The organism is Planktothrix mougeotii LEGE 06226 (assembly GCF_015207485.1).
Taxonomy (GTDB): domain Bacteria; phylum Cyanobacteriota; class Cyanobacteriia; order Cyanobacteriales; family Microcoleaceae; genus Planktothrix.
Genome location: NZ_JADEWU010000033.1, coordinates 1 through 54,945, shown reverse-complemented (window position 1 = coordinate 54,945; position 54,945 = coordinate 1). Strand labels below are relative to the sequence as shown.

42 protein-coding genes are annotated in these 54,945 nt (G+C 38.8%); 16 read left to right on the top strand and 26 right to left on the bottom strand.

All coding sequences use genetic code 11. The features are described 5' to 3' along the window. On the top strand, positions 1-201 hold a 201-nt coding region (locus IQ236_RS27785; protein WP_228041654.1), incomplete at its 5' end, for a hypothetical protein. Here the strand turns inward: IQ236_RS27785 and IQ236_RS15000 are convergent. Beyond that, complete coding sequence (locus IQ236_RS15000) at positions 184-630, bottom strand: DUF29 domain-containing protein (protein WP_193869987.1); 447 nt, start codon at positions 628-630, stop codon at positions 184-186. The two genes, IQ236_RS27785 and IQ236_RS15000, sit on opposite strands and share 18 nt — an antisense overlap. 14 nt (positions 631-644) lie before the next feature. Then, positions 645-1,091, bottom strand: a complete 447-nt coding sequence (locus tag IQ236_RS14995; RefSeq protein ID WP_193869986.1) for a DUF29 domain-containing protein — start codon at positions 1,089-1,091, stop codon at positions 645-647. A 275-nt stretch (positions 1,092-1,366) separates the two neighbouring features. Here IQ236_RS14995 and bchB point away from each other — a divergent pair, with 275 nt between their 5' ends. Both bchB and IQ236_RS28215 read left to right on the top strand, forming a co-directional pair. Continuing rightward, positions 1,367-2,893 carry a ferredoxin:protochlorophyllide reductase (ATP-dependent) subunit B gene (gene bchB, locus IQ236_RS14990; protein WP_193869985.1) on the top strand — a complete coding sequence of 509 codons (1,527 nt, stop codon included), beginning with the start codon at positions 1,367-1,369 and terminating at the stop codon, positions 2,891-2,893. Positions 2,894-3,342: 449 nt separating this feature from the next. Then, positions 3,343-3,873: a type II toxin-antitoxin system Phd/YefM family antitoxin gene (locus IQ236_RS28215; protein WP_322744187.1), complete on the top strand. Its 531-nt coding sequence runs from the start codon at positions 3,343-3,345 to the stop codon at positions 3,871-3,873. A gap of 160 nt (positions 3,874-4,033) precedes the next feature. Here IQ236_RS28215 and IQ236_RS14980 read toward each other — a convergent pair whose 3' ends face one another. Then, positions 4,034-5,005, bottom strand: a complete 972-nt coding sequence (locus IQ236_RS14980) for a hypothetical protein (RefSeq protein WP_193869983.1) — start codon at positions 5,003-5,005, stop codon at positions 4,034-4,036. A gap of 632 nt (positions 5,006-5,637) precedes the next feature. Here IQ236_RS14980 and IQ236_RS14975 point away from each other — a divergent pair. Continuing rightward, entirely contained in the window at positions 5,638-6,186 is a 549-nt protein-coding gene (locus IQ236_RS14975; protein WP_193869982.1) for a hypothetical protein, read from the top strand. Positions 6,187-6,274: 88 nt separating this feature from the next. Here the strand turns inward: IQ236_RS14975 and IQ236_RS14970 are convergent, their stop codons facing one another. Further along, positions 6,275-8,626 (bottom strand): glycoside hydrolase family 31 protein, encoded by a 2,352-nt coding sequence (locus IQ236_RS14970; RefSeq protein ID WP_193869981.1) that lies wholly within the window; start codon positions 8,624-8,626, stop codon positions 6,275-6,277. Positions 8,627-8,681: 55 nt separating this feature from the next. Next, a complete protein-coding gene (locus IQ236_RS14965; protein WP_193869980.1) occupies positions 8,682-9,464 on the bottom strand; it encodes an SDR family oxidoreductase in 783 nt (260 codons plus the stop codon). Positions 9,465-9,654: 190 nt separating this feature from the next. Here IQ236_RS14965 and IQ236_RS14960 point away from each other — a divergent pair, with 190 nt between their 5' ends. Further along, entirely contained in the window at positions 9,655-10,344 is a 690-nt protein-coding gene (locus tag IQ236_RS14960; RefSeq protein WP_193869979.1) for a Uma2 family endonuclease, read from the top strand. Between the two features lie 29 nt (positions 10,345-10,373). Then, positions 10,374-11,618 carry an MFS transporter gene (locus IQ236_RS14955; protein WP_193869978.1) on the top strand — a complete coding sequence of 415 codons (1,245 nt, stop codon included), beginning with the start codon at positions 10,374-10,376 and terminating at the stop codon, positions 11,616-11,618. 45 nt (positions 11,619-11,663) lie between these two features. On the opposite strand, the gene IQ236_RS14950 is transcribed toward IQ236_RS14955, so the two are convergent. The 5 genes from IQ236_RS14950 to IQ236_RS14930 form a co-directional block, all read right to left on the bottom strand. Further along, positions 11,664-12,815, bottom strand: coding sequence for a cupin-like domain-containing protein (locus IQ236_RS14950; RefSeq protein ID WP_193869977.1), 1,152 nt, complete (start codon positions 12,813-12,815; stop codon positions 11,664-11,666). A 104-nt stretch (positions 12,816-12,919) separates the two neighbouring features. After that, positions 12,920-13,786 carry a sugar kinase gene (locus IQ236_RS14945; RefSeq protein ID WP_193869976.1) on the bottom strand — a complete coding sequence of 289 codons (867 nt, stop codon included), beginning with the start codon at positions 13,784-13,786 and terminating at the stop codon, positions 12,920-12,922. A gap of 46 nt (positions 13,787-13,832) precedes the next feature. Then, positions 13,833-15,566 (bottom strand): putative bifunctional diguanylate cyclase/phosphodiesterase, encoded by a 1,734-nt coding sequence (locus tag IQ236_RS14940; RefSeq protein ID WP_190515698.1) that lies wholly within the window; start codon positions 15,564-15,566, stop codon positions 13,833-13,835. A gap of 170 nt (positions 15,567-15,736) precedes the next feature. After that, positions 15,737-16,918, bottom strand: a complete 1,182-nt coding sequence (locus tag IQ236_RS14935; RefSeq protein WP_190515700.1) for a hybrid sensor histidine kinase/response regulator — start codon at positions 16,916-16,918, stop codon at positions 15,737-15,739. Beyond that, positions 16,897-21,222 carry an AAA family ATPase gene (locus IQ236_RS14930; protein WP_193869975.1) on the bottom strand — a complete coding sequence of 1,442 codons (4,326 nt, stop codon included), beginning with the start codon at positions 21,220-21,222 and terminating at the stop codon, positions 16,897-16,899. Before IQ236_RS14930 ends, IQ236_RS14935 begins: the two co-directional genes overlap by 22 nt. 164 nt (positions 21,223-21,386) lie before the next feature. Between IQ236_RS14930 and rsmI the strand changes: the two genes are divergently transcribed. From rsmI to IQ236_RS14915, 3 genes are all read left to right on the top strand, one after another. After that, entirely contained in the window at positions 21,387-22,235 is an 849-nt protein-coding gene (gene rsmI / locus IQ236_RS14925; RefSeq protein ID WP_190515703.1) for a 16S rRNA (cytidine(1402)-2'-O)-methyltransferase, read from the top strand. A gap of 81 nt (positions 22,236-22,316) precedes the next feature. Beyond that, positions 22,317-23,576, top strand: coding sequence for a serine hydrolase (locus tag IQ236_RS14920; protein ID WP_193869974.1), 1,260 nt, complete (start codon positions 22,317-22,319; stop codon positions 23,574-23,576). Between the two features lie 43 nt (positions 23,577-23,619). Further along, the gene (locus tag IQ236_RS14915) at positions 23,620-23,799 is read left to right on the top strand and encodes a hypothetical protein (RefSeq protein WP_193869973.1); all 180 of its coding nucleotides are present in this window, start codon (positions 23,620-23,622) and stop codon (positions 23,797-23,799) included. A 106-nt stretch (positions 23,800-23,905) separates the two neighbouring features. Here the strand turns inward: IQ236_RS14915 and IQ236_RS14910 are convergent, their stop codons facing one another. From IQ236_RS14910 to IQ236_RS14900, 3 genes are all read right to left on the bottom strand, one after another. Then, the gene (locus IQ236_RS14910; RefSeq protein ID WP_193869972.1) at positions 23,906-24,415 is read right to left on the bottom strand and encodes a hypothetical protein; all 510 of its coding nucleotides are present in this window, start codon (positions 24,413-24,415) and stop codon (positions 23,906-23,908) included. Next, positions 24,415-25,710 carry an AAA family ATPase gene (locus tag IQ236_RS14905; protein ID WP_193869971.1) on the bottom strand — a complete coding sequence of 432 codons (1,296 nt, stop codon included), beginning with the start codon at positions 25,708-25,710 and terminating at the stop codon, positions 24,415-24,417. Before IQ236_RS14905 ends, IQ236_RS14910 begins: the two co-directional genes overlap by 1 nt. Positions 25,711-26,014: 304 nt before the next feature. Continuing rightward, entirely contained in the window at positions 26,015-26,890 is an 876-nt protein-coding gene (locus IQ236_RS14900) for an alpha/beta fold hydrolase (protein WP_193869970.1), read from the bottom strand. 215 nt (positions 26,891-27,105) lie between these two features. On the opposite strand from IQ236_RS14900, the gene IQ236_RS14895 reads away from it, so the two are divergent. Next, positions 27,106-28,347 (top strand): RNA-guided endonuclease InsQ/TnpB family protein, encoded by a 1,242-nt coding sequence (locus IQ236_RS14895; RefSeq protein ID WP_193869969.1) that lies wholly within the window; start codon positions 27,106-27,108, stop codon positions 28,345-28,347. Between the two features lie 83 nt (positions 28,348-28,430). Here IQ236_RS14895 and IQ236_RS14890 read toward each other — a convergent pair whose 3' ends face one another. From IQ236_RS14890 to nagA, 3 genes are all read right to left on the bottom strand, one after another. Further along, on the bottom strand, positions 28,431-28,781 hold the full coding sequence (locus IQ236_RS14890; protein WP_193869968.1) for a DUF1815 family protein: 351 nt from the start codon (positions 28,779-28,781) through the stop codon (positions 28,431-28,433). 395 nt (positions 28,782-29,176) lie between these two features. After that, positions 29,177-29,389, bottom strand: coding sequence for a DUF2839 domain-containing protein (locus IQ236_RS14885; protein WP_072717390.1), 213 nt, complete (start codon positions 29,387-29,389; stop codon positions 29,177-29,179). Positions 29,390-29,445: 56 nt separating this feature from the next. Then, positions 29,446-30,684: an N-acetylglucosamine-6-phosphate deacetylase gene (gene nagA / locus IQ236_RS14880; protein WP_193869967.1), complete on the bottom strand. Its 1,239-nt coding sequence runs from the start codon at positions 30,682-30,684 to the stop codon at positions 29,446-29,448. 72 nt (positions 30,685-30,756) lie between these two features. On the opposite strand from nagA, the gene purE reads away from it, so the two are divergent. Beyond that, positions 30,757-31,236: a 5-(carboxyamino)imidazole ribonucleotide mutase gene (gene purE, locus IQ236_RS14875; protein ID WP_193869988.1), complete on the top strand. Its 480-nt coding sequence runs from the start codon at positions 30,757-30,759 to the stop codon at positions 31,234-31,236. Between the two features lie 545 nt (positions 31,237-31,781). On the opposite strand, the gene recA is transcribed toward purE, so the two are convergent. Then, entirely contained in the window at positions 31,782-32,867 is a 1,086-nt protein-coding gene (recA, locus tag IQ236_RS14870; RefSeq protein WP_193869966.1) for a recombinase RecA, read from the bottom strand. 335 nt (positions 32,868-33,202) lie between these two features. Between recA and IQ236_RS14865 the strand changes: the two genes are divergently transcribed. Both IQ236_RS14865 and IQ236_RS14860 read left to right on the top strand, forming a co-directional pair. Then, complete coding sequence (locus tag IQ236_RS14865; protein ID WP_193869965.1) at positions 33,203-33,799, top strand: pseudouridine synthase; 597 nt, start codon at positions 33,203-33,205, stop codon at positions 33,797-33,799. A gap of 1 nt (position 33,800) precedes the next feature. Beyond that, complete coding sequence (locus tag IQ236_RS14860; RefSeq protein WP_193869964.1) at positions 33,801-34,187, top strand: allophanate hydrolase-related protein; 387 nt, start codon at positions 33,801-33,803, stop codon at positions 34,185-34,187. Positions 34,188-34,256: 69 nt separating this feature from the next. On the opposite strand, the gene IQ236_RS14855 is transcribed toward IQ236_RS14860, so the two are convergent. Both IQ236_RS14855 and IQ236_RS14850 read right to left on the bottom strand, forming a co-directional pair. Next, positions 34,257-37,847 carry a PAS domain S-box protein gene (locus tag IQ236_RS14855; RefSeq protein ID WP_193869963.1) on the bottom strand — a complete coding sequence of 1,197 codons (3,591 nt, stop codon included), beginning with the start codon at positions 37,845-37,847 and terminating at the stop codon, positions 34,257-34,259. A gap of 156 nt (positions 37,848-38,003) precedes the next feature. After that, positions 38,004-40,802: a hybrid sensor histidine kinase/response regulator gene (locus IQ236_RS14850; protein ID WP_193869962.1), complete on the bottom strand. Its 2,799-nt coding sequence runs from the start codon at positions 40,800-40,802 to the stop codon at positions 38,004-38,006. 512 nt (positions 40,803-41,314) lie between these two features. On the opposite strand from IQ236_RS14850, the gene IQ236_RS14845 reads away from it, so the two are divergent. After that, positions 41,315-42,796, top strand: coding sequence for a peptidoglycan-binding protein (locus IQ236_RS14845; RefSeq protein WP_193869961.1), 1,482 nt, complete (start codon positions 41,315-41,317; stop codon positions 42,794-42,796). A gap of 25 nt (positions 42,797-42,821) precedes the next feature. On the opposite strand, the gene IQ236_RS14840 is transcribed toward IQ236_RS14845, so the two are convergent. The 3 genes from IQ236_RS14840 to IQ236_RS14830 all read right to left on the bottom strand — a co-directional run bounded on the left by IQ236_RS14840 (position 42,822) and on the right by IQ236_RS14830 (position 48,746). Beyond that, entirely contained in the window at positions 42,822-43,694 is an 873-nt protein-coding gene (locus IQ236_RS14840) for an SDR family oxidoreductase (RefSeq protein WP_193869960.1), read from the bottom strand. A 174-nt stretch (positions 43,695-43,868) separates the two neighbouring features. Then, positions 43,869-45,524: an alpha-amylase family glycosyl hydrolase gene (locus IQ236_RS14835; RefSeq protein ID WP_193869959.1), complete on the bottom strand. Its 1,656-nt coding sequence runs from the start codon at positions 45,522-45,524 to the stop codon at positions 43,869-43,871. 120 nt (positions 45,525-45,644) lie between these two features. Beyond that, on the bottom strand, positions 45,645-48,746 hold the full coding sequence (locus tag IQ236_RS14830) for a coiled-coil domain-containing protein (RefSeq protein WP_193869958.1): 3,102 nt from the start codon (positions 48,744-48,746) through the stop codon (positions 45,645-45,647). A 391-nt stretch (positions 48,747-49,137) separates the two neighbouring features. Here IQ236_RS14830 and IQ236_RS14825 point away from each other — a divergent pair, with 391 nt between their 5' ends. After that, positions 49,138-50,457, top strand: coding sequence for a hypothetical protein (locus IQ236_RS14825; RefSeq protein WP_193869957.1), 1,320 nt, complete (start codon positions 49,138-49,140; stop codon positions 50,455-50,457). Positions 50,458-50,499: 42 nt separating this feature from the next. On the opposite strand, the gene IQ236_RS28055 is transcribed toward IQ236_RS14825, so the two are convergent. Then, positions 50,500-50,622: an alpha/beta hydrolase gene (locus IQ236_RS28055; RefSeq protein WP_193869956.1), complete on the bottom strand. Its 123-nt coding sequence runs from the start codon at positions 50,620-50,622 to the stop codon at positions 50,500-50,502. 109 nt (positions 50,623-50,731) lie between these two features. Then, a complete protein-coding gene (locus tag IQ236_RS14815; RefSeq protein WP_072718633.1) occupies positions 50,732-51,010 on the bottom strand; it encodes a GlsB/YeaQ/YmgE family stress response membrane protein in 279 nt (92 codons plus the stop codon). Positions 51,011-51,201: 191 nt separating this feature from the next. Between IQ236_RS14815 and IQ236_RS14810 the strand changes: the two genes are divergently transcribed. Next, positions 51,202-52,287, top strand: coding sequence for a DUF3616 domain-containing protein (locus tag IQ236_RS14810; RefSeq protein WP_193869955.1), 1,086 nt, complete (start codon positions 51,202-51,204; stop codon positions 52,285-52,287). Between the two features lie 90 nt (positions 52,288-52,377). Here IQ236_RS14810 and IQ236_RS14805 read toward each other — a convergent pair whose 3' ends face one another. Then, the gene (locus tag IQ236_RS14805) at positions 52,378-53,367 is read right to left on the bottom strand and encodes a fasciclin domain-containing protein (protein WP_193869954.1); all 990 of its coding nucleotides are present in this window, start codon (positions 53,365-53,367) and stop codon (positions 52,378-52,380) included. A gap of 137 nt (positions 53,368-53,504) precedes the next feature. Further along, the gene (locus tag IQ236_RS14800) at positions 53,505-54,611 is read right to left on the bottom strand and encodes a hypothetical protein (protein WP_193869953.1); all 1,107 of its coding nucleotides are present in this window, start codon (positions 54,609-54,611) and stop codon (positions 53,505-53,507) included. Positions 54,612-54,945: the final 334 nt, after the last annotated feature.

Sequence of the window (54,945 nt, the reverse complement as noted above, 5' to 3'; positions counted from 1 at the left end):
ATTTGTACGCTTAGAAAATTTGTTTGGCTCATTGTGGGAAAAAATGGCAGTGATTTCCCCAAAGTTATCATGACACCTTTGGGTACGATGGGGATTGATTCGAGCGATCGCTTCGTCGAACTCACGTTAAATTATGTTAAATTGGTGCGTGCGGCTTTGCCTTACGCACCCTACTCATTGATTTTAATTGTCATTCAATAAACGATATTCTTCTTCAAATACTTCTGGCAAAGATAAAGAGATTAACGAGCATTTTTTACCCATTTCATCCTCAGCATCTTTAATGGCTCGTTGAAAACATTGTTCCCAAATAGAATTAATAAAATTTAGGTTTAAACTGGGAACTTCTTCTTGAATATCTGCAATTTCTTGACGGGCTGAACGAATGCTAATAGACCAACTTCCGCTACGTTTTTCCGGTTGACATTTCCATTTAATAACGTGCATCATTAACCGGGTTAATTGGCTTTTTAAAGCTAATTTCTTAGATTTTCCCATAGATTCAATTAAAACCGCTAACCCTTCTGTTGCTTCCATCCATTTTTTCTCCTGTAATAAGTCTTGAACAGCGATCGCCGCTAAATATTCAGAACTCGCCGCTAACCATTCCCAATCTTCTGATTTTCTCATGATTACTCCTCAGTTTAATAATCATCAAATAAAGTATAGTCTTCCTCAAATACCGCTTCCCAAGATAAACTTGTTAATTCACATCTCTTTCTCATTTCACTTTCCGCTTGTCTGACGGCTTTTTTAAACGAAACTTCCCAAATTGATTCTAGGTAATTTCGATTTAAACTGGGAACTTCCTCTTGAATATCGGCAATTTCATCTCTAGCAGAAATAATCGTCGTTTCCCAACTGGGACTGCGTTTTTCCGGTTGAGATTTCCATTTAATAATGTGCATCATTAACCGGGTTAATTGACTTTTTAAGGCTAATTTCTTAGATTTTCCCATAGATTCAATTAAAACCGCTAACCCTGCTGTTGCTTCCATCCATTTTTTCTCCTGTAATAAGTCTTGAACAGCGATCGCAGCTAAATATTCAGAACTCGCTGCTAACCATTCCCAATCTTCTGATGTTCGCATTTTTCCCCTAATACAAATTAATGAAAGAACATACTTTTAATTCTATGTCAAGTTTTTAGTAATGAACTTAACATTTCTATTTAATTTAACAAAATGTTGCTCAAAATTTAAGAATCATTGCAATTAAACAACATTATTGTTGTTTTAGTGTCAAAATAAATCCTAAAATAGAAATTAAATTGCGATCGCTAAGTATAAATACGACTAGCGATTGGCACAATTTCTGAGAACATAAACAAGGCTATCCTAATCACCCATCAACGGAGAAAGACACTATGAAATTGGCTTATTGGATGTATGCTGGCCCAGCCCATATTGGAACCCTTCGCATCGCCAGTTCCTTCAAAAACGTTCACGCCATCATGCACGCCCCTTTAGGGGATGATTATTTCAACGTGATGCGGTCGATGTTAGAACGGGAACGGGACTATACCCCGGTGACAGCTAGTGTGGTAGATCGTAACGTTTTAGCACGGGGTTCTCAAGAAAAAGTGGTTGATAATATTGTTAGAAAAGATCAAGAAGAACGCCCCGATTTAATTGTCTTAACTCCCACTTGTACTTCTAGTATTTTACAAGAAGATTTACAAAATTTTGTTGAACGCGCCCAACTAGATGCCAAAGGCGATGTTATGTTAGCCGATGTCAATCATTATCGCGTGAATGAACTGCAAGCGGCTGACCGGACGTTACAACAAATCGTTCAATTTTATATTGAAAAAGCTAAGAAAAAAGGCGATTTACCCGAAGGAAAAACCGAAAAACCTTCTGTTAATATTATTGGAATGTCTACCCTAGGTTTCCATAACCAACATGACTGCACCGAATTAAAACGATTAATGGCAGATTTAGGGATTGAAGTTAATGAAGTCATTCCCGAAGGAGCATCAGTTCATAACTTAAAAAACCTACCTCGTGCTTGGTTTAATTTAGTTCCTTATCGAGAACTAGGGTTAATGGCAGCCGGATATTTAGAAGAAGCATTCGGGATGCCTTATGTTGATATTACTCCGATGGGAGTGGTGGAAACTGCCCGTTGTATTCGCAAAATTCAACAAGTGATTAATGCTCAAGGGGCTGATGTTGATTATAGCGAATATATTGATAATCAAACCCTGTATGTTTCTCAAGCAGCTTGGTTTTCTCGTTCCATTGACTGTCAGAATTTAACCGGGAAAAAAGCTGTTGTGTTTGGGGATAATACCCACGCTGCGGCGATGACAAAAATTCTGGCGCGGGAGATGGGAATTCATGTGGTTTGTGCGGGAACCTATTGCAAATATGATGCAGATTGGTTTAAGGAACAAGTCAGCGAATATTGCGATGAAATTCTGATTAGTGATGATAACGCTCAAATCGGAGATATGATTGCCCGAATTGAACCTTCTGCTATTTTTGGAACCCAAATGGAACGCCATGTTGGGAAACGTTTAGATATTCCTTGCGGTGTGATTGCTTCTCCGATTCATATTCAGAATTTCCCCATCGGTTATAAACCCTTTTTAGGCTATGAAGGGACAAATCAAATTACCGATTTAATCTATAATTCCTTTACTTTGGGAATGGAAGATCACCTGTTAGAAATCTTTGGCGGACACGATACCAAAGAAGTGATTACCAAAGGAATTTCGGCAGATTCTGATTTGAATTGGACGAAAGAAGCCCAAGCCGAACTGAATAAAGTTCCGGGGTTTGTGCGCGGTAAAGTTAAACGCAATACCGAAAAATTTGCCCGTGAACGCGGTTTAAATGAAATTTCGTTAGAAGTGATGTATGCGGCAAAAGAAGCCGTCGGAGCTTAATTTTCTAATATTCTGTAGGGTGCGTAAGGCGAAGCCACACGCACCGACTTTGATTGATTAATCAATTTTTGGTGCGTAAGCGTAGCGCACGCACCCTACTACTTTACTATGAAGAATACACAAAATAAAAATTGATCAAATCCTGAAGACGAATTACTCCATGAATATCAATTTGATTATCAAAAAGCTCGTCCTAATCGCTTTATTAAACAATCAGAATGTTTAATTACCATTACATTAGATCCTGATGTTGCTGAAGTTTTTAAAACGTCTGAAGCGGTTAATCATGCGTTACGTTCTTTACTTTCTGCTATTCCTCAAACAAATCGGTTATAATATTGTTCTATAATTTTAACATTATAGATGGATATATTGTAGGGACAAATCCGAGAACAAAACTAAAATAATCTTTATAGAGGTTCAATTATATGCCTATAAAAATTAGACTAATGACAGATTATGGATGTTACCCTTTATGGTGGGATGAAGCTGATCAAGTGGGGGATTTAGATCCAGAATCTTTACCTTTAAGTCAAGAAACTATTCAACGTTTGTATCATTGGGCTGATGCTTTTGATGCACGATTAAACTTGGCTGATCCTTCTGATTCTCCTGAAGTTACACCGGAAGAAGTAGAACGTTTTGAATGGGAAGGATTAAGTTTATGGAAACAGTTAAATCAGGAATTAGCACCTGATTATGAAGTAGTTTATTTTAGTAGTCATTTTCATCAATTTTTTACTAATTCGGTTAAATTAGAGGAAAAATTAAAGCTAAATCTGATGAAATTTAATCAAATTTCTTGGGAAGATGCTAGGGAAAATATAACTCAATTGTGTGAGCAAGTTGTGGCGAATCGAGATATTATTGTTATTAATCGTCCAGAAGGGGAAAGTGTGGTTTTAATGGCGATAGAGGAATTGAATCATTTAATAGCAACTGCTCATTTAGAAAATGAAAAACAAATAATTAGTAAATAAAGATTATTATAATTGTAAGGGCTACGCGATGGCATCCTTAAAAAACTCGTAGGGTGCGTAAGGCGAAGCCACACGCACCGACTTTGATTGATTAATCAATTTTTGGTGCGTGCGCTACGCTTACGCACCCTACTACTTATTAACTTGTACATCAAAAGTTTTATAACAAAGGGAATCGTAATAACCCTTTTTTTTCTACCACCTGATGATATAATTCATCGATTTTTTGTGAGAGTTTTTCATTGTGATTAGATTCATCTTGGGGGGGTTTCTCTGGATAACGTTTTCTTAAATTTCTGATGCTTTTTTGAACTTCAGATAATTGTTCATGATTTCCGATTAAACCCAAATATTTCAAAATATTAGAGGAATGAGTTCTTTTAGCTGCTTGCTCAATTGTATAAAATAAAGGCTCTAAATAAGGTGCTAAATCCTTTTCTTTTATTGCTTCTGATTGAATCATCGATTCAAAAAGTTGCAAGGATTCGGCAAACCTGTCAAAATTATCTCTGATAGCGGCATGGATTAATAGTTTTTCTTCTTTTCTCGGATATTTATCGTTCTTTTGTGCTTTCTCTTGATATCGCATTTGAGCTTGGTTTAAATCGTTGTTATACTTTAACTCTTGTTGTTCATTATCAAAACTAATTAAAGCATCATTTAACATCTGATCATCAACATAAATAAACCGATTTGAAGCCAGAGTTGCTGTTGAGAATAAATCGATTAACTTCGATTCGCTATTCAGCAATTTTTTTACATTGATTGTTTCTGGGGCTTCTTCAAATTCTTTGAATTTTTTTGTGGTGAATTCTCTGAGTTTCCATTCTTGATCACGACGGTATTGAGCAACAAAAACAACAATAGGGGTAATAACACCACAAATGCCGATCAAAACTGTTATATATTTTTCATTGAACCAATTATTTGCAGCCGGCTCTGGAAGAATGGCCAAACAGATTACTGTATCTTTTGACGAATTTTCTGGATTAGATAAAACATGATTGACATTACAGGTTACTGTCAGCGAATTTTCTTTTTTGTTTGTTGAAGATTCAGTAGCAGCAACTGGAGATGCAATGCTGAGAGTTGCTAAGAGGGCGGCTAGTGCTAAAAAATTTCTGGATTTCATGGTTAATGCTCTGTAGTAAATAGTTTGAACCGGATATTTGGGTTAGCCGTTTTTGCTTGCCCATGAAAAAAATCTACAGAGGTTGAAAGATAATTAGACTGCCTGGAGTGCCACTTTTTATGGATGACTCTGATTGTTAGCACTGCTAGTTCTAATGCTGAGGCTGTAAACCTGATATAAACAGGGTTGCCAGCTTAGGTATTCCTTGGGGCTGTGGTCAATTGGTTGATTGTCCCTTGTACTGACTTTTGACTTATCAATAAGCAAAATCCAGAATCTTTGATTACCATTACATAAGATCCTGATGTTGCTGAAGTTTTTAAAACATCTGAAGCAGTTAATCATGCCTTACGTTACTTACTTTCTGCTATTCCTCAAACAAACTCGTAGGGTGCGTAAGGCGAAGCCGCACGCACCGACTTTGATTGATTAATCAATTTTTGGTGCGTGCGCTACGCTTACGCACCCTACTACTTTATGATCCTTAATCTCGGCTAGAATAACTTTGTGATAGCCTAAAAATTCTCTTTCTAAAACCAGTGAAACAACTGAGTTAGGGTGTTAGGTATTGACTGATTCATCCCCATCAATCTATAAAGGGACTCAAATCAAACATCATAAGAGACTCAAGCATGGCTGTCACATTATCTAAAACAGATTACAAACGGTTAAAGGTACTAACGATTCAATTACAGGCTTTAATCCGTGAAATTTCTCAAAAAGGTGCAATTCTGGATGAGATGATGGAGATCCTGCAAACTGTTAAGCTTGATACAGACAAACCGGAAGTGATTGCGAATACCCGTGTTTTCAGAAGCCCAATAATCATCAATCCTATCAATATTGAACGGATTAAAGCAATCCAAAAGCAACTGGCTGAAATTCGTGAGAGCGCGAATGTGGAGGGTTTTGATTCAACAATTCAGCGTCAAAAAGAACTAATTATAAAAAATATTCATGAAATCAAACCTCTATTTTTTGAGCGAAAAGAAAATTTTGAGTTAAAACAAGATATTGCAATTTTTGAAGCTGTTGAGGTCAATGGAATATCTGTCAAAATGGCTTCAAAACAATTTAATATTAGTGAAGATTTGGTCAACTATGCTGTCAATCGGGCGCGTGTGAAACTTGTGATTTTTCTCCTGGGTTGGGATAGTGAGAGAATAAGTTTGAGTGCTTAGTTAAAAGTTAACCTCAATCTAAAATATTTCCATTTTGCTCAATAGAAATTATCCTCAAAGCATGATTCTCTCTCCAAGGATAATCATTCTAATTTTTGAGCAAATTAAACCTTAATTGTTTCCCCTGACCCTGATCTTGAAAATGCTGTTCACCCACTCCCACAACATCAATGATAATATCACGGTTAGGGGGAGTCCATTCTCCTTGACGAGGTTCGATTTCAATGATTAATTCTTGATTGTCTTGAAAAAGTCGATATTTTGTTGTTGCATAAACTCCCTGAACATACTCAAAAGAACGACCATCATCTTCATATAAAATTCCCTCTCCTGTCCCTGGAAAAACTTTAAAGGTTAAACAATCAATTGGTTTTTCATCGACATATTGCATCACGGGTTGTAAGGGAATCATTGAACCTGCTTTCACATATAAAGGCATCCGCTCTAAGGGTGCTTCTGCTAAAATATATTGTGATCCAGAATAGGATTTTCCTGTCCACCAATCATACCATATACCTTCAGGTAAATACACCGCCCGACATTCAACACCGGGGCGATAAATGGGGGCGGCTAAAATTGCTGAACCGAGTAAAACTTGATCGGATAAAGTATAGGTTTTGCTATCATTTGGATAATGATAAAATAGGGGACGGAGAATCGGTGATCCCGTTTGGGTGGCTTCCCAAAATAAGGTATAAAGATAGGGTAAAAGACGATAGCGTAATTCTAAATATTCTCGACAAATTTGTTCAACTTTTTCTCCAAATACCCAAGGTTCATGTTGGGCGGTTGATAAGGCAGAATGACCTCGCATCAAGGGATATAAAACGCCCATTTGCATCCATCGAGCGAATAATTCTGCTGTTGCATTTCCCGCAAAACCGCCAATATCACAACCCACAAAAGCGACTCCCGATAACCCCATATTGCATAACATCGGAAGAGAGGTTTCTAAATGTTCCCAAATTGAATGGTTATCCCCCATCCATACGGATGACCAACGTTGAATTCCCGCATAACCTGACCGTGTTAATACAAAAGATCGTTCTTGCGGTCGCAATTTTACTAAGGCTTCTGCACAGGATTTTGCCATCATTAACCCGTATAAATTATGAGTTTCGGCGTGGGTTGTGCGTTCTTTTAATGGCCCTTGTAAACAATCTAATGGAAAGGTAATTTTACTGCCTTTATCGCCAAAAGGACGGTCATCTAAGGCGGGTTCATTCATATCATTCCAAATGCCTGCAATTCCCATATCTGTTAACGTTTGATGGCATTCTCCCCACCATTTTTGTACTTCGGGATTTAAAAAATCAGGAAATACCGCTTTATCCGGCCAAACATAACCATAAAAAAGCTCACCGTCGGGTTTTCTAACAAAATAATTCTGTTCTAATCCTTGATCAAAAATAGTATAATTTCCTTCGGGCTCATATTTAACGCCGGGGTCAATAATGGTGATGGTTTTAAACCCGTTATGGCTTAAATGTTGAATTAAGTTTTGAGGATGAGGAAAGCGATAATCACTCCAAGTAAATACTCGATATCCTCGCATATAATCAATATCTAAATGAATGACATCACAGGGAATTTTGCGGTTTCTAAATTCTTTTGCCAGGTTTTTAACAACAATTTCTGATTCATAACTCCACCGACATTGATGATAGCCTAAAGCCCAACGGGGAGGTAAGGGCATTCGTCCGGTGAGTTGAGTATAGGTATTTAAAATTTGTTCAGGTTTAGGGCCATAAATAATATAATAATCGAGTTCTGAAGCTTGGGTTTCCATTCGCCAAACTCCCGGTTGTTCAACGCCAATATCGAAGCGACTCCAATAGGTACTATTCAAAAAAATGCCATAACTTAACTCAGGACGTAATGCCATAAACACCGGAATGGCTTGATACATGGCATCGGTTAAGGCATCATAATCTAAAGAATCAACTGTCCAATTGGTTTTAATTTCTCCAATTTTATCTAAAAATCCTGTCCGTTCTCCAAACCCATAAAAATGTTCTTCCGCTTCAATTTTTTTCCAAACTGCTGTTAATCCCTGTCGCCATGCAAAGCCTAATTCGGCATCAATAGCAAAGGGGTTATTATTGTTATCATAACATTGAATGCGGAACGGATGGTGCTGAATAATAATTTTAATTTTTTCAGTAATAATTTCTGTGGTTTGTTCGATGTCTTGGGTTTTAAATTGAACAGGTTGCCAGTCTGAATCATCCATCGTAACCGCCCAAGAACGACGAGGCAAAAACTCACCGGATGGGGCATAACGAACTCGAATTAAATTCTCGGCTAATACACTAATTTTAACATAAACATTCCCACAGTTAAATAGGATAGAGCGATCGCTTACTTCTACCGTTTTAACGGATTCAATTTGTGACCAATTGGGGTCAAGGGTGTGTAATTGTCCAAAATATTGAGGCATAATTCAAAATAATAGAGGTCAAAAATTAGCTTTATTAATTTTATCGTAAAAAACTTTATCCTTGTAATAAAGATTGTCCGCCATCGATCCAAACTTCAGTTCCAGTAATATGACTAGAGGCATCAGAGACTAAAAATAAAACCAATTGTGCAACTTGTTCAGACGTTCCCGGTTGACCATCTGTTAAGGGAATTTTACCTTCAGGAAATTCTACAGGTTCTTGAGCTTCTTCTAAGTCTTCTCGTTCAGTATTTTGATCAATTTCTGTTGTAATTGCCCCCGGACAAATCACATTAACTCTAATTTTATATTTCGCTAATTCTAACGCGGTCATTTTAGCAAAGGCAACTTGAGCCGCTTTTGTAGAAGCATAAGCCGTTGCGCCACTATTACTAAACATTCGAGTTCCGTTAACAGAAGAGGTAATCACCACACTGCCACCTTGTTTTTTTAAATAAGGTAAGGCATATTTTAAAGTATAAAAAGTTCCATCTAAATTAATCGAAATGGTTGTTTTCCATTCTTCCGGTGAAATGTCATCTAAAGGAGCCCAAACTCCATTAATTCCAGCATTAGCAAAAACAATATCTATTTTACCCCAAGTTTCAGCAATCTTATCCATTGATTGTTGCACTTGTTCTGGATGGGAAATATCGGCAACCGTCATCATTGCTTCTCCCCCTGCTTGTTTAATTTGATTAACAGTTTGTTGACTTTTTGCGGGTGTCCGATCTAGGGTTGCTACTTTTGCCCCTTCTTTTGCCAATAACAATGCTGTTGCTTGACCCATTCCTGAACCCGCCCCACTAATGACAGCAACTTTATCTTTTAATAACATGGATTAACCCCAATTTAATTTTCCCATAGTTTGAATATTGCAAGTTTTCTCAATTTTTTACGTCTATCCGAAGAAAGACTCCCCCTAAAATCAAAAAAATGTGGTATAGTTACAATTAAATTATTTTAATTCCCCTTAATTTTCAGAACCTGCTTAGGATTCTTAATTTTTGACATCGGTTGTTACTATTATGACTCTATCCTCAGTAACATTTCCCGTATACAATTCTGAAATTTATAAATGGCAAACTGCAACCTGGGATGATTATTTAGCGTATCGTGATCATCCTACTTTAGAACGAGTTAAAATATTCTACCAAGTCGGTTATTTATGGATTGAAATGGGTTCCGAAGGAATTAATCATGCTAGTATTAGTGACTTATTAACAATGCTATTTGCCTTTTGGTTTGCTCGATTTCCCGTTGTCAGTTTTAGTTCACTCGGTCGCTGTCAACTCGAAAAAGCGAACACTCGCGCATCTGCCCCCGATCATGTTTTATATATTGGTGAAAATGCACCTCGTTGGCAAGCTGGAGAACCCCGTCGTATTGACTTAAATCGCTGGCGAGTACCTGATTTAGTGGGAGAAGTTTCTGATACAACCTTAGCTACTGATTTAGATGAGAAAAAACAACTGTATGCCGCATTAGGAATTCCTGAATATTGGGTCACAAATGTTAAAGGAAAACAGGTGATTGCCTTTCGGTTAGGAGAAAAGGGAAAATATGAAGAAATTGAATATTCTGTTGCACTTTCAGGTTTGCCCATTCCCTTGATAGAACAAACCTTAGAACAATTAACTCAGATGGATAACGGCATGGCAGCCCTATGGTTTAATCAACAAATTGCCAATCTTAATCTGAACTCCATTTTTGAGTAAATATTGCACGTTATTAAGGAATAGGTATTTTGAACGCTTTTCGTAGTTTTGATCCCAAGAGCCAACGCAGTTTACTAATACTATTTATCGCCGGTTTATGTTTTTGGACAAGTATCACAGCCCTCTTACCAACACTCCCTTTATACGTTGAATTTCTGGGCGGAACCAAACAACAAATTGGCTGGGTTATGGGCGCTTTTGCCTTGGGTTTATTACCCTCTCGATTTTGGTTTGGCCCCTTAGCGGATCGCAAAGGTCGTAAATTAATCCTACTTATTGGAACGATAGTGGCTATGCTTGCCCCTCTAGGATATTTATGGGCAAAATCAATTTTATTGATGCTATGTTTGCGGGCATTTCATGGCATCAGTGTAGCGGCATTTACCCTCGGTTATAGTGCTTTAGTGGCTGATATTGCCCCTGTGGAAAAACGGGGAGAAGTCATCGGATATATGAGTTTAGTCGCCCCAATTGGAATGGCAATTGGCCCAGCATTGGGGGGATTTTTGCAAACCGCTTTTGGCTATGACCCCATCTTTTTATCCAGTGCGGGGTTTGCGTTTTTAGCGTTTTTAGGAATTTCTCAAGTCTTTGAACCTCAACGAAATCAACCGACACTAACTTTATCTTCTACTTCGTTCCTAGAAAAAGGATTATGGTACTTCAAAATGTTGTGGAGTCCCCGTCTACGAATTCCCGCATTTGTGATGTTAATGGTGGGTTTAATCTTTGGAACTTTAGTTACATTTTTACCCTTATCGGTGAAAGAATCTGGGTTACATTTTAATTCAGGTTTATTTTATAGTACCGCCGCGATCGCTAGTTTTTTAGTGCGGGTTCCTACAGGTCGAGCCTCTGATCGCTATGGTCGAGGTATATTTATTACAGGGGGTTTAATCTGTTATTTTTTAGCAATGTTACTCTTATCTAAAACAACAGGTAGTAACATTATTTTATTAGCTGCATTATTAGAAGGAATGGGAGCAGGGATCGTTATTCCCATGATGATTACCTTAATTACAGATCGGTGTCTTCCAGAAGAACGAGGTCAATTTTTCTCCCTTTGTTTAACAGGTTTTGATGTCGGAATTGCCCTGGCTGGGCCTATTTTTGGAAGCCTTGCTGAAGAATTAGGTTATTCGAGTATTTTTGCTTTGGATGCAATTTTAGCTTTAATAGCGGTCATCACCTTTGCAGGATTTTCTAATAAAACAGTTCACCTTTCTCTCAAATTTGCAATGGGTCAAGCCAAGGATGTTTATAGCTTAAATTAAAATTATTGGGGTGTGAGTTCTATAATAGATTTGCGCCCCAATAGTTTAATAGTGACCAAAGGAGGGATTTTTCCAATCATAATCATTCGGAAATATAAAATTAATAAAAGATACTGAAATACTGATCTCTAAAGCTTTAACATAATGCCACCATCCCACCGGAAGAAAAATCACTTCTCCGGGGTGTAGAATCACATCAATGGAACGAACGTTTCGATATAAAGGATAACGGCTATAATTAGGATTAGCCGGATCAATGGGACTAAAAACCCCAATGGTATTATAAAGAAAGGGGGTTTGTTGAGGCGGAATCATTTTAATTAGTTTGCGCCCCGAAACTTGAGCTAAAAAGATATTAATAGGATCATGATGTAAAGGAGTTACAGTTCCGGCTGAACCAAACCAGAAAAATGTTCTTCCGGCTTTAATGTCAGGGTTTAAATATTCAGGAAAAATTTCCATATCTTCAAAAAGACCCTGCATTTCTTCACGGTTTAAGGTATGGTTATTCGCCACCATATAGTAATCATTGGTTTCTCCAGCATGAACAACCCAATCAATATAATCTTGAAATAACATCGTTTTCCGATGTTGTTCTAAATTAATTTCATAATTAGGATCAGCGTTGCGATTTCCTTGCACTTGAATGCTAACATTACCATATTTTTCTTTTAAATATTCAGGTGTCCATCGGTGCAAAGCTGCCCAGTTGTTCATCAGACCCGTTAAAATAACAGGTTTATTTTGTGAATAATATTGGTCTAAAAACTCATCTTTTGATAAAAAGGGAATGCGAGGAATAGTGTTAGAATGGGAAGATAAAGCCGCAAGTTGATTTTGAATTTGTAAAAGAGATTCTAGTTTTTCTAACTTTTGCAGAATTTCTTGTCCGGCTTGAAAATAAGGTTGATTGGTGATGCCTGTAACTTCTTCAATAGCAAGCTTAACATCAATCCCATTTTTAACCATACATTCAATTAAAGCTTCATCGGATTGATTAATTAATTTATTGGCGGCTACCCATTTTTTCCAACCATCAGGAAGTTGAGGAGGGTGAACTATTTCAGGCGGTTGAGAGGGTTGTTGGGGTTCATGAAGGGGAGGTTGAGGAAGCCATTGCAAACTGACTTTCTGGCCATCATTTAAGGTGATTTGTAAAGGGGGAAGGGTAATTTTTAAGGGTTGAATATCGGTCATAGCGTTGCAACCTTTTAACGTTAAAAATAGGATATTTTAATAAAAAAATAAAACTCAAAAACACAAGAGCCTACTGTAATCATATCTTAAGGGGTGCAAATTGTCTATTCTAAGAATTGAATCCATTGGCGAGTCCCAAAATGTTGACAAGATTGGGCGGCAATTTGGGCGGATTCAGCTAAGGCTGTGGTAAAGTTTTGGGATAGAATAAAATGGCAAAATGCCCCATGAAAAATATCGCCTGCTCCTAAAGTATCAATGGCTTGAATGCTGGGAACCGAGATTTTCCCATTTCCTTCTTTAAGCGTAGCATATTCAATGGGTTTTTCTCCTTGAGTAATGGCAATATAAGGAATATTTAAGGCTTTGAGATAATTAAAAACATCTTCAGAAGTTTGGCAGTTAGGCGGATAAAAAGCATTAGAACAAATGGCATAGGTGATATGGGGTAAAATTGTTTCTAATCCCGGTTTCCAACTGCCTCCATCTAAAATAATAGGAATTTTCTGGTTTTTGGCTTGCTGAATGATAATTTGACTCATCGGGATTTGATGACCATCGATTAAAATAATATCAATATTATCTAAAAATTGAGGTAAATTTGAGAAGTTTGAAACTTGGGATTTTGTCGCATTAATGGAAACAACCATCCGATCACCCGTTTCAGGAGTCACAATAATTGATGAGACAGGAGGCGCTTCTAAACGAGTGGGATCTAAGTCTACAATATTAACATTATAGTGTTGTAAATCGGCTCGAATCAGTTGGGTTAAAGGATGGCTACCTAATACTCCCAGTAAGGTAGATTGGTTCCCCAAACTGTTAAAAGTAACAGCAGCATTGGTTGCTGGCCCCCCAGCGACAACACTATAATTTGAAGCCACAATTTTTTGATTTTTATGGGGATAAGCGTTAACCGAATAAATGAAATCAAGGGTGATTAATCCGACAAATAAACCTTGTTTAGCCATAAAATGATTTTAAAAATTGAGAAGTTAACAAAAGGTTAAATTGAGTTTAATAAACTTTTTTTTTCTGGAAAAGCTGAAAAATACAGTTGGCATCAACAGGCGGTGAAAAATAATACCCTTGTGCATATTCACAGCCTAAATTCTTTAAAATAGCAATTTGTTCTTCTGTTTCTACTCCTTCTGCAATCACATCCAAATTTAAACTATGAGCCAAGGTAATTAAGGTTTTTATAATATCTAAGCTTTTGGGATTTAAGTTAAGGTTTGAGATAAAAGAACGATCAATCTTTAATGTATCTAAAGGGAGAGATTGCAAGTAAGATAAACAAGAGTAACCGGTTCCAAAATCATCAATTGCTAATCGAATTTTTCGAGATTGGAATTGACTCATGTATTGGGTTACAATTTCAGGATTTTCCATTAAAATGCTTTCCGTAATTTCTAGTTTTAAAGTGAATCCTTCCAAGAGATTAGATTGAATAATATTATCAATTAAGCTAGTAAAATCGGAATTCAAGATTTGTAAACCGGATAAATTAACACTGAGTATTAAAGGAAATTGCTCTGGAAATTCCTTGTACCAGCGACTAAATTGACGACAAGCCTCTCGAAGTACCCATTCTCCCAAGGGAATAATCAGTCCAGTTTCTTCTGTCAAAGGAATAAATTCCGCAGGAGGAATTAAGCCTCGACTCGGATGCTGCCAACGAACTAAGGCTTCAAACCCTGCTAAATGTTGATTGTCTAAGCTGTAAATTGGTTGATAATAAACCCGAAATTCCTGATTTTCTAACCCTAATTCTAAATCCGATTCTAACTGCAATCGATTTAAAACTGCCATCTGCATTTCAGGATTAAAAAAGACCGTACAATTTTTTTGATTCTGCATTCTAGCATAGTGCATCGCTGTATCTGCTGCCCTTAAAAAATCTTCTGCTTGTTCAGAGGGAAAACTGGATAATGCAATCCCAATGCTGGTATTTCCTGATGCAATAATTCGGTGTCCTCCTAGAGATAATTTCAAAGCTTTATGAATTTGATTTGCTTTTTCTAAGGCAATCATTTCTGATTTAATACCCGGTAAAAACAAAACAAATTCATCTTTCCAAATTCGAGCTAATACATCAGCAGTTTCAAGACAAGATTTTATCCGTTCAACTTCTTGAATTAAAAACTCTTCAGCCAAAGTCTTTCCATAACCATATCGAATGACTTTAAATCGATCTAAGGCTAGATAAAACACGGCAAAATCTAACTGTTGATCAATGGCGACTCGAATACATTCTAAAACATGATTTTGATTCGGTAGCCCAGTAAGTTTATCATAAAGAGCCAAATATTGTAAATTTTCAACAGCAGCTTCTAGTTGTTCTTTTTGCAGGCGACTTTTAGTGACAATATCAATCGTTTTGCGGATTGTTAAAATTAAATCTTGAAAGTTAATGGGTTTGGTTAAAAAATCAAAAGCTCCTCGATTCATGGCCGTTCTAATATTTTGAATATCGCCATAAGCCGAGACAACAACGGCTTTAAGGAGTGGATCAATTTTAGGAATTTGTTCAAGCAATGCCCATCCGTCCATCCCTGGCATATTTAAGTCGGTTAAAACCATAGAAATATGGGGAGTTGAACGCAAAATATCCAAAGCATCAATACCACTGGTCGTAAACAAAAACTGGAATTCTCCAATTTCAATTTGATGTTTTAATCGTCTTTCTATCAACCGTTGTAACTCCGGTTCATCATCAATCACTAAAATATAAGCTGGGGTTTGAGGCATAATAATATAGCGTGTAGGGAACAGGGAACAGGGGACAGGGAACAGGGGACAGGGAACAGGGGACAGGGGACAGGGAACATTGGACTCAGTGATATGATTTTTTTATTTTAATCACCTCCGGTTCAATAGAATTAGATGAGATATTATTCGTGACTCAAAATCCGATGGGATTAATTCTCCTGCTGAATTTTAGGTAAAGTTAAGGTAAACTCAGTATATTGTTTCCATTTTGTATCAAGTTGAATGCTTCCTCCATGCTGTAAAACAATAATATCATGGGTTAAAGATAAGCCTAGCCCCATGCCTTGTCCGGGGGGTTTGGTTGTAAAAAAAGGGGTAAAAACATTAGCAATCGTGTCAGGTTGAATCCCAATTCCATTATCATGAATTTTAATTTCAATATAAGATTCTTGATTCTTTGTTGTTAAGGATAAAGTGGGGCTAAAATGAGTGTTTTGATTCCGCTCTTCTAGGAATTTTAAATAAAGGGCGTAACAGCTATTATCAATTATATTAATAAAAGCTCGATGTAAATCCGATACAATTGCTTCTATGGGTTCTAAATTGGAATCAAATTGTGTATGAATTGTCATTAAAAACTGTAGATGTTTGGATCTAAAACTATGATAAGCTAATTTAAGGGCTTGAGGTAAAAGATCATTGAGATTAATACATTGATATTCTCCCGGTTCAGAACGAGCCAACTGCATCATACTTTCAATAATTCGGCCAGCCCGTTCTCCATGTTCATAAATAGCTTGAGAATCCCTGATTACCTCTTGCAACTGATTGAGAATGTTTTGGGGTTCTAGCTGAGGATTTTCCTGGATATTTAAGAATAATTCATTTAAGCTATCAATAGAAGATTGAGCATAATTAATTACAAAATTTAAAGGATTACGAAGTTCATGGGCAACCCCTGCGGTAATTGTTCCTAAAGACGCTAATTTTTCTTGAGCAATAATTTGTTTTTGGGCGGCTCTTAATCGTAAATGCACTCGAACCCTTGCTAAAACATCTTGTTCATCAAAGGGCTTGGTAATATAATCCACAGCCCCTAAAGAAAGACCCTTAACTTTATCAATGGTGTCGGATAATGCTGTCATAAAAATAATCGGAATATCCTGAGCTTTTGGGTTTGCTTTCAGACGACGGCAGGTTTCAAATCCATCAATTTTAGGCATTTTTACATCGAGTAAAATCAGTTCTGGTAATTCCTCCATGACCTCCTCTAAGGCTTCTTCTCCATTGGTTGCGATCGCCAATTGAAAGCCTGCACTGGTTAAAGTTTGTGACAGAATTTTTAAATTGGTGGGATTATCATCAACAATTAAAATGAGTTGATTGTGCATTGATTTAAAAACTCCTTAATTTGTGTTAATTGAAATTCTTGAGTCATAGACTTAATCCGATCTGCAAATAAACTCCAACGCGGATCAAAGGCTTTGAGCTTCATCACTTCCTCTTCCAATTCTAAAACTCTCCCTCGCTTGGCTAATTTAACTAAATTATCTAAAATTTCAGGACTAGGAATGACTAAAGTAAGCGGATTTTCTGAAAGGGGTGGAAGCCAAGTTTGTTGGGGGCGATCATATTCCCATTCTAACTTTAACCAAGTTTTAAGTTTATGTAGTAAATCCTCAACTTGTAAGGGTTTAGGAAGAAAATCATTGCATCCCGCATCATGGCTTTGTTGTCGATCCCATTCATAAACAGATGCAGAAGTTGCAATCACAGGAATATTATTGAATTTGGGTAAAGAACGAATGCGCCGAGTCATTTCAAAGCCATCCATAATTGGCATTAATAAATCAGCAATCACTAAATGGGCTTGGGTAATTTCCAGTTGATCTAACCCTTCTTGACCATTACTCGCTTCTAGCACTTCAAACCCTAAAGGTTGCAATAAATCGACTAACACTAAGCGATTTTCAGGTTTATCATCCACGACTAAAATCTTGAATTTTTCTCCTCTAAATCCTACAATAGAAGATAAGGAATTACCGTCAGGTATCGGTTGCCATTCGCTTGAAGCCGGAAGCGTTAATTCAAACCAAAACTTACTCCCTTTTCCAGGGTGACTTTCTACAAATAAATCTCCGCCTAAGTGTTTAATTAATCGTTGAGTAATCGCTAACCCTAATCCGGTTCCCTCGGCACGATAGGACATCTCTGCCACCTGTTCAAAGGGTAAAAAAATCCGCTCTAATTGTTCTGAATTCATGCCAATTCCGGTATCTTCAATTTGAAATTGAAGGGTTGTATCAAGAGGATGATGAGTGGATAAAGAAGTAGTTAATCCTTCTTTCTCAATGACTTTTAAGCTAAAAGTTAGCTTTCCAGAGTCCGTGAATTTAACGGCATTTCCTAAAAGATTAATTAAAATTTGCCTTAAGCGTTTTTCATCAACTTCCACAACGGTTGGGAGTTGAGATAAAGGCATATAGATAAAGGTTAAACCTTTTTGTTTGGCTTTAATCGCGCAGATTTCTATAACGTCTTTTAAAAAAGTTTCTAAATTGATGGGCTGAACTGAGATATCTAGTTTTCCCGCTTCAATTTTTGATAAATCTAAGATATCATTAATCAAGGTCAGAAGATGAGTTCCACATTGATGAATAATTTGAATTCCCGCTTGTTCTTTTTCAGATAAGGTTGTTGAACGTTTTAAAATTTGGGTATATCCTAAAATTCCATTCAAAGGGGTTCGTAATTCATGACTCATATTGGCTAAAAATTCACTTTTAGCATGACTCGCGGCTTCCGCATCTTCTTTGGCTTCTTTTAAGGCTTCTTCAACTTTTTTGCGTTCCGTAATATCAATATTAATTCCCACAATTCGAGTCATTTTATGAGGACGTTCAGGTAAACCAATTCCTCGACTTAAAATCCAAATGTAATGACCTTGTTTGTGTCGCATTCTCAAAATAATTTCATAATGAGAATATTTCCGATAAATATATTTATAAACTTGGTTAAGAACAAAGTCTCGATCTTCTGGATGAATTCTCTGAATAAATTCATCAATTTTGGGACTAAATTCTTCTTCGGTGTATCCTAACATTTCTTGATAACGAGGGGAATAATAAGCTTCACCTGTAATAATATTCCAATCCCATAGACCATCATTAGCACCTCGCATGGCTAACTCAAATCGTTCTTGACTTTCCCGTAGTGCTTGTTCAATGCGTTTACGTTCTAAAATTTCTTGTTGTAAGGCTTGAGTTCGTTCGGTGACTTTTTCTTCTAAGGTTTGATAAAGACGAGCATTTTCAATGGAAATTGCGGCTTGAGAAGACAGTAAATTTAAAATTTCTAACCGTTCTGACGTAAAAGCTCCAGCCATTAAATTATTCTCTAAATATAAAATTCCCATCAGTTTTCCTTGGTTCAAGAGGGGAACACATAAAATAGATTTAGGTTGATAGAGAAGAATATAATCATCACTGGTAAATTTATTTTCTTCCGTAGCATCATGAATCACTAAACTCTCTTGGGTGTGAATTACATAATTAACAATAGCATTGCAAACTTCCGGGGTATTCGTGTAGGGATTCATCCATTCAATCGGAATATTTTGTAAAACTTGAACTTGATCAGGAACAGTTGTTACCGATGCTTGAATAAACCATTGTTCATCAGATTCTAAAATTAAATATCCTCGCTCTGCTCCCGCATTTTCTAATACAATTTTCATGATTTTGGTGAGTAAATGCTCAATAGAAATTTCCCGTGAAAGAGCTTGAGAGGCTTTAAAAATACTAGCAATATCTAAGGAATTGGATGAATTAATAATATCAGATTTTTGTAAATTTTTAGGAGGATTATTACAATAATTCGTAATATTTTTAGCCTGAATTTGTTCCAGATTCCATGTCCAGTTGCCTTTGTGGTTGCCTTGTATCCACGATAATTGAGTTGGGTATTGAAATTGCAATAATCCTTCTGTATAAAGGGATTTCAAAAATTCTTTAGTAAAAAAAGGATTTCCTTGAGTTTTTTGATAAACTAAATTTGCCAAGGATTCACTGACTTCCAGAGAACAATTTAATCCTTCAGCAATTAAATGATTAATATCTGATAAACTTAAATTATTGAGAATGATTTCAAAGCCTTTATCTTGGCTCTCTTTAATCACTTCTAGGGTTGATTTTAAGGGGGGATTAAGATTTAATTCGTGATGGCGATAGGCTCCAATAATCATTAAATATTGAATGGTTTCATCTTGAATTAAGGTTTTAATCAAGTTTAAAGATGCCCAATCTGCCCATTGTAAATCATCTAAAAAAATCACTAACGGATGTTGAGGTTGAATTAACGCTTGGATTAATTTTTTAAAAGTCCATAAAAAACAATTCGGAGTGGCTTGTAAATCCAGAGATTTAGGTGCAGATGTTTTGCCAATGACTCTTTCTAAGTGGGGAATTACATCAATTAAAAGATGTCCTTTATTTTCTACAAAAGCTAAAATTTTTTGTTTCCATTGCTCTAATATTTCTTTCCGTTCTGTTAAAATTTGATGGCAAAACTCATTTAAGGCTTGAGCAATGGCAAAATAGGGAATATTTCGTTTATATTGATCAAATTTTCCTGAAATAAAAATCCCTCGTTTAGCCGTCACCGGTTTATGAATTTCTCGAACTAAGGCGGATTTTCCCACACCAGAATAACCCGAAATCCAAATTAATTCTCGGTTGCCTTGACTCACCCGTTCAAAGGCTTTTAACAAGGTTTGCAGGTGATGTTCTCGACCATATAATTTTTCTGGAATTTGTAATTTATCGGATAAATCTTGGCTTCCTAATGGAAAAAAATCAATATCACCCTGGGTTTTAATTTGTTCTAAACAATGTTCTAAATCACTTTTAATTCCATAAGCAGATTGATATCGATCTTCGGCATTTTTAGCCATTAATTTTAAAATAATACCGGATAGGGTGTCAGGTAAGCTAAAAGCTGTATAGTGACGGGGAGAAATTGGCGTTTTAGCAATATGACTATGGACTAATTCTAAAGGATCATCACTTTGAAACGGTAATCGACCCGTGAGTAATTCATATAATGTTACCCCTAACGCATAAAAATCACTGCGATAATCAATCGGACGATTCATGCGTCCCGTTTGTTCAGGGGAAAGATAAGCTAAGGTTCCTTCTAAGGTATTGGGAGAAATAAAGGTAAGGTTTTCTTGAGATAAAACACTCGCAATGCCAAAATCAATCAGTTTAACAATTCCCGTCTGAGGATTTAAAATAATATTACTGGGGTTAATATCTTTATGAATAATATTAAATCCATGAATTTGACCTAAACTTTTAGTAATGGCGATCGCTAATTGCAAAAATTCAATTAAATTTAACTGACCCGCCAAGCTTAACTGCTTTAGAGATTCTCCCCCAAAATCTTCTAAAATCATGATCGGGTGAGGGTGATGGTGTTCTAAGCCGTAAACTTTCACCACACCAGGGAGATTGAGAGACTGAATCAGTTCATATTCTCGCTGAAACCGAGCTAACTGTTTGGGGTTATGTCCCTGTTCCCGCAAAACTTTCAGCACAACCGGCTGTTCATGGTCAACCCAATAGCCCCGATACACTAAACTGGTGGGACTGCTATAAAGTAAAGTAGTTGTGCCAAATCCTGATAGTGTCAGCATTCTGGTTCAGTTCATGATTTTTGGGGTCAAGAGCAACAAGCCTCAATCTCAAGATCAAAAATGAACTGGAGATGTACCCTATACTTCTCTAAGATACCTAATATTATCCTTGAGGTATGGTGCTTGATATCACAGTTATATTTGCGTAAGGCGTTTAATTCAACATGACGATTCAAGCTGGAACCCTTTATATTGTTGGTACTCCCATTGGCAACCTGGAAGATATAACCTTACGTGCGATAAAAATTTTACACAGTGTCGATTGGATTGCGGCTGAAGATACCCGTCATACGGCCAAGTTATTACACCATTTTGACATCAAAACGCCGCAACTGAGTTATTATGAACATAATCAACATCGCCGAATTCCCACTCTGGTTGAGTCTCTGCGTCAGGGAAATGCGATCGCTTTAGTGACTGATGCTGGAATGCCAGGAATTTCTGACCCCGGATATGAATTGGTTAAAGCTTGTATTGAAGCGGAAATTCCCGTGATTCCCATTCCTGGGGTGAGTGCGAGTTTAACAGCTTTAAGTGCGGCGGGACTGCCAACGGATCGATTTGTTTTTGAAGGCTTTTTACCGACGAAAAATAAAGAGCGCCAACAACGTTTAACACTATTAAAAACAGAATCCCGAACCTTAATATTATATGAAGCGCCCCATCGTCTTCTGGAAACCTTACAAGATTTAGCGCAAAGTTTAGGATCAAAACGGTCAATTGTCATCGCACGGGAACTCACAAAACTCCATGAAGAATTTTGGCGCGGAACCTTAGCAGAAGCCGTACAATACTATCAAGATCATAACCCCAAAGGTGAATTAACATTAGTGATTGCAGGTGTTACGGAAACGGCAACGCTTCTGACAGAAGATCAAATTAAAGCGGAACTCCAACGCCTAATTCAAGAGGGGATGTCCCATTCTGAAGCTAGTCGCCAACTCGCCGAAGCCACCTCCATTTCCCGTCGCCAAATCTATCAACTGGCTTTAACTTTACCGGATTTGGGTTAATCAGGCAATAATGGATCATTCTACAATTGCTTTCTTCTGCTATTGTATTATTCTATATTTAATTTTCCTATTTCCGCTAATATGGCTTCTATTACCCAGCGCCGTCGGTCTGTGCGACGTTCTTCTGTTCGAGGCTATTCTTTAAGGCACTCGCCTGTTAAAGTGAGCACGAAACATCCCCATCCCTTAGCACGGTTAAAATACTCTCGAATTCTATTTTTAATTGCCCTATTATTAACCTTTAACTGGACAATGGGAGCGATTTTTAAACTCTTATTTCCACCCACAAAACCCCAACCCCAAACTCAAAATATTACGAGTTCTACTCCAGTAGCAGCCAATACCGATAAAACGGTTATTTATAATATTAAAACTCCTCCTAATTTAACCCCCAGTAAAGACTTACAAACTATTGTTGATGGGGCTGTTAATATTGCCAAAACCCAAGGATTACCGACGGAATCTTTATCAATTAGCTTAATTGATGTTAGTAATCCTCAAACCCATACCATTGCGGGATATAACAATACTATCCTCAGATTTCCCGCCAGTGTTGCTAAATTATTTTGGATGGTAGCATTTTTTGGCTATGCAGAAAAAGGATATATTTCCCAAGAATCCCCCTTTTATACCGATTTATCCCAGATGATGCGAATTTCCGATAATGATGCTGCTAGTCGCATTGTTGATGCTATTACCCAAACTGAATCTGGGGAAAATTTAGACAAACCCAAATTAGATAAATGGGTGGAAAAACGCAGTCAAGTTAATCAATTTTTTGAAAAATCCGGTTATACCGGGATTAATTTAACCACTAAAAATTATCCCATTACAGGGATAGGAGAAGAACCCACAGGTCGAGATTTACAACTCCGAGAAAATCCCCCCTATTCTAAAGGAAATCTCGTCACCACAGACCAAACCGCACGATTAATGTATGAAATTTATACAAAACAAGCCATTTCTCCTGTAGCCAGTACCAAAATGGCTTATTTATTAACTCGTGATTTAAACCCCAAAGCCTGGAAAAATATTGATTCTAACTCCGTTGAAAGCTTTTTAGGAGAATCCTTACCGCCTGATATTTACTATGGGTCTAAAGTGGGTTATACCAGTCGTTCTCGTCAAGAAGTAGCCTTTGTTAGAACCTTAAATGATAAAGCCATTTATATTTTAGCCGTATTTGGAGATGATCCTGCATGGTCAAAAAATGAAAAGGTTTTCCCTCAAATTTCCCGTTATGTTTTTGACCGTTTAAATCAAACTCCCTTAAAAAGTACCCCAGAAAAAGTGACTCAACTCAATTCTTTATCTTTACCCATAGTCGGTATCGAGCATTAAATTGTAGTAAGCCCTTCAGGGCTTAATTCCCCTCTCTATAACTATGAAAAAAGACCTGATCACTCCTCAAACCTGTCCCCACTGTGAAGGAAAAGGCTATATAGAAATTCGAGATTGTTCAGGAGAAATCCAACGGGAAGAAACTTGTTTTTTCTGTGAAGGAACTGGAGAATTTATTCCTGAAAAAGATAAAATTAGAATCACAAACCTTGACTCTGAATAAACGGTTTAATTCCGTGCTACAGATTATTCCCTAAACCTTTGTAGAGACGCGCCATGGCACGTCTCTACAGCGACTAGATGGGTAGCAAACATTTAAGGATTTCATATTACTTTTGCTTGCGCCGAGGAATTAAGGGCGGTTTTGCAGGTTCATAAGATTTTAATCCCCCATCTCCCGTCAGAATTTCGACTTCATAACCCGACTTTGCATAATAATCTGCAACTCGCTTAATACTAGCATCTCCCAGGGATAATTTTTGCATAGCTAACTGAGGAAATTCATCGGCTAGTTGTTTAATTTGTTCAGAATTCCATAACTCTGATTGTTGTGTAAATGCAGCCCAAGGCGTTTGATTATCAGCCGTTAGTTTCATTAATTCTGCTAATTTTAAAGCAGTCTCATACCGTAAATTTGAAGCTTGGGCGATATGATTTCCGGTTTCAATAATAGAAGCTAAAGGTAAAACAAACGTTGTTTTTAATTTTTCTTCCTGTTCTATAATTCCCTCAACTTTAGCTTTATTCCAAAAATTTTCTTTTGCACCACAGGTTTCTTTACCCGGAACTCCTAACCAAACACAGAGGATAGAAGTATCAAAAATTAATACTTTTCCCATTATTGATATTCCCGATGTTCAGCTAAACTTTTTTCCAATAATCCCTGTTGAGTGATTTTTCCTAAAGAACCTGATGCGATTAATTTGGGTAAATTTTCAATTTCATCTAAAGGAATTAACTGGCTTTCTCCTGTATCTTGATCTCGATAAACAACCATAACAAAAGGAATAAAATCAGGGGTTAATTCATCCATTAAAGCGGGGTTATGAGTCGTAACTAAAATATCAATATTCCGTTTTTTCCCGATTTCCCGTAACATTTGTAAAAGTAAACCAGCGCGAGAGGGATGTAAACCATTATCAACTTCTTCAATCACAATTAAACTGCCTTCGGGACGGGTTAATAAAGCGGTTAAAATGGCTAAAAATCTTAAAGTTCCATCGGACATTCCTCTCGCATCAACTAATAAAGGTTCTTGATTTTTACCCCATTTTTCCTCACAATATAACATCGCATCACTGCCTAATCTTCCCACAGGTTCAGCCCAAACTCGTTGTAAATCTCCTTCGGGAAGTTGGGATAAATAATTCAGTAAAGTTCCTTCAATTTTTTCTTTTTCAGGTTCAGGAAAGGCTGCTAAAACTCCAGCAATATTTGAGCCATCTTGTTCTAAAGTTTTTGATAGGGGAGAATATTTTCTCATATTTTGAGGAATTGGGTTAATAATAAATATTGTTCTTAGAACTTCTATAGTAGTAGTATAACTCCAATTCGTACTGCTCAAAGAAGAAAAATCATAAAAAGGCAGATATTTCTGATTCATCAAAAGGAATTGATTTTTAGGGAATAATTGATTTAATGCTGATAATTCATATTTTCCCAGAGTCATTTTGATACTGCCCGAAGAGGGATATATAAATGACTCTATACGACTAATTTTATTTTCTGATGAGTTATTGCTTTTGTGATTTTCATTAGATTTAAGTAATTTTATAAATTCATTAATTAATTGTATTTTAGGTTCTATTTCAGTTGTAACGGTATAAAGACAATCAAATTCAACTTGTTCATCTTCCTGTTCATATTCCCCACTAATAACCGCTTCTAAAGTAAACTGAGTTTCCGGTTTTCTAACCACCCATTCTAACCCCCCTCGAATTCCTGGGGTATGACTATCACCCATTAAAGCTGATTCTAAAGATTTTGCTTCAGGAATGCGACTTAAAAAGTCTAAAGCATCAATAATATTAGATTTGCCACTAGAATTGGTTCCAATTAAAATAGTAAGTGGGTCAATATATAAGGTTGCATCCTTAAAACTTTTCCAATTTTTTAAGTTAATTTGTTTTAGCATTATAAATTTTTAAAAGTTTAATTTTTTTATAAAATCTACTGATCAATACGATACGATGATAAAAACTGGTTTAATGATTTATATAGCAAGTCTAAATCAGTTATAAATGACTTAAAATCTAATTTATCGTAGGGGCGAGGCGCGCCTCGCCCCTACACTGGGATTTGTGTCCATTTTTTAGGATTAATAATCTTGATGATGATCAGGGTACAATCCATTTAGACTTGCTATCTTACTAGAAGGGTTATGAAAAATGGGGATTAATGCTGATTAATTTTAAGAATTAAAGCTGATCTACTGATTACTAACGTCTTAAAAAATTCAACAATTCTCGATTCACCGTTTGGGGAACTTCCTGTTGAATCCAGTGACCACAATCAGGAATTAATTGTAACTTAAAAGGCGCAGCAATTAATCGGTCTAAACCTTCGGTGAGATGATGGCTTAAAAATGAATCTTCCTTCCCCCATAACACTAATGTTGGAGACAAAATTTTAGCCGGGGTTTTTGTCCAATTGAATAACCAACTCGGCGGCCAAAATAAATGACGATAATAATTAATGGCGGCGGGTAATACCCCTGGTTTTTCTAAAGCCGCTTCATAAATTTGAGTTTCTTCGGCACTAAATGCTCCTTTACGAATCGCGTGTTCACGCAACGCATTCGTGACAAATTCTTTTAAATTCTGTTGGATTAACCATTCGGGAATTCCCGGTACTTGAAACGCAAAAACAAACCAACTGCGGCGAAGTTGATCTAAATTACTAACTAATTCTTGTACAAATCGATGGGGGGGAGGAGCGTTAAGAATCGCCAAACGGTTGAGAGATTGGGGAAACTTTTGAGCGAAATGCCATGCAATTAACCCCCCCCAATCATGCCCAACAATATGAGCTTTGACATAGCCTAGACGTTCAATTAATCCTTGAATATCGGTACAAAGAGTATCTAAATCATAGCCACTTTCCGGTTTATCTGAATCGTTGTAGCCCCGTAAATCAGGCACAACAACTTTAAAATAACGGGCTAGGGCTGGAATTTGATAGCGCCAAGCGTACCAAAATTCAGGAAACCCATGCAGGAGTACGACGAGTTCACCCTCGCCTTGAGTTACCGTGTGTAAGCGAATATTATTCGTCTCAACAAACAGATGTTGCCAATCAGATTCTAGTGTCACCATAAACTCCAATCTTGTTGCTCACAAGTGGGATGCTGACATCTCCCTGGAATTTCCTCAAGGGATTGGAGCAATGTTAAACAGTTGCTTCTGATCTCAGATTACCACTTACAGGCGGTTGTCATCGAAAAATTGGGTTTGAAACCCCGTGCTTTCAGCACCGGCTTTACATTTAAAATATTTCTCGCTAAAATAGCCAGAGTTCTAGCGAGAAGACGATGTACCTAACTCAAAAGAACCAGATTCGAGGACTCGACGCGCGGGAGTTTAACGCCTTGCGGGAACTCTGCCGACTGAGTAAAAATCTCTACAATGTAGGACTTTACACGCTCAGGCAGTATTACTTTCAAGAACGTAAACATCTTCGCTATGAATCCAACTATCACTACTGCAAGGAAAACGAAAACTATAAACGGTTGAACACCGATATAGCCCAACAAACCCTGAAAGTCGTTGATCGAACTTTTCGGAGTTTTTATGGCTTGATCAACGCCATAAAGGCAGGAAGTTTTCAACAAAAAGTTAAACTTCCTCACTATCTTCCGAAAGAGGGTTACTTCCTTCTGATCATGCCGAGGGTTAAAATCAAAGACGGAAAATTCAGAGTTCCGATGTCTCGTGAGTTCCGAACAGAACACGGGGAGATTTGGATACCCTTCCCCGATAGAATTAATCCCGACACTCTCAAGGAAGTCAGAATTCACCCTCGCTATAACGCCCGTTTCTTCGATGTGGAGTTGATTTCTGAGGTCGAAGAAACTCCCGTTCCTACTGAACCTGATACTGCTCTTGCTATTGATCTCGGACTCGATAATCTGGCTACCTGTGTCGATACCAACGGGGCATCCTTTATCGTGGATGGTAAAAAACTTAAATCGATTAACCGTTGGCACAACAAAGAGAACGCCAGACTGCAATCGATTAAAGATTTGCAGAAGCTCGAGGGAATAACCGAGCGTCAGGCGAGGATAACACGAAATCGAAACAATAAGGTTCGGGATTATCTTAATAAAGCCGCGCGACTGATTATTAACCACTGTATTGGGAACCGAATTTCTAAAATCGTTGTCGGTTTTAACGTCGGTATTAAACAGGAGATTAATATCGGGAGTCGCAACAACCAGAACTTCGTTCAAATTCCCCACGCTAGCTTGAAATTTAAGCTGAAGGCGTTGTGCCAGAGATACGGGATGGCCTACGTTGAACAGGAAGAATCCTATACTTCTAAGGCAAGTTTTCTCGACGGGGATAAACTGCCCGTTTACAACGCCGATAAACCGAAAGAATATAAATTTTCCGGTAAGCGGATCAAACGGGGGCTGTATCGAACAAAGCATGGTGTTCTGGTTAATGCCGACTGTAACGCTGCCGCGAATATTTTGAAGAAAAGTAAGCACGATGCTTTAAGCGGAGTGTCTAGGGGTTGTTTGGCACAACCGTTAAGAGTGAAAATCTCTTAAGAATCTCCGCCGTTCTACGGCGGTAGAGTGTCAAACTCCATTCATATCATTAGCACCTAGAAGACGGAGAAAGATCCGGTCTTCTATACAGGTTGGACGAGTTTGGGAGTCATGACACAGCCAGAAACGCTTCCTCTGTAAATCACTAAATTGGCTAATTCCTGCAACTGTTGAATGGCTTCGGCTCCTTCAAGCTTCATAAGTTCCCTGTCATCGCGCATTTCTGTCCAGGTAATGCCATAGTCTGACACCAGAAACCGAATCAGATGATTTTCGCCTAAACTGACCATGAAGGAGGCGCTATTCATCTGGCCCCCACAGGTATAGCATGAGGCGAGATACCCCTGTCGTTCTAGCACGGTGGCTAGAGCTTGGAGGTTCATCACCAAGTCCTGAACAAATTTGCGGTGTTGCTCTGCAAGTCTGAGAAACATAAATTGTCCTCCTATCACCACACCTAAGATCATTTTCAGAATGTAACATAATCTTAAGGTTTTGGTGCTGAAATATTAATCTTAGTCTGACCCGCCTAAATTGAAAAGATCACCTCCTGGAGGTTAAAACACACACCGTTTTGCAGATTAACCAAACTACTCCCGGAATAAGGTATCTAGGAAAACAATACCGTTAATTTTTTTTTAACTATACTGTTCTAACTGGGCTAAGATCCTGATCTGCAAAGGATTAGCTGGGAAATCAGGTCTAAACCTATAAAAAGATTTAATACTTGATATAAGTTCAGTCCCTAGTAATCGGATAGTAGATCTCTTGTTTTAGAGATCAGTTCCCGTTTAAGACCGACTCAGATCAAGGGCTGTTTCCTTGGATCTTAATCAATTTGCCACCATCCAAACCCAGGGCCGATAAATCGAATCGTAATCCAGACCGCTACTAATAACCCAATGCCAATCCAACTAACTTTAGTGGTAATTTCCATAAATTGTTGGCTTTGGTTTTTGGTAATGGGAAGCCAAGGCGAGATTTTTTCTTCTTGGCCATAGCGTTCTCCCATGGTTTCTTTTCGACGTTTAGCTTCACCCATATTTGTATACAAAAGTTAACATGGACTCTCATTTACTCAACTTTATTGTATTATATTTAATGGTGAGTTGCCGCATCAGAACTCAGGAGTCGTTGCCAACTTAAAGTTGGAATTTCCGCAGATGAATCAACCTGCCATCGCAACAGTTGAAATGCAGATTCACCCACAAGGGAAGATAAGCCGAGGGCTTGTCTGGGGGCAATTGTCCCTAAAGCGATCGCATCTTCCACCCCACAACAATTCCATTGGACTAAATTTTGTACCCCGATTAGCAAGGGTAACGTGGTTCCCGCTAAAGTGCCATCCGCTAAACGGGCTGTTCCTTGTTTAACTTCAATTTGTCGTTCATCCCAAGGATAAACACCATCGGGAAGTCCCAAGGGTGCTAAGGCATCACTGACTAAAAATAAAGGCATTAAATTGTGGGTTTCCCCGGTTGGGGTTATTCCCGACATTCGCCAGAGTAACTTTACCATCAAAGGAGAAACGTGCTGTCCGTCTGCAATAAAACCAGATTGGACTTGATGATTAACTAACGCTGCTCCTAATAAACCGGGTTCTCGATGGTGTAAACTGGGCATGGCATTAAAGGCATGAGTCACCATTGTTGCCCCCTGGCTAAATGCTTGTTCTGCCTGGGCTGCGGTAGCCTGGGAGTGACCTAAACTAACAATAATGCCTAAATTAGTCAAATGGGGAATAACGGTTCCTGTGGGGTCTAATTCGGGGGCTAGGGTGATAATTTTAACAATATGGCTATAGTTTCCTAAAACTTGTTGGACGTTATCGAGAGTTAAGGGTAACAAATGTTCTTGGGGATGGGCTCCGCGTTTACTGGGGTTGAGAAATGGCCCCTCCAGATGAACCCCTAATATTTTAGCGGTGGGTTTGTCTGGGGGACAGGTTTGCATAAATTCGGTAATTGTTGCCAGCGATCGCTGTATTTTTTTAACAGAAGTCGTTACAATAGTCGGCATAAAACCATCAATTCCCTGCTCCCATAAATATTGACAAATTTGAGTTAATTTGGGGAAGTCCTGGGGTTCTAAATCAGGAAAGGCTAATCCTAACGCGCCATTAATTTGTAAATCTATACCGCCCAAGGATAGCCAATCTCCTTGTAAATCTAATTGTTCTATTTCTGTTGAGGATAGTAGTTGAGAGAAATCCGCCATCGGTGTAATAGCATCAATTTGACCTTGACGAATTAAAACGTGTTGTAAATTTTGTGATCCAGGGAGACGGACATTGATAATATCGAGGTTAGCAGTGTCTGGCTGTGGTGTTGTTGTCATGAGGAATAATTTAAGACTTTGAACTCTACATCATTATTTTCTAACTCTACTCCTCCTGTTGTGGGGATTATCATGGGGAGTGATTCAGATTTACCCACGATGAGTGCTGCGATCGCCATTTGCGAAGAATTTAGCATCCCCCATGAGGTGGCAATTGTTTCGGCGCACCGTACCCCAGAACGGATGTTTGATTATGCAAAAACAGCCCATCAGCGAGGACTCAAGGTGATTATTGCTGGAGCAGGAGGCGCCGCCCATTTACCCGGAATGGTAGCGTCTTTAACTCCTCTACCTGTGATTGGAGTTCCGGTCACAACTCGAACGTTACAGGGGGTTGATTCTCTCTATTCTATTGTACAAATGCCAGGGGGAATTCCAGTGGCAACGGTGGCGATTGGCAATGCTAAAAATGCGGGTTTATTAGCGGTACAAATCTTAGCCAGTCATGATCCTGAACTGTTACAAAAGGTTTTAGATTATCGAGAAAATCTCAAACAATCTGTTCTGGAAAAACAAGAGCGTTTAGATCAGGTGGGTTATGCAGAATATTGATAAGAGTTAGAGGGAATTACGAATTACGAATTACGAATTACGAATGGGGAATAGTAGTTAGCCACCCTAGCAATTATTTGTAGCAGACATTTAAGGATTTTTTATATTAGTTTTACTAATTATTGCCTTTAAAGGAATTTGATTTTTAAAAGATTGTCACGAAATCATCATATTTTATTGAAAATTGCTCTCAAGTAGTTGACGAGATTCTAGGGGTTCTGCTAGACTTAAGAAAAGAGCACCCAAGGGGTTATTGTGCCTATATGCCAAAACAAAGGCTAAAACCCTTATGCTGTCGTCAAATATCTTGATTTTGTGACTAATTTTCTGTGTGGCGATGCACGAGTTTTTAGAAGGAACGGTTTAATCCAAAACACCCCTCTTGACAAAATCAACAATTTATGTAGAGACGTGCCATGGCACGTCTCTACGGGGAAACGGGCGATCACAACCTCCAAGAAGCCTATTTCTATTAAGGGGCGGGGTTTGTAACCCGATTTCCTAACAACAGATAACCGTTATCAACCAGTCCCCATCAACATCAATTATTCTTCTTCGGAACCGCCATCAAACTCTTCTTCATCATGGCTATCAACTTGGGTGACAGAGTTGGCTGAAACGACAGCCCCACTGTCCAAAGCCCCTCGAACTTTTTGCTCAATTTCCGTCGCCAAGGCTGTATTTTCTTCTAAATAAGTTAGGGTTTTATCCCGTCCTTGACCAATATTATCGCCGTTGTAACTGTACCAAGCCCCTTTACGTTTTAAAACTCCCGTTTCTTCCGCTAAATCAATTAAACAACCTAACGTAGAAATCCCTTTTCCAAAGATAATATCAAATTCTGCAATCCGAAAAGGGGGAGCCACTTTATTTTTAGCGACTTTAACTTTAGCCCGAATTCCGTATTCATCCGTTCCCCGTTTTAAGGTTTGAATGCGACGAATATCTAAACGCACAGAGGCATAGAATTTTAACGCATTTCCCCCCGTTGTGGTTTCCGGGTTTCCGTAGGTAACACCAATTTTTTGACGTAATTGGTTGAGGAAAATCACGGTACAATTTGACTTACCAATATTACCCGTAATTTTGCGTAAGGCTTGACTCATTAACCGAGCTTGTAACCCCATGTGAGCGTCCCCCATATCCCCTTCAATTTCAGCCCTGGGAACTAACGCCGCAACGGAGTCAATCACAATAATATCAACCGCCACAGACCGCACCAACTGATCCACCACTTCTAAACCCATTTCTCCGGTGTCCGGTTGAGAAACGAGCAAATTTTCCGTATCGACCCCTAGGACAGCCGCATAGCCCGGATCTAGGGCGTGTTCTGCATCGACAAAAGCAGCAACTCCTCCGGCTTTTTGGACTTCTGCGATCGCGTGGAGGGCTAATGTGGTTTTACCCGAACTTTCTGGCCCATAGATTTCAATGACCCGTCCCTTGGGTAAACCGCCTCCCAAAGCTAAATCTAGGGTTAATGCACCACTGGGAATGGTTTCCACTTTCATCCGGGTGGCGTCCCCTAACCGGACAATGGCACCTTTTCCAAAACTCCGCTCAATTTGGTTTAAAACTTGGGTTAGAGCTTTTTTCTTTTCAGAACTAGAATTATCTTTTACTGTAGCCATTCGCTGTAATTGTTAGTAACGGTTAACGGTAAGCGTCCTCGCCACCCTAGATGCAGGCAAGCATCACTGGTATGGTAGCAGTTTTGCTTGGGTTGTGACTATCGGGGATCAAGGTTCCCGTCGGTGAGCTTAACAATTTTTTGCAGTTCGTCTGCTCAAGCTCTCAGGGAACCTCTTCTCATTGTAAGAAAGATTGATGTTTTCGTCAATATCGGAGAATGGGGAATAATGGATTCCAGAATTATTTTATAACAATCACCCTTAGCCGAGATTTTAGAGACGAAGCCGCTTAAAATTTTTAAGGAATTAAACGACGCCAGAAACGAATTCTACTTATGGCTTATCGATATCTTTTATTTTATAAACCTTATGATGTTTTGAGTCAGTTTACCGATGAAGATCCGACAACGACTCCGCGTAAAACCCTGAAAGATTTTATTTCTATTCCCTCCATTTATCCCGTTGGTCGTTTGGATCGAGATAGTGAAGGATTATTATTATTAACCAATGATAATTTTGTCAAACATCGGTTAATTGATCCTAAATTTGCCCATCCTCGAACCTATTGGGTACAGGTAGAACGCATACCCGATGAAATAGCGTTAAAACAGTTACGTCAAGGGGTGCAATTATCAGATTATCGCACAAAACCTGCTCAGGTAAAATTACTTCCTACAGAACCCAGTTTACCACCTCGTAATCCCCCGATTCGTTTTCGTAAAAGTGTACCGACGGCTTGGTTAGAACTGACTTTAACCGAGGGTCGTAACCGTCAAGTTCGCAAAATGACGGCTGCGGTAGGGTTTCCAACGTTACGGTTAGTAAGAGTAGCGATCGCACATTTAAGTTTAAACCCACTTGAACCGGGTCAATGGCGAGATTTAACGACTATTGAACTGAAAAAATTGATGCAAATTTTAGGAAACTGTTAAAATGACTAACAACACAAAGCGCCTATTTATTTGTGGTTCTGCTCTCCGGGGTCAGCCGGATCATGGTAATTTAGGAAATGCAACATTTGTTAAACCTGTCAAAACTCTTCCCCGATATCGGTTACACGCGGCTGGAAATGGTTGGCATCCAGCAATTTATGAAGTAGTAGAAGGCGGAATTTCCATTCCAGGGGAAGTCTATGAGATCTCCTTAGAACAATATGAACATCTTCTGGCAACCGAACCTCCAAATCTGTATCCAGGGGATGTGATACTAGAAGATGGGGAAGTCTTAACGGCGATGCTCTATCCCCGTGAATTAGTCGAACAATATCAATGGCCTGATATTTCTGAGTTAGGCGGTTGGGCGGCTTATAAAAATCTATAACAGGGAACACCGAACAGGGAACACCGAACAGGGAACAGTAAGCTGTCAAAGGCTTAGAAATGTCAAACCTTAACCGCAATAGTCGGCTAGTTTAGCAACTTTATGGATTAATGTCATCGGTTCAACCGGTTTGGGGATATGATCAGAAAACCCAGCGCGTAGTGCTTGTTTGCGATTCAGTTCCCCCGCATAACTGGTTAATGCCAGCGCTGGAATATTCCCCCCTCGTTCTGGAGGAAGGGTGCGAATTTGACGCAGCAGACTATAACCATCCATTTCCGGCATCCCAATATCACTAATAATCATATCTAGGGGTAAATGCAGGAACAGTTGTAATGCTTCATGGGCTGAGGAAACCGTCGTCACCCTCATTCCCTCCTGTTCGAGAATAAACGAAACCATCTCCAAGGAATCGGATTCATCATCGATTACCAAAACCCGTAACCCTTGTAAACAAGTGAGTTCATTGTTACCCGAAGGAAAAACTTTAAGTTCAGGATGCACCATCAAAGGTAACTGAACTGTAAAGGTTGCTCCCAGTCCCTCCCCAGCGCTTTCTACTGTAATTGTTCCGCCATGGGCTTCAATTAATTGTCGAGCGATCGCTAATCCTAACCCTAACCCCCCAAATTGTCGAGTTGTAGATGTATCTTGCTGACTAAATAACTCAAACAGATAAGGTAAAAAGATCGGGCTAATTCCTTTTCCGGTATCTTTCACTTGTAGAGTAGCCCAACCTTCCACTTGCTGTAATGTTAGGGTGACTTGTCCTTTTTCCGGGGTAAATTTAATGGCATTGGAGAGTAAATTCCAAATCACTTGTTGTAACCGACTGCTATCTCCTAAAATGGGAGGGATATCGGTTTCTAGGTGGGTTTCTATGTGAATTAATTTGACTGTTGCGGCTAACTGAACTGTTTCCAACGCCGCCTGAAGGGGTTCAATTAAACAAACAGGCTCTAATTCCAGACTTAATTTTCCGCGCATTATTCGAGAAATATCTAATAAATCATCAATCAATTGCACCTGAAGTTTGGCATTACGTTCAATGGCGGTTAATGCTTTTTGGGTTTGTTCTGGACTATGGGAACGACTTTGTAATAGTTTAGTCCAACCCAAGATAGGATTCAAAGGAGTTCTTAACTCGTGGGATAAAATAGCTAAGAATTCATCTTTAACGCGATTTGCGGCTTCAGCTTGTTCACGGGCGATGCGTTGACGTTCCAAGGCTTGATCCCGTTCTTCTAAAGCTTGTTTTTGATCATGAATATCCGTTGATGAACCAAACCACTTAACAATCTGTCCTTGGGAGTCTCGCAACGGGAAAGCCCGTCCTAGATGCCACCGATATTCTCCATCCGCTGCCCGTTTAAACCGATACTCAATCTCATATTTCCCCCCGGTTTGTACCGCTTGCTTCCAAAGTTCCAGACAAAGCTCTTGATCATCAGGATGCAGAATCGATTTCCACCCCCAAGCCTGAGATTGTTCAAAGGTGGTGCCTGTGTAATCGTACCAACGTTGATTATAGTAATCTACGCTTCCATTGGGTCGGGCTGTCCAAAAGATTTGAGGCATGGAGTCTGCTAATGTCCGAAAGTTTAACTCACTTTGTTGTAAGGCTTCTTCCGCTTGTTTACGCTCTGTGATATCCGTTGAAATACCAATTAAACCAATAATTTCTCCGTTTTCATCTCGATAGGGGGATTTGGTGGAGAGGTGGATGCGCCGACCTTCAGGAAAATCAGCCACCTCTTCAAAACTCTCCACGACTCCAGTTTCAATCACGAGACGATCATTGGCCATAATCCTTTCTGCTTCTGCCTGATTCGGTAGCACCTCAGCATCGGTTTTTCCCACCACCTCCGACTCAGATTTTCTTAACAACCGTAGGAAAGCCGAATTTGCCATCATAAATTTTCCCTGACAATCCTTAACAAAAATCAACGTCGGGGTCGATTCGTTAATCGCATTCAGAATAGCGGTACTTTCCCGTAATGCAGCCGCCGCTTGCTCCCGTTCGGTGACATCAGCCGTCATCCCTAATAGCCGGAGCAGATTTCCCTGATCATCAAAAAAGGCACGACCACTTTCTTCCAATATCACATTTATACCATCGGGTCGCAGAATTTTATATTGGGTTTTATAGGTGTGATTTTCTGGATTTAAAGATTTAAGTAAGCTCAGAAAAATCTCTTGATCTTCGTAACTAAGCCTCTGAAAAAACCGTTGTCCGGTGTCTTGTTTAGCTTCCGATACAGGCAGTCCTAATAAAGGTGCAGAATGGATAGAACGCTGCACCTGATCCGTTACGGCATCCCATTCAAAAGCAAACATCCGGGCAACTTCCATCCCCAATTGATTCCTTTCTTGGCTTTCCCGTAGGGCTTGCTCGGTCTTATGACGTTCCGTGACATCGGTAACCATCCCCAAAGCTCCGATGACGTTTCCTTGGCTATCAATCAAAGGATTTGTGGAGATAATCACCCAGAGAATAGAGCCATCTCGACGGCGAAAGGCAAAATCCTGTTGGCTGAGTCCCGATATGCGGCGGCTAAGTTTCTGCTTCGCTTGCAATGCAGCCGTTTCATCCATAAAGTCATACAGACTAGAACCCAGCATTTCGGCTTCGGTATAACCGAGCATCTGAGCCATTTTATGATTCACAAAAGTGGTTTTGGCATCGGTATTAAGAATCCAAATCCCTTCATTAGCCGTTTCCACAATCAACCGATATAAAGTTTCCCGCTCTGCTAAATCCCTGTAGGCTTTTGACCGTTGAGCCGTTCGTTCTGCGACTCGTTGTTCCAACTGTTGGTTTGCCCGTTGTAACGCATCTTCCAGTTGTTTTCGTTCAGTAATATCCTTATGGGAACCCGCCATCCGAATTACCGTTCCCGTTTCATCTCGGCAAGCTTTTCCCCGATCCAAAATCCATTTATAGGAGCCATCTTTACACAGAACTCGATGTTCACTGATATAAAACGGAGTTTTCCCCTGGAAATGATCTTGCAAAAGTTGAGTGACCGAAGGCAAATCTTCAGGATGGACTCGATTTGCCCATTCATTAACATGATTGCTAATCTCATCTTCGGCATAACCCAACATCGTTTTCCATCGGGTTGAGAAAAACACCTCATTAGTAACCACATCCCAATCCCAAACCCCATCATTTGTGCCTTCTAAAGCTAACTTTAACCGCTCTTCACTTTGTCGTAAAGCAGCTTCTAACCCTCGATGTTCCTGTTCTATGGGTTTGTGTTCACTCTTCACTCGTCCCACACTATAAATTAACTGGGTTTCCACAACGGGAAACGCTGTCCAAGCCAGCCATTTATAAGACCCATCTCGACAACGGTAGCGATTTTCAAAATAAGTCGTTGCTGTTCCTTGCCGAAGTTTCTCAACCTGGAGTAGAGTCGAAGGGTGGTCATCGGGGTGGATAAATTCGAGGAAAGGACGAGTAAGTAACTCCTCAGTATATCCTAGGGTGGTTTTAAATGCCGGGTTAATCCGTTTAAAATAACCATCTAATCCGACAATACAAAGTAAATCAAGGGAGAGATTAAAAAAATCCGTTGCTTCATCCGGTGTAATGGATTCTGAATTGGGTGGGGATACGGGGGTGTCTGGAGCCTCAGATGTTTCTGAAACGTTCATGGTGGCCTTGTGAATGAACTGAAAAACCCAGTTGTCCTACCTTGATTCTTGAACAGGATCAGTTTGTTTACACACTTAGGATCAAGTCAGGAATTTTTATCGGATAGAGACTGTTATTTGATTTTAACTTTGGTTTCGTGACTTGGTTGTGAGTTGTTAACGGTCAGCACCTCCAACAACCGTTGAAATCATCAAGGCTAAGGCCAACGGATCAACAGGTTTCGGAAGATGCCGTTCAAAACCAACAGCCAGAGCGTGTTTGCGATCTTCGGCAGTTGCATAGGCGGTTAAAGCGATCGCCCGAATCTGTCCCCCAGCCTCTGGCGGTAAAGTTCTCACCGTTTCAATTAAAGCATAACCATTCATTTGGGGCATTCCCAAATCACTCACTAACACATCAAAGGAAAATTTCTGAAGGTATTCTAAAGCCTCTAAAGCCGTTTCCACTGTCGTTACCGTTGCCCCATATTCTTGTAAGGTGACTTGAATTAACTTTCTTGTGTCTGCTTCATCTTCCACCACTAATACTCGCAAACCCGATAACAAAACTTGAGATGTTGTTGATTCAATCTGAGAAACCGGATCTCCAGACGTCGGAACTTTCAAGGATTCAGGTTCTAGTAACGGTAACTTCACCGTAAAAGTTGCCCCCAGTCCTAAACCCGGACTTTCCGCTTGTACCTGACCTCCGTGCATTTCCACCAAATGACGAACAATCGCCAATCCTAATCCTAATCCCCCATGAAGTCGAGTAGTGGAACCATCCGCTTGCCGAAAACGCTCAAACACGAAGGGTAGAAACTCTGGACTAATGCCACACCCGGTATCAATGACTTGAATCTGAACCCAGGATATCGAAGTTGTGTTTTCTAAATTCTCCTCAACCCTTGACACCTTCACCGTGACCTGTCCTTCCGACGGAGTAAATTTAACCGCGTTCGAGAGTAAATTCCAGACAATTTGTTGCAAACGATTGATATCTCCAAAAACCGATGCTGAGGTTGCCGTTTCCCAAACCGTAACAATCTCAACCCCTTTAGCAATAGCAGTGGAACGCACCATTTCAATGGCTTCTTCAACCATCGGCATAATTTTAATAGAATAACAATTCAGGCAAAGTTTACCCTGAATAATCCTTGATACATCTAAAATATCTTCAATTAATTGATTGAGTAATTTTGTATTTCGTTCAATAGTTTCTAAAGCACGGGTGATCACAGCCGAGTCTAACCGACGGGTGCGGAGTAAATTAGCCCATCCCATAATGGCATTCATCGGTGTCCGCAATTCATGGGAGAGAGTCGCTAAAAAATCATCCTTAATTTGATTGGCGGTTTCAGCTTCGGCCCTAGCTGCCTGTTCCCGCGCCAAGAGTTTTTCTCGTTCGGTCGTGGCTAACTTCTGTTCATGAATATCCGTTGCGGTTCCATACCATTTAACAATATTTCCCCCTTGATCTCGTACCGGGACACCTCGACTTAAATACCAGCGAAATTCTCCATCAAACCGCATCAAACGGTGTTCACACTCATAGATTTCTCCCGTTTGTACCGATTGTTGCCAAGCTTCTAGGGTGCGTTGCTGATCTTCTGGATGCAGAACCGGTTGCCATCCCCATCCTTGACCGTCAGTTTGAGTAATGCCACTAAATTCTGCCCATCGTTGATTATAGTAATCAACGGAACCATCGACATCAGCACTCCAGACAATTTGGGGCATAGACTCTGCTAAATTTCGGAAGCGTTCTTCACTTTCCCGTAAGGCGGCTTCTGTTTGTTTGCGTTCGGTAATATCCAGAAAATAAACCGATAATCCCTGAGTTGAAGGATACAGACGCACCGCAAACCAGCGACCAAAGAACGGATAAAACTCTTCATATTCGATGGGAATTTGTTCGTTTAAGGCTTGATGAGCATAGGTATAGGTAGGAGATTCCATTAATTCAGGAAATACCTCCCAGAGGTTGTGACCAATGAGCTCCGCCGCCAATTTGCCTAAAAGTTCCTCCGCCTTAGCGTTAACAAAGGTATAACACCAACGATGATCAAGACTAACAAAACCATCGGTAATACTTTTAAAAATATTAGTAATTTGACGATTTTTGGCTTCTAAAAATTCTTCAAACCGTTTGCGATCGGTAATATCGTAAGTAATCCCCAAAACTTGATCCACTTCCCCTTCAGCATTGAGAACGGGAACATAATTAACAATCGTAGTGTAGCTTCCTAAGTCAGAAGCAGTTTTAGTCACCTCTAACTTTTGAATCCTGCGAGTTGCGATCGCTTTTTTGAGAGTAGGTACATAGGTTTGAGTGAGTTCTACCGGAAATACATCCTCATCTTGATAACCAATCAGTTCTTCCCAAGACTTCCCACTGCGACGAATTCCTTCTGCATTCACAAACTGAAATCGTCGTTGAGCATCATAAATCACTAAGGTATTGGGAATATTATCGAGAGCCATCCGAAATTGTTCTTCATGATCCCGAAGGGTTTGTAACGCTGGATTTTGCTTATTGGTTTCTTGGGGGTGTACCCGTTGGGTAAAGGTCGTCACCACCGACGATGGAGACGTTTCCCCCCCTTGAAATAGAGGTTGAGTGTTGAGCAACAACTCAATCAACTCGCCATCGGGTTTACGACAATAGACAATCACATTCAAACAAGGTCGTCCGGTTGCCAATGTGAGGTAAACTGGACAAGACTCTACTGGAATCGGAGATCCAGTTTGATCCAGGAATATCCAGGGAGATTCAATCGGGTTGATCATCCTTTGAATGGGATATCCGAGAATCTTTTCCGCCGTCAAATTACAGCTTTGAATCTGACCCTCAGCATTTTGAAGGATCATCCCCATATCACCCTCAGTTCGGGAATGAGCTTCGGGTTTTAAGTAGGGTTCTTGTTGTAACGGTGTATAGCTCAATCGGGATTCAGACTGTTTGGAATTCTGCATTATAACAATCCGATTGGAAGTTTTAAGTAATCATTCCTTTCGTCGAAATCAAATTTCTGACGAGAGCAAATTTCCTGTCTTAGGGGGGATGTATTTAAAAATTATAATATGATCAATGGCTTTTTGGGATTCACCGTACTGTATTCTTGATAGGTATTGAAGAGTTAGTAAATTTGGACTACCTCAATTATTTGGGGATACCCGCCTCAATTACCCATTTCTCAAGCAGATGTTTTAGCAATGGGGGCTTCTATCAATAGCAACATTAAATTTAACAAATACGGATTTGAAGAGGGGAGATTTTATTTAAACAATTTGAATGATACAGTATAGGACATCAGAGATGGCACCCACACCTCCTGATATTTTATAGTTTCTCCTAAACTTTTAAATGTTACCCCTCACCTAAATTGTCAGGAAATGTTAAACTGTTGAACTAACCCCAAAAACGGGATACAAGATGAAGTGGGGAAATTCCCTAACGAAATCTCGATCATTAGGTGTGAGGAAACATGACGAAAAGAATCAGTTCAGAACAGGATACTGTTCAAAAGCAACCTGTGGAGGGGAGCATTTTCTCAAATCAGGAACAACTTCTACATCACACAGTTTCTCAACAAAATGGTAAAAAAAACCATCAGTTTGCTTTAGCAACAGGTTCTTTACTGCTATTCACTTTATCTCTGATTACGTTTAATCAAGCAAGTTCAACAGATTTTTTATTAAAAAAAGGAAGTCAAGGAACAGAAGTCAGTCATCTACAACAGCGTTTAAAAGCAGCCGGATATTGGTCAGGGAGAATTACCGAAAATTATGATCAAGCAACGGAAAACGCTGTTAAAACCTTTCAAAAAGATCAAGGAATTGAAGCGAATGGTAAAGTCGATGAAAATACAAATTCTGTATTAATAAATAAGGTACAAAAGAAAAGTTTATCTTCGCGTTATTTAGATCATAAAGTTGAAACTTTAAACCCTATAGATGAACGTCTCAATGCTGAATTGAAACTTCAAAAACGAATTAAAGGGGATTTAGCACCCAAATCTGTTGTTTATTCAGGAAATGGGTTATTTTTTGTCCAGAATATGATGTATGAACATTCGATTAATGTTTATGATCGGGAGTTTAATTTAATTAAAAAAATCAAGGATGAAGTCAAATTAAAGGATTATGGCTATCCCCATTTTAAAGATAATCAATATCAAGGTTCTCCCGTAGAAGCAGCATTTTCTCCCGATGGAAAATCAGCTTATGTTAGTAATTATGAGATGTTTGGTTCGGAATTTACCAATCCTGGCTATGATACCTGTGAACCTTCCGATCAATTTGATCCGAGTTTTATTTATAAAATTAATACTGAAACTTTAGAGATTAAAACTGTCATTAAAGTGGGTTCTGTTCCCAAATATGTTGCGGTTTCTCCGAATAATCGTTGGGTTTTAGTCAGTAATTGGTGTTCAGGAGATTTAAGTGTTATTGATAGTCAATCTAACCAAGAAATTAAACGAATTCCTTTAGGTCAATTTCCTCGTGGAATTGCGATTGATCCAAACTCAAAAATTGCTTATATTGCGGTGATGGGAACTTCAGATCTCGCCGTTGTTAATTTAGAAGATTATAGCGTTAATTGGATATATAATGTAGGATTATATCCCCGCCATTTAGTCTTAGATAGTACAGGAAAATATCTCTATGTCACCCTAAATGGGGATGATCATGTTGCTAAAATTGAGACAAAAACTGGAGAAATAATTAGCAAAATCTTTACCGGAAGTGCACCTCGCAGTATGGTATTATCACCCGATAATCAGTATTTATATATTGTCAATTACTATTCTAATACGGTGAGTAAAGTTCGCACTGAAACAATGGAACTGATCGATAATATTACCGTAGATTTAAACCCCATTGGAATTACCTTTGATCCTGAAACCCATCAAATTTGGGTAGCGTGTTACACCGGAAGTTTGATGGTTTTACAGGATCAATTTTAATTCGTAATTCGTAATTCGTAATTCCCTATCGATGAGTTAATTTTCCTCCCGTAACTTCTACTAAACTTCCGGTCATAAAACTACTATCAGAAGAAGCTAGAAACACATAAGCAGGAGCGATTTCTTCGGGTTGAGCCGCACGTCGCATCAGGCTTGTCTTATCAAATTCACTCACTTCTTCAATGGGTAAACTAGCGGGAATACTTGGAGTCCAGACCGCACCCGGAACAACAGCATTAACTCGAATATTACGACTGCTTAAATTGGCTGCTAAAGACTTCGTAAAAGCGTGTACTGCGCCCTTACTGGTTGCATAATCAACCAGAATATCTCGACCAATTTGTCCTGAAATACTGCCCGTATTAATAATAGTGTCTGCTTCTTTGAGATGATTTAATGATGCTTTCACCATATAGAAATATCCAAAAACATTAGTTTCCATAGTTTCACGAAACTGTTCTAAACTCAGATCTTCAAGGTTACTCTGAGCCATTTGATAAGCCGCATTATTCACTAAAATATTCAGTTTTCCTAACTTTTGAATCGTTTCTTTTACCGCTTGTTCACAGGAGGCAAAATCGCGCACATCTGCTTTGATTTGTAAACATTTTCTACCCTGTTTTTGTACTTCTTGGCAGGTGATTTTTGCATCCTGTTCATTGTGGTGATAAACAATCGCCACATCAGCCCCTTCCATAGCATAAGCGATCGCAACAGCCCTACCAATTCCAGAATCACCACCTGTAATTAAAGCGACTTTTCCTTGCAATTTACCAGCCGGTTTATACCCAGATAAATCCGTTTGGGGCTGGGGAATCATATCTTCTTGAGAAGCCGGATAGTCGAGTTTCTGTGCTGGAATTTCAGCCGGAGTAAAATGATGTTTATCAGTTTGCATAACGAAACCTCGTTTCTTTACTTTCTTAAGATATTCCAAACCAATTTAATCGGGTTCTTTCATCAGAAAGAAATTTACAATTTCAGCGATAAATTTATGCCTAAAGACATAGGCAACCTTACATAGCTCTTGTATCAATACCCGTTTAATACTTGGAACATTTTTCCCAATTTTTTATTCTTTCCAAACAAAAACCTTCGCCTCATATTCGGGTAAATCGATGAGAATGTTGTCATCTCCCGACTCGATATCATAATTATTTGTCCACTCATGCCAAGTCCCATTTGCAGGGAAATGGGGAACTTGATAACCTGCTAAATATTGATCAGAGAAATTAACAACAACAACCACACGAGATCCTTGATCATTCCATCGGGTATAAGCAAAAACTTTAGCATCCGCATCTTCATGGAAAAACTCAATATTTTCAGTATATAAAGCATGATTGGATTTTCGTAAAAAAATCAAGCCTTTGTAATATTGAAATAAACCTTGATTATTGTCATGGCTTAATAATGTCCAATCAATTTTTGCCGAATCAATAGTTTTGGGTTTATATTCTCCAAATTCTTCCCCCATCCAAATCAAAGGAATGCCTACGGCTGTCATCAATAATGCTACCCCTAATTTCACTCGTTTAAAGGCATCTTCGTCAAAAATCTCTCGATTTCCTAACTCCACCATTAACCGATTTTGATCATGGTTGCCCAAATAATTAACCATATTTGTAGCCCCCATAAACCCTTGACGTTTGCCATCTAAAATGTCTTTGAGTTGTTCTAAATCAAAGGTATCCCCACATAAATGATCCGTTAGAATATGATAAAAACTATCATGCCAACAGCCATCCATCGGCCCATCAACGTTGGTAATACTGGGGTTTTCTGGCACATATTCAGCAACATTGTAAAAGGGTTTTACTCCAGCTTCCTGTTTTGCTTCCTGCACAACCCAACCCATAAAATCATAGTTACCAATTTGTCGGGCTGCATCATAACGAATTCCATCAGTATGATATTCTTGAATCCAGAATCTCACCGTATCCCCAATAAATTTTCGAGCCGGATAGGTGTCTAAATTTTCGTCATAAAATTCATAATTAAATTCTGGCCCCCAGTTAAATTCAGCATCTTTTGGATCATGATGATACCAATAATCATGATCAATTTGAGTTAAAGGACAGGAAGATTCTGAATGATTATAAACCCCATCCATTAACACGCGAATTCCTCGTCCATGACATTCATCAATCAGGTTTTTTAATTGCTCAGTTGTGCCATAACTAGACTCCGTAGCAAAGAAATAACGAGGATTATATCCCCAACTATGATCCCCTGGATATTCTTTAACAGGCATCAATTCAATGGCATTTACGCCTAAATCACACAAATAATCTAACTTTTCGATAACGTGCTGATATTTACCCCGTGCATAGGGGTCATCTTCTCCGCCAGAAAAATCTCCAATGTGCATTTCATAAATCACTAATTCATGGTCGGGGGGTAAAGGTTTATCATCATTTTTCCAAACATAAGTATCAATAATTTTTTCCCCTTCTTTAATCCGAATGATGCCATTTTGAGTCGGATCATCAATATCTGTAGCATAGGGATCAACAATTTCTACCCATTCATCCGGTTCTACAAACCAACTTTTAGAACGTACTCGAAATTTATATTGATAGGTTCCATCTTCTAACTCTACTTGTGCCCGAAAATAACCATCTTTACCCTTTTTCATCGAAATATCTTTCCAATTAGAAAAACACCCGATTAGTGCTGCTTCTTTATTATAAGGAGCAAACAATGAAAATTCAATTAAATTAGCCATGTTTTTAAGTCCTTAATGTTTAATGAGAAATCATGTCTAGTTCAATTCACGCCATCAAAAAGCATGACTTTTTTAATAGATTTAGGTCAATTCACTAGACATGATCTTGAATTTTGCCTGTTAACCAATGACTGCTAACGCCCCTGCACCTGCGGCTGCGATCGCAGAAAGACTAGCCGTAAAAAATAACCACCAAGCGGCTGCGGCTGCGGCTTTTCGGGTTTCTTCTAATTGATGTTGGGCTTCCCGTTTAACTTGTTCTACACGCATTTGAGCATCCATTTGTAGACGTTCAGCCCGTTGTAAAACCCGGTTGCGACTCCGTTCAATTTGATCAATAATTCGATTCGCATCCGCTTCTGAAATATCCTCCCGTGAACTTAAAAGCGCAACTAAAGTATTACGATCAAATTGAGAAAGACGACTCCGTAATGCCTCAAAACCCGCTTGTGGATCATCAAATAAGGTGCGAATATCATCCCGAATTCCCTCATAATTTAATTCCGGTCGTTCTAAACTATTCAAATAGTTACGAATTCGATCTAAAATTCCATCCATTACCGATTGAATTCGCTGTTGAATACTGTGGATTTGCTCTAACAATTGTTCCCGAACTTGGAAAATTTGATCAGCAATTCGATTAGCTTCTGCTTCTGTCATATCCTCCCGTTGAACGAGCAAAGCCACTAAGGTTTCCCGATCAAAATGAGATAACCGTTCTCGTAAACTTTCTACACCCACACGCGGATCATGAAGGAGTAATTTTAAATCCCGTTGAATTCCGGCTGGATTTAATTCCTCCCGATCCGTTGAGCGTAAATAATTGGCTAAAGCACTTTGGAAATCCTGAACTTTATGTTGAGTTCTCCGAGCTAACCTTTGAGGGGTTTTAGCAATACCTTGTAACGTCGATAAGGTACTATCAATTGTCTGATTAATTTGTTCCTCGCTTAAATCATTACGTTGGTTTAATAACTGAACTAATGTATCTCGATCAACTTTAGAAAGCCGTCGGCGAATCGCTCGAATTCCCAACTTAGGATCTTCTAATAATAAATTGAGATCTCGTTGAATGCCTTCGGGATTCAATTCATCTTTTCCTGTATTTCGGAGATAATCAGCAATCGAATTCATCGCCTGATCATACTGTTGTTGAGCTTTTCCAATTAAGCGTTCTGGGGTATAACGAACTTGCAACCAAGTTGATTCAATTTGATCTAAAATTCGCTCAACTTCCGCTTCACTTAAATCATTTCGAGTGGTGAGTAACTGTACTAAAGTATCGCGATCAAATTGAGAAATACGCTCACGAATGGCTGCCATTCCGACTTTAGGATGCTCAAATAAAGTTCTTAAATTGGTTTCAATCCCATCGGGATTTAATTCAGCTTTTCCGGTATCCCGAAGATAAGATTTTACTTGCAACCATTGTTGAGTTACATTGGCTTTAATTTCAGCTTGACGATGTTCCGATTCTTCCAAAACAGATGCTTTTGCTCTGTCTAAATTCGCCGCCACAATTAAAACATCGTCGGAGGATAAATCCCCACGTTTTTGCAGGACAAGTTCAAACCAACGTTGTGTTAAAGGAGCTAAACGTTGACTTAACTGCTCAAAACTGACCTGGTTATCTTCCAAAATGGGTTTTAAATTCAAGAGAATTTTTTCCGAGGTTAATTCATCAGCAGGGGTGGTGATCATATAATGTTCCACATCTCCTAAAACGGTTAATTGCATTTCCTGCTCAATCGCTTCTTCGGTAACTCGTAATACCTGTAAGCGAATAGCTTCTAATTGATCTGCTAATTCTTTAATTCTTGCTTGGGTAAAAACGCCCCGTTGCCTTAATAAATTTACAAAATCAGTGCGTTTTAATTGGTGTAATTGTTCTGCTGTTAATTCAGGATCGGCATTGGGATCATAAATTATATCTCGAAAATCCTGCTCAACTTGTTGGGGTTTCATGTCCCAAAAATAAGTATTCAGGAGATAGTTTTCAACATCAGCTTTAATCGGACTATAAGACTCCTTAGCTGTCAATTGATGAGCAATTTTATGGGTTTGTTCACCCACTTGACTTTTGAGACGATTTAACTGATTCAGAATTTTTTCAACATCGAAATCTGAGAGATCACTGCGTCCGAGTACCAGTCCAATTAAACTATTAAGGCTCATCGTTAAGCCTTGAGACATCATGCTTGTAGGTTGATTGGGATTGTTTTGTTTTTGTTGAGCAATTAAGTCATCTATTTTTTTGTTTAAATCTGTTCCTAATAATTGCTGAGAAGTCGCTGTTTTGAGATAATTAACGAACTCCCCCATCATATCTTGAGGCTGAGGCATTTTGCCAACGGTTTGACGCCAAACACTTTCTAATTGATCGGCAATTCGTTCCACATCCCGACGGGATAAATCTGTGCGACTTTTGGCTAAATCAATAAAAGTTTGACGAGTGAAATTCGGTAAAGAAGCCTGACCTCCCATTTCTTTTAGATTGGGATCATTGAGAATCGTTTCAAACTCTCGACGAATTTCGGGAAGATTTAATTGCGGGGGACGTAATTTTTCTAAATATTCTTCGACTTGTTCACGCATCGTAATCGGATCAATTCCGGCCGTTAGTTCCCGACGCACGGCACTGGCTGCGGCTTCGGCGGTGGCGACAATTTGTTTACTGGCTGCTGCTCCTGTAAAGGCTGCACTTGCCATTCCAAATAAGCTTTGAATCCCCGATGAAGTGGTTTGAAAAACAGAACCAATCATCGAACCAACGGTACTCGAACTCATCCAAACTAAGAGGGAAAAATAGGTAGCCCAAATGACTAAACCCACAATTGCTCCCAAGGTTGGCGAGGTTAAAAGGCTGAGTTTAACCGCTAATAAACAAGCCACAAATAAAGCCAATGTCACCGTAATTACCGTGGCAATTCCTAGGGTTTTTCCGACTTTTTTCAGCGTTCCCCCTACGGAAGAAGATTTATGATCATCTGAATCAGAACTGGAAGAATTGCCTAGGTTTGAAATTCCCGCCGCTACTCCCAAGTTTGTTAATAAAAGTTGGATACCGAAAGCGAGGACGACCCCGGAGATTAAAGCCGTAAAAAATTGAGGGCCACTAAATACTAAAGCAGCTTCTTCAACGGTATCGACATTAGTATTATTCGTAGAAAATTGGGCAATTAATCCAGTTGTTAGATGGATTAGTTCTAAAGTTTTAACCATAATCGGTTCCTTGTTGATTCATCGATTTTTATTAAACAAAATATTAGGCTGAAAGTTGTTTGAGCAAACCCTCCTATTAAGCTCTTCAGCTACAATCTTGAGTGTGTAGGAAAAACGGTTGCGAAATCATCTACCCCAAGGATGAAACAAAATAAATTCGTAAGTTTAATCAAAAAAAATAAAATATCATCTATCCAGGGAAAGAATTAAAATTAAGAAATAAAGTTTATAATAAAACTCTACTCTAGTTTTCATCTCAATCTCATTGTTTAGATTTAAGATAGAAATAAGGACGAGACTTATCCGTTGGGATTAACAATCGTGTGAGTAAAAGTAGGGGTGAGATTTCCTCACCCTGAACAGGACTAATCAACATCTGCCTAAAATTTCTATGAATCGTTCCTTACAACACGCTCAAAAATTAAAAGAAGAAATCGTTGATTTTGTCTACGATGCAGAAGGAGAATTAGCGATCGCTTTAGAAACTTATGCGGCTCAACATTCTGGTCGAGAACGTCATGATATTAAAGCTCAAAATTTAATGATTGATACCTTTGTTTTGCAGGGTAAAGTCGGTCAACAAACCCCTTTAGAAATTTTTTTAGCAGAAAATCCCCAATTAACGCCAGAAGAACGAGTCTTATTAAACGGTTGGTCTAAAAGTTTTCTCGGCTTATTTGAAGTCATAGATTGTGTCGGAGAACAATTTAAGTTAATGAACTGGTTAACAGCTAAATGTTATCCAGTGGTTTGGGATGAAGCCTCTGGTGATCCTGAACTCAGCCGTTTAAAACCGGGTGAAATTATTTTAGCTCGAATTGCACCTTTAAATGAAAATCAGTGGATGTTTTTAGGGTCAGGAATTTTAAAAGGAAAATTGGGTAAACCTAAATTAGCCGTTGTGATTGGTGAATTCAAAAAAAATTACAAAGAATTTTTATATAGTGATGCACCAGAACTCTTAGAAGAGTCTTGGGAGTCGGTGGCTGAATATCATCAAGAATTTGTTAGTTTTTTTGGTCAAGATCAAATTAGTTTATCGGGCTATCAACTGAATAAAAAACTCAACGAACTTTATGAACAATTTAATCAAAAACGGTTAGCAGCAGCCGGAATTGATCAATCTAAATCTTTACGCGAATTAGCAGAAGAAGCGGGAAATGATGCTGAAGACCTAAAAACAGCCGCCTTAGAATCGGGTGCAACGGAGCAAGAGATTGCTAAAGTTTTGGAGTCTAAAACCTTAATGGTCATGCCTAAAGTTGAGTTACCCGATGAGATTAAAAAAGCAGACGAAGTAACCGTATTTTCCCATCCTCGCTGGGGACAACTATTCCTACCGAACTATACTGCTTTTATCGAGCTTTTAAAGATTCCTACGCCTGAAAATACTCCGCAGTTAGAAACTAAAGTGCGAAAATATTTGAAAGAACCCCAATTTAACTATTATGTTTGGCAACAGTTAAAACAGGACGCTTCTCAAGGATTAGAACAAATCTTAAAACAGGTTTTAGAGCAACCGGATTTTTCCTTAGAACAAGATTTAGATAAAATTTTATTACAATATGATAAACCTTCTGAACCTAATTTACCGGAAATTGCCAGTGTTCCTCGCCATTTAGATGATTTATTTAAGGAAGCTTTAACTCAAGTTCAGAAATCTAAACCCAAAAGTAAAACAGCGGCTAAAAAAAACAAAGGATTTCAATAAGAGAACAGGGAGCAGGGGAAGAAATTTCTATTGCAAGAGTGCCTATTCGTAATTCGTAATTCGTAATTCGTAATTCGTAATTCGTAATTCGTAATTCGTAATTCGTAATTCGTAATTCGTAATTCGTAATTCGTAATTCGTAATTCGTAATTCGTAATTCCCCATTCCCTCCTATAAAAAAATAGAGTAGGATTATCCTACTCCTTTGAACTTTGATGCTGTTAACTGTGAAAAGACTAATGAAACTCCAACGCTTGAAGTTTACAGGCTTCATTTAAGCAACTGTTCTCCGAGTAATTAATCCCCACAGGAAAATTAAGATAATAGCACCTAACACAGCAAAGAAAATACTAGGAATAGTTAAAGCTCCGGCTGAAGCAGCAGCCGCTCCCCCACTTCCAAAGAAGACTTGACCTAAATAACCACCCAGTAAAGCCCCTAAAATTCCTAAACCAATGGTGGCAAAAATACCGCCGCCTTGATGTCCAGGATAAATAGCTTTAGCAATAGCACCTGCAATTAAACCTAATAGTATCCAAGCTAGAATACCCATGATTTTTCCTCCCTTAAGTCCTTTTTATTAAGGCTTTGATTTAACACTTTAATCTTAACAATTGCCTGTTAAACAACTCATCTAGCCAAAGGAATAACTTACATCTTGCTTCAGAGGGAAGCTAAACTCTAGCCATGATTCCTTCCGTTGAGTAAACTAGAGATTAACCAAGTTAATTCAAGGGTAAAGCAATGTCAGAAGGTTTTTTACTCAGCCGTCTTCTTCTCCGTTTTGATGCTCCCGATGATGTGTTATTAACGAATTTATCAGCCGTTGCCTTAACACCCGATGGTAGTTTATGGTTAGGAGCCGATGAAGGAACAGGTCTTGAGCGACTTTCTCCCATTGAATCTTATGTTTATGGTCATCATCAACATTTTGAATTAAGCAATTTTATTCCTTTAGATAATCCCGAAGAAGAAATTGATATTGAAGGCTTAGATTATTTCGATTCCTATCTTTGGTTGGTGGGTTCCCATAGTCTGAAACGGAAAAAGCCCAAGGGAAAAGACGTTAATTCAGATATCAAACGTTTAACCGAAATCAAAAGGGAAAAAAATCGTTATCTTTTAGCTCGAATTCCGGTTAAAAATGGACAATTATTGTCGTCTTTTTCAACTGTTGAACCGGAAAATCAAGAGTTCAGAGCCGCTGTGCTTCAAACGTCTCCAGACGGAAATCAACTCATCGAAGCTTTAAAAACAGATGAACATTTAGGTGTATTTATATCAACGCCTCTGCCTTCCAAGGAAAATGGGTTAGATATTGAAGGATTGGCTGTTTATGAAAATAAAATTTTCCTAGGCTTACGAGGGCCTGTTTTCAGAGGATTTGCCATGATTTTAGAATTAGAAGTTGAAGAGAAAGAACCCGGAGTTTTAACCCTCAAAAATATTGGAGAAAATGGCAAACAATATCGCAAGCACTTTTTTGAATTAAAGGGGTTAGGAATTCGAGAGTTATGTTTACAAGGTGAAGATTTAATTATTTTAGCAGGGCCAACGATGGATTTAGATGGCATCATGAAAGTCTATCGTTGGAAAAATGCTTTAGCTCAATCCAGTAATACGATCTCTTATTTTAATTCTGAATTGTTAGAGTTTTTGTTTGATCTGCCATTTTGTCTCGATAGTGATCACGCCGAAGGTTTAGAACTTTTTAATAGTTTAGAACAACCCGGTTTATTAGTGGTTTATGATTCGCCCAATCCTAACCGAATTTTATCTGAACGGGAAGTTTTTACAGATATTTTCCGATTGTCTAATCCTGCTCAATAGATAATAAAACATAAAAAACCCAGTTTAGAGGATTTAAAACTGGGTTTTTCTGTTATGGAACAATTGGCTTTAATTCTTGATTGACCCTGATTACATTTGGCCAGGGAAACCGGGCTGTGAATCGGTAGGAGAATGGGGTTCAATTAAACTGGGTTGTGAGTTATTGTCAGAATCCTGTTGATTCATTTGATTAGAAGAGGGATTAGAATTCATTGGACTGGTGGTAGAATTATTCTGCCGGGGTTGTTGTCGGGGATTAACTCGTTCAGATTGAGAATCAACATCTCGCAAATCTGAAGGAGAATCAACATCAAATATTTCTTGATCGGTGCTATTCGGGGAACTATTATTCATCCGATCCATTGAAGAGTTATTGCGTTGTTGAGGATTAACTCGCTCAGATTGAGAATCAACATCTCGCGCATCCGAAGGAGAATCTAAGTTTTGTGTATTCGAGGGTTGGCTATTATCAAATTGAGTGATTTGTTGGGGGTTTTGAGAATTTTGACTTAAACTATTCTGAACATTAGTTGGCATTAAAACCCGATTAATCCCATGAATTAAACCATTGGTTGCCTCGATATCCGGTTGAACAACGCTGGCATTATTAACAATAACCCGATCCGGTGCTACACGAACTGCAAGTCCACCTCCGAGACTATCAATGCTTCCATCAGCCATTTGATTAGAAGCAACTTCACCTTCAATGACATGATAGGATAAAACCTGTTTTAACATTTCTTTATTTTCAGGCTGCATTAACCTTTCTAAGGTTCCAGCCGGTAGTGATGCAAAGGCTTCATCAGTTGGGGCAAAGACAGTATAGGAACCTTCACCTGTCAATATATTTTCTAGTCCGGCGGCTCTAACCGCTTGAATAAAAGTATTATATTGACCGTTAGAATTAGCAACAGAAAGAATATTCTGGGATGACCCCATATTCTGCTGCATTTGGGGACTATTCTGCATTCCTGAGTTAGGAGATTGCATTTCTGCTCTAGCAGGAACCTGTCCTAAAATGCCTAAGCTGGCAATCCCTAAAACAGCAATACTGTGGGTATAAAAACGATTGAATGCCATGATTTTAAACTCCGCCAAAATTTGTTTCTTTCCTTACTGTATAAAGGGGAGTTTAATTCGCCATCCAGCCGAGGACATATCACTCTTGAAATAGGCTTTTTGATGTGGAATTTAGAGTTTTTTAAGGAAGAATATTCTTAAGATTTTCCATTACGATTCAGTTTTTTAGCGATCGCATCTAAAATGGCTTGTTCTGCGGGGGTCATTTTACCGTCTATTTGAGCAATTCGCTCACATTGAACTAATACAGGCGTGACAAAATCAGGATGCAGTTGTTGTAATAAATTCTCTAAGGAAATCGGTGTTTCTAAATAAGTCGAGATTGCTTTTATCGCTTCAGAACTCAGATGAGCTTGTTCTAATTCAGGAATCAGATCAGACTTTGATTGATCGGGATAAGACGCTAAAATCATCTGAGCTAAAATTTGATCCATCACCTGTTGTTGCTGACTGGCAAATTTCCAATAATCTTGACTTTCCTGTTGAAAGCGCTGAACCGTTAATTCTGTTGTCTGAGGATGCAGTTTGGTTTCATAAAATCGACAAGCAATATAACCTAAACCATACAGCAAAATTGCATTAGAAGAAGCCCCAATAACCGCCCCTAAACCGGGGATAATTTCGACCCATTCTAAACCCGTTTGGATCGCTACAGAACTCCCCAAAGATAAGCCAAAAATAGCTAAAACTTCCCCTCGACGGATGGGATCATTGAGATCTAAACCATAGGCTGCTGCAATTTCATAGGTCATTTCAGCTTGTAGCCGTGTTGTCGTGACTAAATCAATCGCAAATAAAGCCACAGCCAGGGGAGGTAAAAAATTTGTTGCTAACCCAATTCCCGCCGCTTGAATTGATTTCTGCACCATTAAACGGTGAGCAATTTCCCTGGGGGTTTCTTGAGGATACTGTTTTTGCAGATCTTGGACGGTTTTTTGTGCCTGTTCAATATTAACGCCACCGAGGAGAATTTCTAACCAACTTGTTCCTAAATTATTGCTGAGAATCTTGACAATTGGATTTTTAGCGATCGCATCTATAATGGCTCCGGTACTTGCTGTTACATTGGCTAAATAGTGTTGAGTTTGTAGTGTAGTTTGTTCAAAGAATTTTGTTGTTACCGCAATCAGTTCGACGAACCATTGTTCTGTTGAGTTTGCCGTTGAGGGGTTCGTTTTTTGGGCTGAGTTTGCTTCAGCTTGTAAGTTGTTTTGGTCTTCCTGCGCCCTGTTCTCATTTCCCATTGTTGAGCCTATTAAGGATGAAAAAATAATGGTTTATTTATCTCTCTGGCCATTGTATACTCAAAAAAGCCCCAAAAAAATAATAGAGAGTCACAACCGATAAATCGATTGATTTGACTCTCCGTTTCCACCAGACTAACCAGAGGGAATAAAGGATTGCACCCAGTACGCTTACCAATATAGGGTACTTTCCTCGAATCGTGCCTCTATCTATAGATAGAGATTAGCAGAAAAACGCTGCAAGAGCAACAACCAAAAACATCTAGTCCCTCGCAAGGCCCAAAATCAACTTTTTCCGCCCCTGTTTATGGGAGAAGGGGACGGGGGGACGGGG

Coding starts and splice junctions, on each gene's coding strand:
- IQ236_RS14810 (WP_193869955.1), top strand. CDS start 51,202: ATGTCAGAAGGTTTTTTACTCAGCCGTCTTCTTCTCCGTTTTGATGCT.
- nagA (WP_193869967.1), bottom strand. CDS start 30,684: ATGACAACAACACCACAGCCAGACACTGCTAACCTCGATATTATCAAT.
- IQ236_RS14825 (WP_193869957.1), top strand. CDS start 49,138: ATGAATCGTTCCTTACAACACGCTCAAAAATTAAAAGAAGAAATCGTT.
- IQ236_RS14830 (WP_193869958.1), bottom strand. CDS start 48,746: ATGGTTAAAACTTTAGAACTAATCCATCTAACAACTGGATTAATTGCC.
- IQ236_RS14965 (WP_193869980.1), bottom strand. CDS start 9,464: ATGTTATTAAAAGATAAAGTTGCTGTCATTAGTGGGGCGGGTTCAGGA.
- IQ236_RS14920 (WP_193869974.1), top strand. CDS start 22,317: ATGGCTTCTATTACCCAGCGCCGTCGGTCTGTGCGACGTTCTTCTGTT.
- IQ236_RS14945 (WP_193869976.1), bottom strand. CDS start 13,786: ATGGCTAAACAAGGTTTATTTGTCGGATTAATCACCCTTGATTTCATT.
- purE (WP_193869988.1), top strand. CDS start 30,757: ATGGGGAGTGATTCAGATTTACCCACGATGAGTGCTGCGATCGCCATT.
- IQ236_RS28055 (WP_193869956.1), bottom strand. CDS start 50,622: ATGGGGAATTACGAATTACGAATTACGAATTACGAATTACGAATTACG.
- IQ236_RS14980 (WP_193869983.1), bottom strand. CDS start 5,005: ATGAAATCCAGAAATTTTTTAGCACTAGCCGCCCTCTTAGCAACTCTC.
- IQ236_RS14815 (WP_072718633.1), bottom strand. CDS start 51,010: ATGGGTATTCTAGCTTGGATACTATTAGGTTTAATTGCAGGTGCTATT.
- IQ236_RS14840 (WP_193869960.1), bottom strand. CDS start 43,694: ATGCAAACTGATAAACATCATTTTACTCCGGCTGAAATTCCAGCACAG.
- IQ236_RS14835 (WP_193869959.1), bottom strand. CDS start 45,524: ATGGCTAATTTAATTGAATTTTCATTGTTTGCTCCTTATAATAAAGAA.
- IQ236_RS28215 (WP_322744187.1), top strand. CDS start 3,343: ATGACAGATTATGGATGTTACCCTTTATGGTGGGATGAAGCTGATCAA.
- IQ236_RS14900 (WP_193869970.1), bottom strand. CDS start 26,890: ATGGTGACACTAGAATCTGATTGGCAACATCTGTTTGTTGAGACGAAT.
- IQ236_RS14950 (WP_193869977.1), bottom strand. CDS start 12,815: ATGACCGATATTCAACCCTTAAAAATTACCCTTCCCCCTTTACAAATC.
- IQ236_RS14995 (WP_193869986.1), bottom strand. CDS start 1,091: ATGCGAACATCAGAAGATTGGGAATGGTTAGCAGCGAGTTCTGAATAT.
- rsmI (WP_190515703.1), top strand. CDS start 21,387: ATGACGATTCAAGCTGGAACCCTTTATATTGTTGGTACTCCCATTGGC.
- IQ236_RS14805 (WP_193869954.1), bottom strand. CDS start 53,367: ATGGCATTCAATCGTTTTTATACCCACAGTATTGCTGTTTTAGGGATT.
- IQ236_RS14940 (WP_190515698.1), bottom strand. CDS start 15,566: ATGCCTCAAACCCCAGCTTATATTTTAGTGATTGATGATGAACCGGAG.
- IQ236_RS14865 (WP_193869965.1), top strand. CDS start 33,203: ATGGCTTATCGATATCTTTTATTTTATAAACCTTATGATGTTTTGAGT.
- bchB (WP_193869985.1), top strand. CDS start 1,367: ATGAAATTGGCTTATTGGATGTATGCTGGCCCAGCCCATATTGGAACC.
- IQ236_RS14850 (WP_193869962.1), bottom strand. CDS start 40,802: ATGCAGAATTCCAAACAGTCTGAATCCCGATTGAGCTATACACCGTTA.
- recA (WP_193869966.1), bottom strand. CDS start 32,867: ATGGCTACAGTAAAAGATAATTCTAGTTCTGAAAAGAAAAAAGCTCTA.
- IQ236_RS15000 (WP_193869987.1), bottom strand. CDS start 630: ATGAGAAAATCAGAAGATTGGGAATGGTTAGCGGCGAGTTCTGAATAT.
- IQ236_RS14910 (WP_193869972.1), bottom strand. CDS start 24,415: ATGGGAAAAGTATTAATTTTTGATACTTCTATCCTCTGTGTTTGGTTA.
- IQ236_RS14935 (WP_190515700.1), bottom strand. CDS start 16,918: ATGCACAATCAACTCATTTTAATTGTTGATGATAATCCCACCAATTTA.
- IQ236_RS14800 (WP_193869953.1), bottom strand. CDS start 54,611: ATGGGAAATGAGAACAGGGCGCAGGAAGACCAAAACAACTTACAAGCT.
- IQ236_RS14885 (WP_072717390.1), bottom strand. CDS start 29,389: ATGGGTGAAGCTAAACGTCGAAAAGAAACCATGGGAGAACGCTATGGC.
- IQ236_RS14860 (WP_193869964.1), top strand. CDS start 33,801: ATGACTAACAACACAAAGCGCCTATTTATTTGTGGTTCTGCTCTCCGG.
- IQ236_RS14905 (WP_193869971.1), bottom strand. CDS start 25,710: ATGCTAAAACAAATTAACTTAAAAAATTGGAAAAGTTTTAAGGATGCA.
- IQ236_RS14845 (WP_193869961.1), top strand. CDS start 41,315: ATGACGAAAAGAATCAGTTCAGAACAGGATACTGTTCAAAAGCAACCT.
- IQ236_RS14895 (WP_193869969.1), top strand. CDS start 27,106: ATGTACCTAACTCAAAAGAACCAGATTCGAGGACTCGACGCGCGGGAG.
- IQ236_RS14915 (WP_193869973.1), top strand. CDS start 23,620: ATGAAAAAAGACCTGATCACTCCTCAAACCTGTCCCCACTGTGAAGGA.
- IQ236_RS14890 (WP_193869968.1), bottom strand. CDS start 28,781: ATGTTTCTCAGACTTGCAGAGCAACACCGCAAATTTGTTCAGGACTTG.
- IQ236_RS14975 (WP_193869982.1), top strand. CDS start 5,638: ATGGCTGTCACATTATCTAAAACAGATTACAAACGGTTAAAGGTACTA.
- IQ236_RS14970 (WP_193869981.1), bottom strand. CDS start 8,626: ATGCCTCAATATTTTGGACAATTACACACCCTTGACCCCAATTGGTCA.
- IQ236_RS14855 (WP_193869963.1), bottom strand. CDS start 37,847: ATGAACGTTTCAGAAACATCTGAGGCTCCAGACACCCCCGTATCCCCA.
- IQ236_RS14930 (WP_193869975.1), bottom strand. CDS start 21,222: ATGCTGACACTATCAGGATTTGGCACAACTACTTTACTTTATAGCAGT.
- IQ236_RS14960 (WP_193869979.1), top strand. CDS start 9,655: ATGACTCTATCCTCAGTAACATTTCCCGTATACAATTCTGAAATTTAT.